The following is a 44,343-nucleotide window of genomic DNA, read 5'->3' as shown; positions in this document are numbered from 1 at the left end:
TGCCACGGCTTGATAACTCCGCTGACTCGCAACAACCTCACCAATGGCGGTTGAATTGCCTGGACTTCGACTCTGTTACCAGCCTCGTCAGTCAGGAGGTTCATAATTAACGGAGCGATACCAGCACTTCAGGATCACGACAATCCCTATGGCCTATAAGATTCTCTGTGTACGCTTCACCCAGATTGTTCGATTGGTTGTGGCTGCGCCACTGAAAAGCATCGGCTAATCCCTATCTCCGCCTTGGGCGCAACACTCGATACGGGTGACTGGTTAGGCCTTACCCGACGGGGACTTTCACCCCGCAAGATGCATCAAGCTTCGCTTGACGCACTAACAGCTTATTATGCGGCGACTTGCCGCCTATCACTCATTAAAATCTCGCCGCCTATCCACAAATGGTGAGATTACCGGCTTCCATCATAATCATCTTAACATCAGAGGCTTAGCGATCATCTGCCCCCTTTTCCTGAAAGGCAGTTTTGAGCGTAAGGCGGATCTTGCTTGCGGAAAGGCGGATTTGACCTATAACTGTATATTTATACAGTTATCAAGGGCCATCAATGACATCTCCATTTCTTCAGCATCTGGCCGAGAGGATGCGCGTCATGCGATACCGTGAAAACACGGTACGCACCTACTCGCTCTGGATAAGGCGATACATCAACTTCTGTGGTCAGAAACATCCCTCTGAATTGGGCCACTGCGAGGCTGAGCGGTTCCTGTCCTACCTGGCTACCCAGTGCAATCTGTCGCCCAGTACCCAGGCCATCGCTCTTAATGCGCTGGTGTTTCTCTATAAGGAGATCGTCAATCAGCCACTGGCACTGACATTGGAGTTCCAGCGTTCCCAGCGCCAGCCCAAACTGCCGGTGGTTCTCACCCAGTCAGAGGTGTCCGCCCTCCTGGCCAGCGCAGTGCCTCGCTACAGATTGGCCATGCAGCTGATGTATGGCAGTGGTCTTCGCAAGAGTGAGACCTACCGCTTGAGAGTCAAAGACCTCGACTTTGATTATTCCGGTATCCAGATCTGGGACAGCAAGGGTGGTAAACATCGCCGTGTGACGTTAGCCAGGGAGTTGTTCGACGCCCTGAGGTGCCAGATTTCCCGAGTACAGCATCTGCTGCAACAGGATCTACAGCATCCGGAGTATTGTGGCGTCAACATGCCATTTGCGCTGGAACGTAAGTTTCCAAACGGCCCATTTGAACTGGGTTGGCAGTTCCTGTTTCCATCAGAGGTACTGTCCCATGATCCGGCCGGTGGCGCATTACGGCGGCATCATTTCCACCCTTCCTGCCTTCGAAAGGCGGTGAAGATGGCAGCAAGAAAAGCCAAAATCACCAAACAGGTGACCTGCCATACGCTGCGCCACTCCTTCGCCACCCATCTTCTACAGAGGGGCACCGACATTCGCACCATACAGGCACAATTGGGACATCGGGATTTGAGGACCACACAAATCTACACCCATGTATTGCAGATGGGGGCGGATGGTGTTCAGAGCCCGCTGAGTCATTTAGGCCACAGCGGTAACAATGTTAGTGAGTGCAAACCTATATGCCATTGAAAACATTAGATTAACACTTGTACAACCTATTGGATTCAGACATAGCTCCGCCGATTCGGCGACCTAGTCAAAGGTGCTGAAAACTAAGGGATTAGTCGATTTGTAAGAGGCTACTCTACCCCAGCCATCAGAGTTAAACAATTTTCCAGATCAAACTCTGGAGTCAAGTGAGGAGATTCGTGAGGATGGCGACCCCCTAGGTGGCCCGCCCCCCTGGATTGCTGCCAGTGTTACGACTCATTGGCCAGCCCAGAAAATAGCAGAGCTGAGGGTTTAGTTGCTTGCCAATCTGTTTGGAACAAGTTTTTGATTCAGGCCAACTGCCGCCTGTTACCATCGGGCGACATTATTCCACCCGCTGAGCATCAATATTAAAACCACAACAAAAAAGGCACCCCTCCCGTCAGAAGACGAATATACAGAAGGGATGCCATGGCCTTAAGAACGGCGAGCCTGTATTTCAAATTTTTCTGAAATACAGTGACGGCGACATTGGGATGAGATGAATTCCGGAGCCGAAACTCCAGCCTACGCCGCCGTCGTGCTTACCTTTACTTCTTAAGCTCGTGTGGCCACTCTTTCTCTACTCGCTCAGAGATAAACTTGGCCTTATCAGTTTTCATCTTCTCCAGGTCGAGACCCGCCAGAGGTTGTGCCTCAGCTTTGGTGTCTACCGCGGTAATGTCGAAGACATAGTCCGGGGCATACTTCGCCAGCAGGGCATCCGCCTCTACCAGGGCTGCATCGATGATGCCGTTGGATTTCTCCAGCAAGCGAACCGCTTCTGCCTTGTTGTGGGCGTGGATGCCGTGAGATGCAGTGGCGCTGTCCCAGAACCATTGAGCGTTACGGATCTTGGTCAGCAGGCTGTTCATCTCGCCGGCCAGTTCATTACCCGCCTTCAGCGCGCCTTCGTAGCTGGCTTTCGCCTCACCGATGGTCTTGCCCTCTTTGAGGCCCTCTACACCGTTGGCGGACCAGATGGCCTGGGCCTTGAAGTGCAGCTCGGTCAGGCGAGCATCGGTGCCATTGGCGCCAAAGCGCAGAGCCTTAATCTCGTCCTTGCGACCACTGAGGATGGTCTCGAAGGTGTCGGGGTTGTGGCAACCCTGACAGCTGCTGGGCAGCCTGGCCGCATCGAAGCGAACGTTGTGGTTAGAGTACTCCACCCCGTCGTCGTTGGTAGACTTGGGCATGTGACAGGTAACACAGCTGAAGTCCAGGTGGCCAGACATCACGTGGCTGGTGCGGTCTGCCAGGTTCTCGTACTCGGGGTGCTGGGTCTTCAGGCTAGGCGCGCCGGAGATGGCATTGGTCCAGTCCTTGAAGCCGATGGAATCGAAGTAAGCCAGCTGAGCTTCGGCGGAAAAGCCGTCATACAGGCCATCGTCGCCGGCGTAACCCGCCTGTGAGGCGTAGTCAGTCTTCACACCGGGCACCCAGAAGTCCCAGGGGTATTTCACCTTCTTGTGGTCGGTGCCATCGAAGTAGTATTCGACGTGACACTGGGCACACACCTGGCTACCCTGCTCTGTGGCATCCTGAGCACCGAAGGTAAGACCTACAGTGGTCATGGCCCGCTCGGTATAGGGGCGGGACAGGCGCAGCTGATCTTCACCCAGCTCGTGACAGTCGGCACAACCAATGGTGTTGGCCATCTCATGACCCCAGGTGGACCAGGAGTTGTCGGTGAAGTTGGCTTCGCCAATCTCATCGTACATTCTGGCCAGGTCCGGAGATTTACAGGACCAGCAACTGGCCGCCATGGCTTCGCCCTGAACAACGCCGTCGACGATCATGGGGCTGCCGGTGCGCAGCGAGGAGATCACATCCGTCAGCGCAAAGTGGTGACCGCGAGCGCGGTTGTAGTCTTTGGCAAAGCCATAGCCCGCCCAGGTCACGACCAGGTTGGGGTTCTCTTCCAGAAGATCAGTAACTCCCTCATCCGGAGTGTTTTCTTCGGTCTTGGCCCAGGAGGCGTGCTGATCCGGGAAGCTTTCGGCCCAGTTATCGCTGTTGTAGAAATCAACGGCGCCTGTTGGGGGAATCATTTCACAGGTGTTGGTGTCAGTGTTCAGTACTGTGCCCTCACCGCACTCCACCGCTGGTGGTGGCTCTACGGGAACCACTTCGCACACATTGGTTTCGGTGTTAAGGACAGAGCCCTCCCCACATTCAACGTTTACGACCGTGGTATCATCATCATCACAACCGACGAGCACCGCCGATACGGCAACTGCAACAAGCAACTTATTAATTTTCATCATTTCCCTCTGAAAACTTTTTTAGAGTGTGTTGCAACGGGCCCATTGCGTTAAAGATTTAATCACCGCGATTAATAAAACGGCAATCCCAGATCTTTGCGATTATTTAAAAATGTGAACAAGATATTGCCAAATACCCCTTTGGTAGTACCCATAAAGAGGTAGAGGGGTATTGATCAAATAAACAAACACCATTCGACAATATTTTATACTTCCCACCAATAAAATCGCGCGGGAATCAATCTATCCAAAAAACAAATTTGGCCGGGTAAAACCAATCCAATATATGAATCATTTATAATTGGCCAATGTTCTAACCATAGATAAAATAATAATATAAGGCTCGACGAACATGATTTAAATCATTTCTCTGGCGCGTGCAATTTATCAGAAATAACCACAAAGTGTTCGACCTGAACAATGAGGTTATTCGACACTGTTGGCAAAAAAGGAAAAGTCATTACAACGGCAGGCGATGAGCGGGCAGACGACCCCGCTCGGTGCCTGTCAGGTTATCGCTACCCGGCAATCAGGCTTTAGAGGTGAACCTCCACGGCCGTCCGGTCCCGCTTGGGCAGCGAGCGCACGACCAGGGCGTGGGAGTTGTCGATCATCCGCTCTATTTCGCCATTGGGAATGGATCCGTCCAGAATCACCGTGTTCCAGTGCTTCTTGTTCATGTGATACCCGGGAATTACCGCATCGAAGATGTCTCTCAGTGCCAGGGCTTCATCGGGGTCACATTTGAGGTTCATCCAGTAATGACGCCTATCCTGGCCAAGTGCCAGGGTGGCGAACATCTTGCCCTTTACCTTAAATACCGCCACCTCTGGCCCGAAAGGGGTATCCAGTAAGCAGCAGGGGCGTGCCAGCAGGTAGGATTTGACCTGTTGTTGGTCCATGATCACCTCCGCTGTGGTTAGGAAAGGTTTTGCTGATGGCGACGGATCGCAGCCACCACTTCATCTGGGTTATCGGTACCCAGGCGAATTATCTTACCGCAATGCAGCCTGAGTTCGACGGCATAGTGACCCGAGACCTGGTATACCCAGCCACTGCGCCCCAGATGAACCGGCCATCGGCCATCTTCACTTCGTGCGATCACCGATACCTGGTCAATTTCTGATAGAGAGAGTTGCCGACGCCACACCCGGGGGCCGAAGTACCAGCGAACGAAAGCGGGATGCACTTCGATGGTCAGGGAGCTGAGCATGGCTCCAACCATGAGTACCAGAGTAGAAAGCAGCAGAACCGGTAAGCTGTCACAGCCTGCCCACCACAGGGTGATCAACAGGGCGGTGAGCCCCGACACCATCATGCCGCTGAATTGAGTCCGTCGATATAGTGCGCCCACACACTGCTCTCCCTGAGACTGACGCCAATCTCCATGCTAGAGAAAGGATCGAACCTCAATCTTGATCCTGAGCAGAATCTGAGGCGCTTTATCGAACATTTATCGATTTTAGCCCTGCTAAAGTGTGCGAAAAGCAGATATTGCCGTCCCTGACACCAAAAGAACGGGCACAAGCACACGCAAGGCTAAAGAGGCGCATCAGCCGCTGAGGCCCACCTCCATCGCCCTGACCACCTGGCGAAGCTGTGCCGCTTCCATGATGTAGGGAGGCATGATGTACACCAGACGGCCGAAGGGGCGGATCCAGACGCCCTGCTCCACAAACACCTTCTGAATCTCGGCAACGTTCACCGGTTCATGGGTTTCCACCACCCCGATGGCGCCAAGCCAGCGCACCGATTTCACCTTCTCCAGCTGCGCCAGAGGCGGCAAAAGCTCCGCCAGTTGCGTTTCAATCTGCGCCACCTGGTTTTGCCAGTGCCCTTCGCCAATCAGCGTCAGGCTGGCGTTGGCCACGGCGCAGGCCAGGGGGTTACCCATAAAGGTGGGGCCATGCATGAAGCACCCCGCCGCACCGGAGCAGACGGTATCGGCCACATGCTTGGTGGTCAGGGTCGCCGCCAGGGTCATGTAGCCTCCGGTCAGCGCCTTGCCCAGACAGAGGATGTCCGGGCTGATGCCCGCATGCTCGCAGGCAAACAGCTTGCCGGTGCGGCCAAAGCCGGTGGCAATCTCATCGCAGATCAGCAACACCCCATGCTGGTCACACAGCTGGCGCACCAGCCGCAGGAACTCGGGATGATAGAAGCGCATCCCCCCGGCCCCCTGGACTATGGGCTCAAGAATGACCGCCGCCAGCTGTTGATGATTGGCCATAAACTTGCTGTGGAAGTCGCTGAAGTCGTTCGGGTTCCAGGGGTCGAAGAAGCCGCCTTCGGGAGAGTCGGCAAAGATGTGCTCCGGCAGAAACCCCTTATAGAGGCTGTGCATGGAGTTATCCGGATCGGTCACCGACATGGCGGCAAAGGTGTCGCCATGGTAGCCGTGGCGCAGAGTCAGGAACTTGGCCCGACGCTCGCCTATGGCGGCCCAGTACTGCAGGGCCATCTTCAGTGCCACTTCCACCGACACCGAACCCGAATCTGCCAGGAACACCTTCTCCAGAGGCTCAGGCGTCATCGCCACCAACTTGCGACACAGCTCCACCGCCGGTTTATGGGTGATGCCACCAAACATCACGTGGGACATCTGCTCCAGTTGGGCGGCGGCGGCCTGGTTCAGCTCAGGGTGGTTGTAGCCGTGGATGGCCGACCACCAGGAGGACATGCCATCGATCAGCCGTCGCCCATCCTCCAGGGTCAGCTCCACCCCGTCGGCGCGGGTCACCGGGTAACAGGGCAAGGGGTCCAGTGTGGAGGTGTAGGGGTGCCAGACATGGTCTTGGTCAAACTGAATGTCGATGGTCATTTTTTAGTCAATAGTCAATGGTTAAACCTGTTGTTGGTTGACAGTCTATCGACTTGGATTAGACTAGCCAAGCATTTACCTATAACCACATACAGATTGGGGAGCCGCCGTGGAGCTGCGACATAACTGGACCCGGGAAGAGGTCGACACCCTGTTTAACCTGCCTTTTATGGAACTGATGTTCCAGGCACAACAGGTGCACCGCCAATATCACGATCCCAAAAAGGTGCAGGTCAGCACCCTGCTCTCCATCAAGACCGGCGCCTGCCCTGAGGACTGCAAATACTGTCCTCAGAGTGCCCACTACCGCACCGACATCGACAAGGAGCGGCTGATGGAGGTGGAGCAGGTGCTGGAGTCTGCCCGCAAGGCCAAGGCCGCCGGGTCTCAGCGCTTCTGTATGGGTGCCGCCTGGAAAAACCCCAAAGAGCGCGACATGCCCTACCTGGTGGAGATGATCCGCGGCGTCAAGGATATGGGCATGGAAACCTGTATGACCCTGGGGATGCTGGATGCCCACCAGGCCAAAGAGCTGGCCGACGCCGGTCTGGATTACTACAACCACAACCTGGACACCTCCAGGGAGTACTACGGCAACATCATCACCACCCGCACCTATCAGGACCGGCTGGATACCCTCTCCCACGTCCGTGACGCCGGCATGAAGGTGTGCTCCGGCGGCATCATCGGCATGGGCGAAAGCGCCGACGACCGGTTTGGCCTGCTGGTGGAGCTGGCCAACCTGCCCACTCACCCGGAAAGTGTGCCCATTAACATGCTGGTGAAGGTGAAAGGCACCCCGATGGAGGAAGCCGAAGATGTGGAGGCGTTTGACTTCGTTCGTCTGATAGCCATCGCCAGAATCATGATGCCCCAGTCCGCAGTGCGCCTGTCCGCCGGCCGGGAGAACATGAATGAACAGATGCAGGCCCTGTGCTTTATGGCCGGTGCCAACTCGGTGTTCTACGGCTGCAAGCTGCTGACCACCCCCAATCCGTCCGAAGACAAGGATCTGCTGCTGTTCAACAAGCTCGGCATCAACTCGGAACAGAAGTCCCAGCGCCCCGACGTAGCCGAAGCAGACGCCCTGATGGCCCGGGTCAGCCACAACATCGCCTCCCGCCCCAGCGATGAGGATCTGTTCTACGATGCCAGCCGCTGATCCGCTCAAGGCGCGCATCCGTCAGGCCCTGGCCGACAGGCACTCTCAGGGTCTGCTACGCCACCGCCAGCCGGTTCAAAGGCAGGAGGGGGCGATGATAAAGGTGGATGGTAGGCTCTACCACCACTTCTGCGGCAACGACTACCTGGGCCTGGCCGAGTGCGACAGCATTCGCATCGCCTGGCAGGATGGTCTGCGCCGCTTTGGTGCCGGTAGCGGCGCCTCTCCGCTGGTCACCGGCCATCACCAGGCCCATCATGAGCTGGAGCAGCAGCTGTGTGACTGGCTGGGTTTCGAGTCCGCCCTGCTGTTCTCCAGTGGCTTTGCCGCCAATCAGGCGGTGATCCACGCCCTGATGCAAAAAGGTGACCTGTTGCTTCAGGACAGACTCAATCACGCTTCCCTTCAGGAGGCGGGGCATCTGTCTCCGGCTACCCTGAAGCGCTTCGCCCACAACGACAGCGCCGATCTGGCTCGCCGCCTCGAAGCCGCGCCCAGAGGCTGCCCCAAGCTGGTGGTCACCGAAGGGGTATTCAGCATGGATGGGGATCAGGCGCCACTGGCCGAGATGCGTCAGCTGTGCGATGACCACGGTGCCTGGCTGATGGTGGACGACGCCCACGGCTGCGGCGTATTGGGGCCACAAGGGCGCGGCAGCTGTGCCGCTGACCAGATTCAGCCGGATATCCTGGTGGTCACCTTCGGCAAGGCGTTTGGCTGTAGTGGCGCCGCGGTGCTGTGCCGCGGTGACCTGGCCCAGTATCTGACCCAGTTTGCCCGTCACCTGGTCTACTCCACCGCCCTGCCCCCGGCCCAGGCCTGTGCCCTGACCGAAGCGGTACGCCAGATTCAGAATCAACAATGGCGACGTGAGCGCTTGCACACCCTGTCAAACCTGCTGACCGCCAACCTGGGCACCCAGGTGCCCCTGATGAGTACCGCCACTGCCATCAAACCACTGATGGTAGGAGAGAGCCAGCGTGCCCTGGACCTGTCCGCTCAGCTAAAAGAGAGAGGCTTCTGGATCAGTGCCATCCGCCCACCTACGGTGCCCGCCGGTCAGGCCAGATTGCGGTTGACCCTGAGCGCCGAGCACAGCGAACAGCAGATTTTGGCACTGGCAGACGCCCTGAATGAGGTGTGGCATGCAGCCGAAACCGAGTAAGGCCCTGGAGCCACACGATAAGGACGCCATCGGCCGCACCTTTGGCCGCGCCGCCGCCAGCTATGACAGCCATGCCCAGCTGCAACGCCTGGTGGGCGAGCGCCTGCTTACCCTGGCCGGACCGCTGCCATTGGGCAGGGTGCTGGACCTGGGCTGCGGCAGCGGCCATTTCACCGAAAAACTGGCCGGTCAGGGGCATCAACTGATCGCCCTGGATCTGGCCTCCCCCATGCTTGAGCACACCCGCCTGCGCTGCCCCGAAGTCCTGTGCCTGCAGGGCGACGCCGACGCCCTTCCCCTGGGCAGCGACTGTGTGGACATGGTGTTCTCCAGCCTGGCCCTGCAATGGAGCCAGGACCTGACCCAGGCCCTGAGACAGCTCAGGCGCACGGTCCGTCCAGGCGGTCGCATCCTGATCAGTACCCTGGCCGACGGCTCTTTGAATGAACTGGCCCAGGCTTGGAATCAGGTGGACCGCCAACCCAGGGTCAACCGCTTTATGAGCGAGGAGGCGCTGCGCATCGCCGTCGCCTCAGCCGGACTCAATCCGGCGCAGCTGAGCTTTGACACGGTGACCCTGCATTATGACTCCGCCCTGGCGGTGATGCGCGCCCTCAAGGGGGTCGGCGCTACCCATCTGCACCAGGGTGACGGCCACAGGAGCTTAAACCGTCATACCCTGACGGCCCTTGAACAGGCCTATCAGGCCCTGGCAGCCCACCCCGGGCAACTGCCTCTGAGTTACCGTGTCTGCTACGGAGTGTTTACCCTTGACTGAGACTTTCTTCGTTGCCGGTACCGATACCGACATCGGCAAGACCCTGGCGGCCAAAGGCCTGCTTCAGGCGTTCAATGCCCTGGGCCGGCGTACCGCTGGGTACAAACCGGTGGCCGCCGGATGCCACGCCACTGCCGAGGGGCTCAGAAACAGTGATGCCCTGACCCTGCAAGGAGCCTCGTCGCTCCCCCTGGAATACCCGCAGGTTAACCCTTATGCCCTGACTCAGCCGCTGTCGCCCCACCTGGCCGCGCCCATGGACGAGGTAGAGATCGATGCCGCGGTGTTGACGCAGGGCTTGGCGCAACTGCAGGCGAAAGCGGACGTGGTGGTGGTGGAAGGAGCCGGAGGCTGGCTGGTGCCCCTGTCCCACACCGAGGGCCTCAACCAGTGGGTGATGGAACACAGACTGCCGGTGATACTGGTGGTGGGCATTCGTCTGGGCTGCCTGAATCATGCCCTGCTGAGCAAACGGGTGATCGAAGCCGATGGCCTGAAGCTGGCGGGCTGGATAGCCAACAATGTGGATCCCAATGCCGCCTGCCAGCAGGAGAACCTGGACTATCTGCGCCAGCACCTGGGGGCACCGCTGCTGGGCCGCATCCCCTATCTTCAGGAGAGCGGCGGCGACATCGGCCACTACCTGGACCTCAGCCCGTTAGGCCGGTGAGGCCGCTAACCGGCAGCCTGTCGGCGGGGATAGGGGTGCAATTCACTCAGTAGCACGTCCCGCCACAACCGGGTTTTCTGCCTGGGGTGGAAAAACCCCCAGTGTCCGATTGCGCCACCGCACTCCTTACGGGTCAGATGCATCAGGGTGACAGGGGCACGGCGGTAATCCAGGTGCAGTCTCTCCACGTTCCTGGCCGAGATCAGCTCATCGTCCTCGAAGCTGATGGCCGTGATGGGGCAGCGGACCGAGGCAAACCCCGCTCGAATCGGCTCCCCCTCCACACCCACGGCGTAGTTGGGATGTAAGCACCAGCGACGCCACTGGCGCATCACCCCGGCGGGCAGATCCCCCACCATATTGAACCGTTTTCCCGGAAAGTACCCCACCACATTGGTGACCAGAGGCGCCGCCAGATACCACAGCATCCACACCCGACGTTTCAGCCGGGGAGGCACTTCGCGCCAGTAGCCACTGCCCGCCGCAACCGTGATGATTCTGTCGAGAAGATGAGAGTTGGGCGTCATTCCTGGCAGTTGGCCTCCCAGGCTATGCCCAAGCCAGACCAGCGGATGAGCCTGATCGTGCCGATAAGCCGCGTTGATCACCGCCGAACAGTCGAAACGGCCCCAGTCGAGAATGTTGACGTGACACTGTTGCAATGGCCCCTGGCGGGACGCGCCAAGACCGTGATAATCGAAGGTGATGACCCTGAAGCCCTGTTCCACCAGCCAGTGCACCAGGGGCTTATAGTAGTCCTGGCCAACACCCAAGGCAGAGGCGAGTATCAGGGTAGCGACGGCGTCACCGTCAGGACGGTACCAACAGGTGACCACTTCATAGCCCCCTCCCGTCATCAGTGGCCGCAACTCCATCTGCATGCGGTGCTCCTTAGATCGTTTTCTTTTAAGTCACCGGATGTTAAGGCGTACCAGCGGAGTCCGGCGGGCCCTAATATACTCTCCGGCTTGAAAATTCTATATGGCTAATCTCTGAAGATCAGCCCATCTAAATCTCAATCTTCGACTCAAGCGCAGCGTCAGTCACCGGGTCTGTGGGTCGCTGCTAACCTTGCTGTTGCGGCTCAGGCTGCGGTCTTCGGGGAGTGCCCCCGCCTATCTGTTTTTGACGAGGAGTTCACCATGGCATATGTCAGTATCAACGGCGTGCAGTATGAGAAAACCCTGCTGGATATGGCTCAGGCCCATACTCAAGGAGTCGGCGAGCACCGCATCTCCAGGGATGAAGCGAAGGCATTGATCAACAGCGCCCGAGATGGCCACTCCGTTACCCCGACCGAAATGAGGACACTCAACTACATCCGCGACCACTTTGACTTTACCGACGCCGCAGCCACTGTCTGGGAGGATGAGATTGGTAAACTTTAGTCCGCTGGGGCGGGGATTTATCCCGCCCTTATCACACCATAAAAAACAGATACGCAAATCTTTTTGCTTACCCTCATCAATATAATTGATACCTGAGCGTTTCAGGCCTCATCAACCCCCGGCCCGCTCAGCCAAGCGCAAAATCGTGTGCCGCACTAGGGTCACAGCCCGATCACCCGAACCAACCACAGGCATCCATCACCCGGATAACTGATAATCTGAATTTATATCAATGGTTCCTATCATTATGATCGCCTCCGATCGCCGCCGCTCGCCTCCCCTGACCCATCCACTTCCGCAAAAAGCAAAACGGGGTTCGACCTCCATCCCAAACGCCGCATTTAGGTGACCCGCGTCACCACCACCCGCCTCAGAAAGAGATCCGCATCACGCAAACCCACCCGTTCTCGCCACCGAATTTCACGACACCCGACCACCGAACTCATCAATTTCACTGATTAAACATAGGAAAAAGATCAATTTTTCTTTTACGGCGCGGCGCCGTAACGTGACGATGAACCACTGCAATATCAACCAGATGTGAACCAAGGAGCGCCATCATGTTTTTTGTGACGCCACACCCACTTAGCCATCAAGGAGGTGAACCGTGTTGACCCCAGTTCCCTCGCTGCCCAAATCCGACCCGCTTATCGCCGCCGCCGAGCGTTTTGGCCAGGGCAAGTTGGCCAATACCCGGGGCAAAACCTTTGCCCTGGCGATCATGGCCGGTTTGTACATCGGCATCGCCTTCACCTTCTACATCACCGTGGTAACCGGTGCCGTCGATCAATCCTGGGGACTGACCCGTCTGGCCGGAGGTCTGGTCTTCAGCCTGGGCCTGATCCTGGTGGTACTTTGCGGCGCGGAGCTGTTCACCAGCACCGTGCTGACCGTGGTCCCCTGGGCCAATGGCCGGGTGTCCACCGGCCAGATGCTCCGACACTGGTCTTTGGTGTTTCTGGGCAACCTGACCGGGGCGCTGACTCTGGTGGGACTGCTGATGCTGGCCAACCAGGGGGATCTGTACGGCGGCCAGTGGGGTCTGTCGGTGATGAACCTGGCCCAGCACAAACTGGAGCACAGTTTTATGCAGGCGGTCGCCCTGGGGATCCTGTGTAACTTATTGGTGTGTCTTGGGGTTTGGATGAGCTTCAGCACCAAGGATCCTCTGGGCAAGGCCCTGCTGCTGATGTTGCCTGTGGCCATGTTCGTCAGCACCGGCTTCGAGCACAGCATTGCCAACCTGTTTCTGGTGCCCCTGGGCATCGCCATCCGTCACAGCCAGGAAGCGGTCGACTGGCTGCGCCTGGGCCTGGAGCCCAGCCACTTCGCCCATTTGACCCTGGCGAGCTTTCTTAAGAACAACCTGCTGCCCGTGACCCTGGGCAACATCATCGGCGGTGCCGCCATGGTGGGCCTCGCCCACTGGTGGATTCACGGCCGCACTCAGACTCAATCCAGTTCCGTCCCTGCTCAAGGAGAAAAGATCATGATCAACACCAAACTGACCGCCGGCACCCTGTGCCACACCCTGCCCCTGACCATCGGCCCCGACACCCCCGTGACTCAGGCAGCCCAGCAACTGCTTCGCCGCGGCTGCGGTGCGGCCCTTGTGGTCGAAAACGATAAGCCTCTGGGCTTTGTCGATGACCAGGATCTGCTGCGCGCCTACTACCTGACCGAGTTTGAAGACACCGAGTTGATGCCGGTCAGTAAGGTGATGCAACCAATCCGTTTCAGCTGTGACATCAGCGAGCCCCTGACTCGACTGGCCTGCAGCCTGGCGGTCGATGAAAAGACCCTCTACCCGGTCAGTGAAGCGGGCTACCTCACCAGCTTCAACCTGGACAACCTGGAGCAACGTGCCATGAACGCCATCCCCCAGGGCAGTCAACTGGTGGTGGTCACCCGGGAAGGCCGCCTGGCCGGGGTGATTGAACGCCGTGGCGTACTGGCAGCGCTTACCGACGAGCCCTGGCAGCAAGCACCTCAGGAAACCGCCGAAGTCGCCTAACCCCAGGCGCTGGCCAAAGCTGGTGTTCCGTGCCAATCGCCTTGCATCAGCTTTTGGCCCCACTGGACCCTAGACGCCCGGGCCCTGGATGATCTGACCAGGGACTCGGGCAGCGCGCTGCGCCTTCGGGGCAGACGGCAACCACTCCAGCCCGGGGCTCTCTCAAAAGGCGTGACTCCCTCGGTGGGAGCCACAGGCCCAATGGATTGCCGTCTTTCTCGTCCAGACTATCCCCCAAGGCTCAACCGCCCCGACGAGTTGGCCACCAATTTCCTTCCCCTTGGTCGAAGAATCTGAACTATCTTTTTAGCCTGACCTAAGCCGATACACGGCCGGGCAAGGATGCCTCTCGAAGCCAGGATGGTTTTCCCCCTACAGGAAACCAGGACCGATGCCAGACAGTTCGCTGAAAGTTGTTCACGTGGTACGGCAGTTTCATCCCGGTGTCGGCGGACTGGAAAAGTTTGTCCAGGCCCTGGTGGAAGCGCAACGGGAGGCGGGCATAGAGGCATCAGTCGTGACCCTCAATCGCCTGTTTCATCAACCCAGGGTCCAGACGCTGCCTGCCACAGAGGTCGTCGAAGGGATCCCCGTCCGACGCCTTCACTATGTGGGCAGCTATAAGTACCCCATTGCCCCCGGGGTGTTGCGGGCCATCGCCCCCGCTGACCTGGTTCACGTACATGGCATCGATTTTTTCTTCGATTTTCTGGCGCTGACCCGCTCGTTGCATCGTAAGCCTCTGGTAGCCAGCACCCATGGCGGCTTCTTCCATACCCAGTTTGCCGCCCGCCTGAAGCGCGCCTACTTCCGCACCATTACCCAGCTCAGTTGCAAGGCTTACGGCCACATTCTGGCCATCAGCCAGGGCGACTATGAAACCTTCTCCCAGATCTGCCAGCCGCCGAAGTTGAAGCTGGTGGAAAACGGGGCGGACATCGACAAGTTTCGCGGCGGAGGCAGCCGTATTCCTACCCGGGGACTCATCTTCATCGGGCGCTTCTCCGACAACAAACGCCTGGACAAGCTGTTGATCGCCTTTGCCTGCCTGGCGAAGCTGGACGAGGCGTATCACCTGGACATCGCCGGGCGCGACTGGGACAACAACCTGGTGAGGCTCAGGCGTCAGATAGACAGCCTCGGGCTGCAGCAGAGGGTCAAGCTGCACCTGGGGCTGACCGATGACCAGCTCACCAGCCTGACCGGCCACAACTCCTTTGTGGTCAGTGCCTCCGAATATGAAGGCTTTGGCCAAACCTTGCTGGAGGGGATGGCCGCCGGTCTCTTCCCTCTGGCCTCGCCCATTCCCAGCTTTCAGCGGGTGGTGGACGCCACTGGGGTGGGGCAATGCCTGAGTTTTGACGACCCTGAGCTTTGGGCGCTGAAGACCCATGAGCAGGTCAATGCAGTGCTTGACGAGTACGCCGCATATCGGCGCCAGGCGACCCGTGCCTGCGGCGCCTTCTCCTTCGAGCAGTGCAGCCACACCATGATTCAAATCTACAAAGAGATGCTGGGCGGCAGGGAGCCGCCTCTGGACACCCAGGCAATGGAACGCCCCAGATAGCCCAAACACGCTAAGAGGAGTTAGCCATGCCACAACAGGTGCTGGTCACCGGCGGAGCCGGTTACATTGGATCCATACTGGTCCCCAAGCTGCTGGCGCGGGGAGACAGTGTCACCATCATCGACAAGCTGCTGTGGGGCATTGGCCCGTTGCTCTCCATCATGGGCCACCCCAATCTTCGGGTGTTTCACGCCGATGCCAGAGACGCGGTACAGCTGAGGCCCCTGGTGGACGAAGCGGATGTGATCGTCAACCTGGCGGCCATCGTCGGCTACCCCGCCTGCCAGCACCACCCCACCACGGCCAAAGAGACCAATGTCGGGATCATCGAAGCCATCGCCGGCCACCTGCGCCCGTCGCAGAAACTGATTCAGGCCTCCACCGGCTCAACCTACGGCGCCGTTGCCGGGGTCTGTACCGAAGAGACCCCGATCAATCCCCTGACCCTGTATGGCGAAACCAAGGCGGAAGCGGAGCAGCACGCCCTGAAGGTGGGTGGGGTTCCCCTGAGGTTTGCCACGGTATTCGGGGTCTCGCCCAGGATGCGTCTGGACCTGCTGGTCAACGACATCGTCCACCAGGTGGTGCATAACCGCACCTTCGTCATGTATGAGGGCCATGCACGCCGCACCTTTATTCACGCGGTGGACGCCGCCACCAGCATCCTATTTGCCATGGACCACTATGACCAGATGAGCGGACAGCCCTTCAACGTAGGGGATGAAGCCCTGAACTACACCAAGCTGGAGGTGGCTCAGCGAATTCAGGCGCAGTACGACTACTACCTGCATTGCGCCGAGTTCGGCGAGGATCTGGACAAGCGGGACTACGCCGTCAGCTATCAGAGAATCAAAGCACTGGGGTTTGGCGCCAGCGTCACCCTGGATCAGGGAATTGCCGAGCTGCTCAAGGTCTGCCCTCTGATGAAACCCTTCTCCATCTACAGGAACTTTTAGGCCATGACCACCGCACCTTTAGGAGACTGCCGATGAACCCATCCATCCCCTGGTCCCGCCCCGAAGTCGGTGATGAGGACCTGAAGGCGATCATTGGCGCCTTCGATGATGACTGGCTGACCATGGGGCCAAGGGCTGGCCAGTTTGAGGAGGCGATGGCCAATCGCCTGGCCCGGCGCCACGCCATCGCCGTCAGCAGTGGCTCTGTGGCCCTGGATATCGCCCTGCGCACCCTGGGGGTGACTCCGGGCGACGAAGTGATCGTTCCGGCCATCACCTACTTCGCCACCGCGGCAGCGGTCTCACGGGTCGGGGCCACGCCCGTCTTTGTGGACGTCTGCCCGGACAACCTCAACCTGGACCCCCAAGCCCTGAACGCCGCCCTGTCACCCAGGACCCGGGGGATCGTCTACATCGACTACGGCGGCTTGCCCGCCAACTTCCAGGCACTGAATGAACTGGCACGGCGCCACGAGCTGTTTCTGCTGCACGATGCCGCCCACTCACTGGGTGGTCTCTACCGGGGAGAGCCTCTGGGCAGCCAGGCCAACATCGCCACCATGAGCTTCCATATGGCCAAGGTGATGACCTGTGTCGAGGGGGGGATGATCTTCACCGACGACGACGAACTGGCGCACACTCTGAGGCTCTACCGCAACCAGGGGGAGTCGGACAAGTACATCCACAGCAAGCTCGGTTACAACGCCCGCATGACCGACATCTCAGCGGCCATCGGCCTGAACCAGCTTAAGCACCTGGACCGTTACCTGGCCGGACGCCGACGAGTATGTCAGGCCTATGATCATCACTTTGAACAGCTGGGCATAGAGATCCTCAGCAATCCGGAGCCAGACACCCTGGCCGCCCCCTTCCTCTACGCCATTCTGCTGGACGAGCGGGATCAAGTTGCCGCCGGCCTCAAGGAGCAGGGGATCGACACCCGCATCTGCTACCCCATGCCACTCTACCGCCAGCCTGTCTATCTGGAGGGGGAGGCGCCCAGCCGCCATCTGCCCTGCCCGGTGTCAGAGCGGATCAGCAAACGCATCCTGAACCTGCCGCTGTTCCCCAGCATGAGTGACCAGGAGATAGAGCGGGTGGTTCAGAGCGTGGACCTGCTGAACCAGGGGCCCCTTGTCAGCGGATTGTGACCCGGTATGCTGTTCCCTCCTACAGAGGGAGAGCGATCTATGGATAGGATAGACACCCTGGTGGTGGGCGCCGGGGTGATAGGACTGGCCTGCGCACGTGCCCTGGCTGCCCGGGGAGTGGAACTGTTGCTGCTGGAACAACAGCCGGCCATAGGGACGGGGATCAGCAGCCGCAACAGTGAAGTGATTCACGCCGGACTCTACTACCCCAGAGAGTGGCTCAAGACACGCCTGTGCGTCCAGGGGCGCGCCCTGCTCTACCCCTTTCTGAAGCGAACCGGGGTTGCTTACCGCCGCTGCGGCAAGCTGGTGGTGGCCACCAGCGATGCCCAGCTGACGCAGTTGCAGCGGCTGGCAAAACAAGCCGAGGCCAACGGCGTCGAGGGGATAAGCCTGCTTGGCGACGCTCAGGCCAGAGCCCTGGAGCCCCAGTTGCACTGCCATGGGGCCCTGCTGAGTCGGGAGTCCGGCATCCTGGACAGCCATCAGCTGATGCTGGCCCTGCAGGGCGAGGCGGAACACCTGGGCGCCATGTTGGCCCTCGGCTGCCAGGTGCACGCCATCCGTCCCGGTCCAGCCGGGCTGACCGTCACCACCAATCAGGGGCCGATCCTGTGCCAGAAACTGGTTCTGGCAGCTGGGCTGGCGACCCCTTCCCTGCTTGGCCGCATCCAGGGGTTGCCCTGCCAGACCCTGCCCCGGCAATACCTGGCCAAGGGCAACTACTACAAACTCTCTGGCAACGCCCCCTTCAGCCACCTCATCTACCCTGTGCCAGAGCCCGGTGGTCTGGGCGTCCACCTGACCCTGGACCTGGCGGGGAACGCCAGGTTTGGTCCGGACGTAGAGTGGTGTGACAGGGCAAGCTTTGAGGTCACTCCGGGGCTGGAGGAGCAGTTCAAACTGGCGATAGGCCGTTACTGGCCTCAGGTGGCGGGGCGCACCCTGACGCCGGATTACGCCGGGGTCCGCCCGAAGCTGTCCGGTCCCGGAGAACCCGGGGTCGATTTTGCGCTGCTCGGGCCTGCCGAGCTGGGAATCAAGGGTGTGGTGGCCCTGGCCGGCATTGAGTCACCCGGTCTCACCGCATCGCTGGCCCTGGGCGAGTGGGTGGCGACGCAGTTGCAGAGCTAGACGAGAGAGCAGAGCAGGCGGAATTGATAGTACTGGTCGAAGCGCCCCAGGTAGGCGACCTTGGCCCGCTCCCCATCGATCTCAAAGATGCGCTCATCCCCCACCTTAAAGTGGATGCGGCGACCCGCCAGCCGGGTCTCGATGCGATCCTCTAGCTCCCCCAGCACGGAAAAAGTGATGCCGTCTCCACACAGGGAGGCGCCCTTGTTCAGCGGCAGCACGAAATCGGGAAGGGTATTGATGTAGGAGAGGCGTTCTCGCTCCGCCAGCCACAGGAAGTTGCTTTCGATGGCTTGTGAGTAGTAACTGATCTGCCCCAGATCGGAGATCAGGCTCCGGCTGATGAAGTCGATGTGTTCCACCACGAGAGAGAGCTGCTGCTGATCGGCGGTCAGGGTCTTCAATCGGTCCAGTTCATCCTGCAATGCGGTGGCACTGCTGATGACGTCATCAGACACCTGCTGAACATCGGCGTTGATCAGCGCCAGGGGATGGTCTTTCTGGGATTGAGCCAGTTGCATTACGCTGATACCGAGGATGGCACCGATTAACGCCACCCCCAAGTTTCGAGCAATAAAACCAACGCTGTCCATAATAACACTCCCTGTTTCAATTACTTGTGACACTTCCGTGGTCACAGTCTCCTGATTTTGACACAGGAGAGATTTTGGGCAAGCTGCCAAGACCTCCTATGGGTGATGTATTACACAAATTTCGTCTTTGCCCCATCTCAGCAGGCAAGCAGGGCGGTCAGAACGTGGTCTCGCCACTGTCCATCTATTTTCAGGTAGTCCTTGGCATACCCCTCTCGGGTAAACCCCAACCCGGCCAGCAACTGCTCACTGCGACGGTTGTTGGGTTGGTAATTGGCCATCACCCGGTGCAGCCCCAGTTCGCCGAAGGCGAAGGCCAGCACAGGCACCAACACCTCTCGCATCACCCCCTTTCCCTGATGACGATGAGACACCGAATAACCCAAATTAGCCGCCTGGAAGGGACCAAACACCAGATTGGTGAGATTGACCACCGCCAGTATCTCCTGCTCGTCAGGCGCCAGTGCGACCAACCTCAGGGAGCGACGGTCCTCCCACTCCAGTTGCGCCACCCGAATCAGCTCCAACTGGTGGTTGAGGTGGAAGAAACTCTCGCTACGCTGGGGCTCCCAGGCTCGAAGGTGGTCGCGATTGTCCCTGTAGTAGTCCTGAATCAGAAACCCATCCTCCGCCGTTAACATGCGGATTTTGGTGCGTGATGTGGTGAGGGGGTGAAACACCGTCTAACTCCTGATGAGGGCTTTGACCAATGAGAGCGACGGCGGTCCGACGCTACTTGAATACGTCAGGGCAACCCCCATAGTCGTTGAAGGCCGGGTCCCAGCGTCGCACATCATTGGCCCGCCGCCAGCGGCTGTGGAAGAACTCCATCATACAGGGGCCGCTGGACAGCTCAATGATCAGAGTGTCGTACTCCTGAACCTGGTCATACTCGGGATAATCGCTTCCCCGGCCCCAACTCAGGCCACCGTTTTTGGCGGCCTGTGCCAGCCAGAACGCTTCCAGCGACGTCCAGCTGCCGAGGTCACCGTTCCATACTTGCCAGGGCGACATGGTTCTGTCCACCTCGCCATGGCGTCGCTCCTCCTGAGCCACAGTGCCGCTGCTCCACACACACACCACAACCAGAAACACGGCCACCAACCTGTTCATCTGCGCCTCCTCATGTTGGGCGATGAGATTCAAAAAGCCATCCCCCCCTTGGGACTGGCTCCATAATGGTTGCCTCCCGGCTCACCATCCAGGGCCATAAACACCAGCAACACGATGACCCCCAGCACCGGGATAAGGCTGATCAGCACCCACCAACCCGTGCGCCCGGTGTCGTGCAACCGCCTGACGGTCAGCGCCAGGGTCGGCAGGATCACGATGAAGGAGTAGAGGGTGCTGAAGGTGCCGGTATGGGTCTGCTCATCGACAGTGCCCAACATCAGGTCCATCAGGGCAATGGCGATGGCCACCAGAATGTTGATCAAAAAAAACATCCAGTACTCGGTGCGGCGCGACCGCCCGCTGAACTGCAGGCAACGCTGCCATGCCATCAGATACCATTTCATCCAGTCACCCTGAAGTCCTGCCCGCGTTTCTCTGAGACTGAGTTTAGCCAAAAACGATCGCCCGGCACCCAGCGTATCACTCCCTGCTCCCTGAGCAGGCCGCGGCACCCTTTAAACAGCGGCAGCGCACGCCAGTCGCGCACCCCTTTGGGGGCATCGGCGTCAAACCACAATCCGGCAAAATAGATAAAGGCATGGGGCATCAGCCGACGGACATAGAAAACCTGGGCACTGGGGCAGCGCTGAGTGGCCAGGGAAGCCCACTCATAACAATGGCCCTGGTTGATGCGTTCTGTGGAGATTCGGTGTCTGTGGCACACCCTGTTTGTTACCCACTCAAAGGCCATCCTGGCCTCCTCCATCTGGCGCCGGACCCGGTCGAATCGGACCGGGGCGGCCTCAACAACAGACTCTAGATTCAACAGCAAAATCCACTCTGATACAGAATGAGCCAATGGTCAATCATTGACCGCTCAGTAGGTTGGAACTCATTGACATCACACATGCCGCATCGCGGCCACAGGGAGGGTAAAGATCGCCTAAACTAAAAGGCCTCAAGGGAGTGAGGCTTGGCAACATGGTCCGGCGACAACAGGAGGTGTCGCATTCAGGCCGGATAATCACAATAGCGGACGTGCCCATGAAGAGGATAACCATCGCCGCCGACTGCATGAAACGCGCGGCAGATTGTCAGGCCCGAGGTGATCACTGCAACGCCGTGTGCTGGATGCAGCTCTCCATCGCCTTGCGCAAGGGGCGGGTAGAGAGCCTGCAGGAGCTGGAGAAGCTGGGTCACGCCGTGGGGGTTCTGGCACCGCAAGAACCCCAACCTCAGGCAAAAGAGGATGAGTTGAACGCTGCCCGCTATGCCAGAAAATACCTGCAGCAGATGGCCCTGAATCTGGCCAAACAACAGCCCTTCTGAGGCGACAAAGATCAAGCAGGGCGCAGACCATGGTCTGCGCCCTTTGCTGTTTCAGTCTCAAGAGCGGATTAACCGGCTTCCTGAATCGCCATCATGATCCGCTTGTCACTGATGGGGTACTTGGTCCCCAATGTCTGGGCGAAACTGGAGATGCGGTACTCTTCAATCATCCAGCGCACCTCCGCCAGCTCCGAGGACGGTGCCACCCCTTTGGGCAACTTGTTGAGCGCCCCCTGGTAGGCCTCCTGCACCTTCTGAATCTTAAGCAGGTGCAACCTGTCCCGGTTGGGGTCCACCGGCAGCTTCTCCAGTCTGCGCTCAATGCCCTGGAGGTAACGGGCCAGATCGTCCAGCCGCTGCCAGCCTGTGTCGCGGACAAAGCCCTTGTAGACCAAGCCATCGAGCTGACTCTGAATGTCCGACATGGCGAAGGCGGTCTGCAGATCCATCTTACCCTTGAGACGCTTCTTCACCTGATGGCTGAGGGTCATCACCCGCTCCACCTTGATGGCGATGGCCACCACGGTGTCACCCAGCTCGCCGCGCACCTGTTCCTTGAGCGCCTCGAAGGCATCCGCATCGCGCACCGCGTCCGGGTGGCCGTCGATCAGCTGATCCAGGCCACAGTGGATGCAGTCGTCAATCAGCAGATCCACCTTGCCAAACGGATTGAAGTACATCGCCAGCTTGGCCTTGTTGGGCAAGGATTTCTGCAGGTACTTCACCGGATTGGGTACGTTGATCAGCAGCAGTTTGCGCAGACCGGCCCGGTTGGCCATCGCCGCCCGTGACTCGTCATCGAACAGCTTGATCGCCACGCTGTCGCCGCTGTCCACCAAGGCCGGATAGGCTTTGACCTTGTAGTTGCCCTGCTTGCGTTCATAGCTTTGCGGCAGAGCGCCAAAGTCCCACTGGGTCAACCCTTCGGCCTCGATGCCCTTGTCCGCCACCTTGGCGATGGCGGTCTGCACCTGGCCCTTAAGCTGATGCTTGAGCTCATGAAGATCCCGCCCCTGGGCCAGCACCTTGCCTCTGTGATCCTCCACCTTGAAGTTGACTACCAGGTGGGTATCCAGGGCAGACAGGTCAAAGGCGTCCGGAGCCACCCGGACACCGGTCATCCTCAGCAGGTGTTTGCACAGGGCGTCGAGCAGGGGCATCTGATGAGGCTCCATCACCTGCAGCACCGCATCGGCGTAGTTGGGGGCCGGCACGAAGTTGCGCCGCATCGCCTTGGGCAGACTCTTGATCAGCCCCACCAGCTTCTCATGAAGCAGGCCGGGCACCAGATAATCGAACCCCTGCTCCTGCACCTGATTCAGCAGGGCCAGGGGAATGTGCACCGACACGCCATCATCCAGCTCTCCGGGTTCAAAGGCATAGGTCACCGGCAGAACCAGACCGTCCTGGTACCAATGATCCGGAAAGTCCAGCTGTCCGACGTGTCCGGCATCCCGTTTCATCAGCAGCGCCTTGGAGAAGTTGAGCAGCTCCTTGTCCTGGGCAGCGGCCTTGCTCCACCAGCCTCGGAACAGCTGACGCGTGTAGATCCCCTCGGGAATGCGCTCCTCGTAGAACGCCTGCAAGGTGGCATCGTCCGCCAGGATATCCCGGCGGCGGGATTTGTGTTCCAGCTCCTCCACCTCGGTAATCAGGGCCAGGTTCTCCTTGAGGAACGCCTCGTTGGACCCCAGCTGCCCCCCCACCAGCGCCTGCTGGATGAAGATATTGCGCGACTCCAACGGGTCGATGGGGCCATATTGCACCTTGCGCTTGGGCACCACTATCACCCCGAACAGGGAGACCTGTTCAAAAGCCATCACCGAGCCGGGTTTCTGTTCCCAGTGAGGTTCGGCGTAGCTGCGCTTGACCAGGTGTTCGGCCAGGGGCTCCACCCACAGGGGATCAATCTTGGCCACCATCCGGGCAAACAGCCGACTGGTCTCCACCAACTCGGCGGCCATCACCCACTTGGGGGACTTCTTCGCCAGCGCCGAACCCGGGAAGATGTGGAACTGGCTGTTGCGCGCCCCCTTGAAATGCCCCTCAGGCTCCTTGGAGCCGATGTGGGAGAGCAGGCCTGCCAGCAAGGCGCGGTGGATCTGCTCGTAACCGGCACGCTCACCTATGGTGATGCTCATATCCAGTTCAGAGAGGGAGTGACGCAGCTGACTGTAGAGATCCTGCCACTCGCGAATCCGCAGGTAGTTAAGGAAATCGGTGCGGCACATGCGGCGGAACTGGTTGGTGGACAGCTCGTTGCGCTGCGCCTTGAGGTAGTCCCACAGGTTGAGCAGGGCCACGAAATCCGACTCCTTGTCGGCGAAGCGGCGATGCTTCTCATCCGCCTGCTGCTGCTTGTCCATGGGGCGTTCGCGGGGATCCTGAATGGACAGGGCGCTGGCGATCACCATCACCTCGTGCACGCAGCCATAGGGCTTGGCCGCCAGGATCATCCTCGCAAGGCGCGGATCGATGGGCAACCGTGCCAGCTGCCGACCCAGCTTGGTCATCTTGGGCTGGTGCTTGTGCACCTCGATGGCGGAGAGCTCCTCCAGCAGGCGCATGCCGTCGTTGATGTGACGGTTGTCCGGCGGCTGTACGAAGGGGAAGGCGGCGATGTCACCCAGTCCCAGGGCCAGCATCTGCAGGATCACCGAGCCCAGGTTGGTGCGCAGGATCTCCGGATCGGTAAACTCAGGGCGGCCACTGAAGTCGTCCTCACTGTAGAGGCGGATGCAGATGCCTTCGGAGACCCGGCCACAGCGACCGGCCCTCTGGTTGGCACTGGCCTGGGATACCGGCTCGATGGGCAGTCGCTGCACCTTGGTGCGGTAGCTGTAGCGGCTGATGCGGGCGGTACCCGGGTCGATGACGTATTTGATGCCGGGCACCGTCAGCGAGGTTTCCGCCACGTTGGTGGCCAGCACGATGCGCCGCCCGGTGTGGGAGGCAAAGATCTTCGCCTGCTCCGAATGGGAGAGCCGGGCAAACAGGGGAAGGATCTCCGTATCGCGCAGATTGCGCCGCCGCAGGGCGTCGGCGGTGTCGCGGATCTCCCGCTCACCGTTCATGAAGATCAGGATATCCCCCAACCCTTCCGCACACAGTTCGTCCACCGCCAGGAAGATCCCCTCCATCTGGTCGAGATCCCGCTCATCGTCACGCACCAGCGGGCGGTAGCGCATCTCCACCGGGTAGGTGCGGCCAGACACTTCGATCACCGGGGCATCATTGAAGTGACGGGAGAAGCGATCCACATCGATGGTGGCCGAGGTGATGATCACCTTGAGATCCGGGCGCTGGGGCAGCAATTGCTTCAGGTAACCCAGGATAAAGTCGATGTTGAGACTGCGCTCGTGGGCTTCATCGATGATCAGGGTGTCGTACTGGTCCAGGCGACGGTCATGCTGAATCTCCGCCAGCAGGATACCGTCGGTCATCAGCTTCACGTAGCTGTCACCGCTGGTCTGATCGGCAAACCGCACCTTGAATCCCACGTGGTTGCCCAAGGGGCTTTGCAGCTCATCGGCGATGCGGCTGGCCACCGCCCGGGCCGCCAGACGACGCGGCTGGGTATGGCCAATCAGGCCTCGGGTTCCCCTTCCGAGCTCCAGACAGATCTTGGGCAACTGAGTGGTTTTGCCTGACCCGGTCTCACCGGCCACGATCACCACCTGGTTATCCCGAATCGCCTCGGCTATCTCGTCGCGACGGTCACTGACCGGCAACTCCGGATAGTCGATGGTTGGCAGACCTGCTTGACGGGCTGTCACCCGCTGTTGGCTGGTCTCGAGCAGGCCCTGCAGCTGCTCCTGGATGGCCTGGCGCTTACCGGCATCCTTCAGCTTTTTCATGCCGCTCAACCGGCGGCGAATGGTGGCTGCATCCTGCTGCATGCACAGGGCAAGTTGCTGTGGCGAAAAGGGGTTACTCAAGTTGGACATCCCGGTGGCTGATGTGAATCGACGGATCTTAGCAGTTTCGGGGGCTGCGCCCAATGGGCTGTTGAAAAGGCTGACGCCCAACGGCTTAAAAAGCCGCCAGTTCTTGAGTTGCACCGTCGACAGGGTTAGGGTTGCCGAGTCCTGAGTTTTGAATCCATGGAGAGAACGATGCCCCCGGGACTGACCCTGACCCTCGCCGCCCTGCCACTGCTGATACTCTGGCCTGTCCTGCGCATCCATCCCTGGCCCGCGCTTTGGTGGGCCACAGCCAGCTTGATGGCACTGTGTCTTTATGGCCTGGACAAACGGCGGGCACGCCGCGGACAGTGGCGCATTCCCGAGATGACACTTCACCTTGTGGCCCTGCTGGGGGGCTGGTCCGGGGCTTTACTGGGGCAACAGCTCTGGCGCCATAAAACCCGCAAGCGTCCTTTCCAGGTCGCCTTCTGGACCATCGGCCTGGTCCAGGCCTGTTTGCTGGTGGAATGGCTTTGGCTGGGTGGCCGTAACCTGATGCCCCTGTGGCGGGGGCTGTTCCCCCTCTGACAGATCGGCGCCGTCACCACCCGAAATGTGGCGAAAACGTGATCAGACAACCCTTTTGCTTTCCACCGGTGTTGAAATAGCCCACGCCTTTGCATAGGGTACGGACAGTTCATTTTATAGTGAGAACCGGGTATGACTCCCATTGAAGAGCTGTTGCAGGACCCCGAGCAGCGCACCGCGGCCACCAAAACCTCCCGCCGCGTCATGTTTACCTTTATCGCCATCTTCCTGGTGCTGATCTACGGTTCAGGCGTGCCCTCCGGCATCCTGGGCGGACTGCTGTTCCTGGCTCTGGGCCTGGTGATGCTGCCTCTGACCGTGGCCGTGCCCTCCTTTATCCTGCAAAAGAGACACCCCGCCCTGAAATGGGCCATCGTGGTGCTGGACACCATGGCCAACATCGCCATCACCCGGGCTCTCTATCTGGGACTGTTTGGATAACTGATATTTCGGGCGGAGGATTGATCTTCGCCCTTGATTTCCTCGGCCATCTGTTTCAGCTTAAAGGGGTTAAGGATAACCTCGGAGGGCTTGATGAAAGCCTTGATACTACTCGCTTCCGCGTGTTTTTTAGTGGGCTGCGCCGCCCCGGAACAGCGCCCGGTGAATGTCACCAAAACCACACCTCCGCCTACGGTCATTGACGGCCACAACGCCCACAACGCTCTGGATTGGAGCGGCACCTATCGCGGTACCCTGCCCTGCCCGGATTGCGACGGCATCGTCACCGAACTGACCCTGTTCGCCGATGGTCGCTACCACCTCAAACAGATCTATCTGGGACGCCGCAACAACGGCAGTGATCTGAAAGGGCAATTCCAATGGCACAACTCGGGCAATAGCATCATGATTCCCAGGGACAGAGCCGCCCCTGCCCACTACCGGGTCACGGAAAACCGGCTGCAGCGTCTGGATAACCAGGCCCAAGTCATCGAAGGGCTCAACGCCAACCGCTACTGGCTGGAAAAGATTCGCTAAAAAAAGCCCGGCATCTGCCGGGCTTGTCTTTGAAGGTCTTAGCGGACGATGGGGTCCAGGGTGAGCTCCACCCGACGGTTCTGAGCCCGCCCCGCCTTGTTGATGTTATCGGCCACGGGGCGACTCTCGCCATAACCTACGGCAGCCACCCGCTGGTAGGGGATCTGCTGATTGACCAGGTAGCTGGCGACGCTGGCTGCCCGGCGCTCAGACAACTGCTGGTTGTAGTCCGCCTCACCGCGACTGTCGGTGTGCCCGGCCACGGTGATCAGGGTGTTCTCAAACTCCTTCAGCACCAGGGTCACCGAGTTCAAGGTCGGATAGAACTGCGCCTTGAGCTGGTCCTGGTTGGTGTCGAAAGTGATGTTGCCCGGCATGTTGAGGATGATCTGATCCCCGACCCGAGTCACGCTGACGCCCGTGCCCTCCAGTTGCTGGCGCAGTTTCATCTCCTGCTGGTCCATGTAGTAACCCACAGAGCCCCCGGCCAAGCCACCGATGCCTGCGCCGATCAATGCCCCTTTGGCCCGGTCACTCTTGCTGGATACCGCCGCGCCGATGATGGCACCGGTGATGGCGCCAATGCCGGCCCCTACGGTGGCGTTGGCGGTCTTCTCTTCCCGGGTATAGGGATCCAGGGTGGTGCAGCCACTGATGGCCACCAGAGCGCTGAGGCCCAGGGCCGCAGTGCGAATACGTAGAGTCATAGAACTTCCCCCAAAACTGCTTGGATTGTCTTTATGCCCGGCAGTATATCTGCCAAAGCATGAAATCCCAGTGAATTTTACTCTGTTTTAATAGCCCGCCGCCTGACCATCCTTGCGGCTTTCTGACGCTCCCACGTAGGTCTGATTGCTCTCATCCCAGAGGATCGCCTGATAGCCGCCGAAACTGCCCAGGTTCTCTTGAAGCACATGCCCCTTCTCAATGAGGCTGCGGCGGGTGGCGGCGGAGAACCCACTCTCCAGGGAAACCACACCGCCATCGACCATGGTCTCACCCGTAGGCTGACTGGAACCTGTATGGAGAATCCTCGGGGCATCCCCGGCCTCCTGCAGGTTCATGCCGAAATCCAGCAAATTGACCAGAATCTGAGCGTGGGCCTGAGGCTGAGTCGCCCCGCCCATCACCCCGAAGCTGAGCCAGGGTTTCCCCTCCCTGGTCACGAAGGCGGGGATGATGGTGTGGAAGGGACGCTTGCCCGGGGCATAACTGTTGGCCTCCCCCGGGGTCAAATTGAACAGCTGTCCCCTGTCTTGCAGCACAAAACCCAGGCCGGTAGGGGTCATCCCCGATCCCATGCCGCGATAGTTGCTCTGAATCAGCGACACCATATTGCCCTGACTGTCCGCGGTGGTCAGGTAGATGGTGTCACCGTGGCCCAGAGCCGGATTGCCGGCATCAACGCTTCGGGCTGCCCGGTTCGGATCGATCTGCTTTCGCCTTTGACTGGCGTACGCCTCGGAGAGCAGCCCCTCCACCGGCACCTTGGCAAACTCCATATCCGCATAGAATTTGGCCCGATCGGCAAAGGCCAGTTTCTTCGCCTCCACAAAGGTGTGCACATACTCGGCACTGTCCAGCCCCATCTTGCGGATGTCATAGCCTTCCAGGACTTTGAGTATCTGCTGAGCCGCGATCCCCTGGCCATTAGGCGGCAATTCCCACAACTCGTGGCCCCGATAGCTCACCTTCACCGGCTCCACCCACTCGCTGCGGTGAGACGCCAGATCCTCATAACTGAGAAAACCATCGTTCTCCTGCATGTATGTGTCGATGCGCCTGGCTATCTCGCCCTTGTAGAAAGCATCCCGCCCCTTCTCCGCCAACAACCGGTAGCTGTAGGCCAGATCGGGGTTGCGGAAGATCTCCCCCTTCTGCGGCATCTTGCCCTCAGGCATAAAGGTCTCTTTAAAGCCGGGATAGAGGCTCAGGCGGGGTGCGCTGCGGTTCATGTAATAGGCAATAAGCTCGGAAACCGGAAAGCCCTTCTCCGCATAATCGATGGCGGGCGCCAGAATCGATTTCATCGGCAGTCTGCCGAAGCGGCCGTGGAGCTCAAACCAGCCATCCACGGTGCCGGGTACCGACACCGGCAAGGGGCCGTAAGGCGGAATGCTGGTGAGACCCAGCGACTTAAAGTGATCCAGAGTCAGGCTTTTTGGACTGCGGCCCGAGCCGTTGAGGCCATAGAGTCTCTGACTGCTGGCGTCCCAGACGATGGCAAAGAGATCGCCGCCGATGCCACAGCCTGTCGGCTCCACCAGCCCCAGCATGGCGTTGGCGGCGATGGCGGCATCCACGGCACTGCCACCCTGCTTTAGAATGTCCAATGCCACCTGGGTGGCCAGGGGCTGGCTGGTGGCGGCCATGCCGTTTTGCGCCAGCACCTCGGAGCGGGATGCGAAGTGATGGCCGGTCACCCGGTCGAAAGCGTGTGCTGGTGCCAGACAACTCAGTGCCAGGGCCAGGATACAGAGGGGGTTTTTCATTGTTTTTGGCTCTGTTTAAACAGGGAGTCTGACCAGACTACCAGCTGTTGGCCAGCTCGCCAGAGTGAGCGGTGAAAAAACAAACGGCCAACTGTTACAAAGCGTTATCCCGCAACCGGCGGCGAGTGAAAATGAGAAGGGGCGCTGCGGCGCCCCTTGAGTATGTCTGCAAACAGCCGCTAAACGGCATTGCGGAAGCAGCTTTTAAGGTGAGTACTGATGGCGCTGAGCACCCGGCTGCGATCGATGATGCCCACCACCTTGTCCTCATCCAGCACCGGGTAGATCTTGGGTTTTTGTCCCAGCATCGATTCGGCCAGACTCAGCACCGAATCCTCGGGCGTCACCGTCAACACCTCTTTGCGCATGCAGTCGGCGACCGTGGCGGTGATGTCACAGTGGTAGCTGCTCGCCAGCAATACCGACAGACAATCCTGCTCAGAGACAAAGCCAACCAGATGGTGGTCGGCGTCCACCACAGGCGCCCCAGGCTGCTTGGCCTCCAGCAGGGTATCCACGGCGACAGAGAGCGGCATGTCCGGGGAGAGCCATACGGGATGACGCTCCATATAGTCTTGTACTTTTACCGATTCCATTGTTTCCCCTTCAAGTATGGTGACTCCCTGTAACCATAGTGCTTCAAAGCGGTTTTTGCCTTGGGGAGAAAAAAGATTCACGTAATCTGCTTGTACGATTGGCTTGACGGTCCTTCAGCGGGTTTCCCTTTGTCCGCCTCAGCCATCGTCTGCGGCCGTGCCGGGGCGGTTGATCGCTCCACACCGTGAACTCAGGGTGGTGGGTGGCGATGGCAAGGCGCTGCTGCGCGAAGACGACTTCGAGGCCCAGGGCTAAGACTTAAGAGGGCCGGTATGTTACCGGCCCGTTTCGCTATTTATCCCAGATCTTCACCGACACCTGCCCCTCTTTGTCGATGCTGGCCCGGTACATGCCGCCGGTGTTGTAGGGCATGGTAATCTCCCCTTTCGGACTGACCACAATCACCCCACCGGTGCCGCCGACCGGCTTGAGCACCTGGTGAATCACCTCCGACGCCGCCTGGTCGATGCTGACTCCCTGATACTTCACCCTGGCACAGATGTCCGCCGCCACGTTGTAGCGAATAAAGTACTCACCGTGACCGGTGGCGGAAACGGCACAGCTGCCATTGTCCGCATAGGTGCCGGCGCCGATCACCGGAGAGTCACCGATGCGGCCCCAGCGCTTGGCGGTCATGCCGCCTGTGGAGGTGGCCGCCGCCAGGTTGCCATCACCATCCAGGGCCACCGCCCCGACGGTGCCGTACTTGTAACGCGGATCCAGGCGGTCCACTGCCGCCTTGTAGTCCTGAGTGTGCCGCTGGTTCTCCATGATCTTCTTCTTGGCTCGCAACAGGCTCTGGTAGCGGTTGTCGGTATCGAAGTAGTGGTTGGGTACCAGCTCCAGCCCCTGCTCCAGGGCAAACTCCACCGCCCCCTGTCCGGAGAGCATCACGTGAGGAGAATCGGTCATCACCCGCCGGGCCAGCTCGATGGGACTTTTCACCTGACGCACGCCCGCCACCGCTCCGGCCTCCAAAGTGCGGCCATCCATGATGGAGGCATCCAGCTCATGGGCCCCCTCATAGGTGTAGACGGCACCGACACCGGCATTAAACAGCGGACTGGCTTCCAGCAACTGAACCGCCTGCTGCACCGCGTCCAGGCTGCTTCCCCCCTCCTGCAACACGGCATACCCGGAGCGCACCGCTTCTTGAAGCTTGGCTCTCACCTTCTCCTGGGTCTCGGCACTCATTTTATTGGGGTCTATGGTTCCGGCACCGCCGTGAATGGCGATGGCCAGGGGCGCAGACAGGACGGGGACACTGCACAGACACAGGGCGGCCGCCAACAGTGAGATTCTCATGGGTATGCTCTTCCGTGATGATCCAATTGGGCTTCACACCATACCATCATCGCGAGTTTCTGACCCCATTGGATACACAGGCGACAACTGACTCACCTACCGGCCTTTTCTTCTGGCCTGATCAGCCTGGAGCCGGGTATCATGAGAGGAGTGTCACACAGACTTAATTTTCTGATTTTTTTCCAATTGTTATCGGCCAAGGCTATCTTTTAACTACCGGTTACCATGAGCGTGTCCCCGTCCGGAATGTACCCTCGATGCCCACTCCCGTTTTTGCGGAGAGTTCGATGAGAGCTGCAACCCTGCTGTTGTGGCTGCTGCTGTGCGCCGCGTTGCCGGCGCAGGCCAGCAACCTGCTGACCTTTCCTCTGTTGGGCCTGGACAGTGACTCCGCGTCCGCCGATCAGGAGGGCGATGGCGAGCGTAAACGTAAATTCCGTTTACTCAAGGAACGGCAACAAAGTGATAAGCCGCTGGTGGATCTGACCGTTCGCGGGGCGCCCGAGCCGCTCAGGCGCAATATTAAGCTCTACCTGACTCCGCTTCCCCTCTCCAGTGCCGAGCGAAACGCCTTCGTGTTTACCCTGGAGGAGCGGGCCCAAGAGGCAATGGCTGCCCTGGGATACTACAACGGCCAAATCAAGGTAACCATAGATCGGGAACAGGCGATCTGGCCGGTTACCCTGACGGTCGATCCCGGAGAGCCGGTACGCTATCGCTATGTGATGCTGTGGCTGGAAGGGGATGCCAAGGTCGACCCGGCGATGACCACCCTGGTGGAAAACGCCCGCCTTAGGCCGGGACAGGTCCTGCACCACGGCCGCTACCAACAGCTGAAAAACCGCATCCTCTCCGAGGGACTGATGCGCGGCTACTTCGACGGTAAGTTCTCGGTCTCCAAACTCGAGGTCAACCGGGACACCAATGTGGCTGACCTGTATCTGGTGTATGACAGCGGCACCCGCTACCGACTGGGTGAGGTGAACTTCTCCCCGTTCGAGCTGGAACCCGGGCTTCTGGAGGCCATGGTGCCCTTCGAGACCGGCGCCCCCTATGCCGCCACAACCCTGGCCAAGTTCAACTCCAACCTGCTGTCCGCCGGCTACTTCGGCGACGTGCGGGTGTTGCCCCAGACCGACAAGGCGGTGGACTACCAGGTGCCCCTTGAGGTGCAACTGACCCCAGCTGCCCGCCACACGGTGGACCTGGGTCTGGGTTTCACCACCGACACCGGAGCCAGGGCCACCGCGACCTGGCGCACCCCCAGAATCAACCAGGCGGGCCACAGCCAGGAGCTGACTTTTGAGCTCTCCAAAAACCCGCAGATGAACTTCAACTACCGCATCCCGCTGGATCATCCCCTGGACGATGTAATGGTGATCAACGCCCTGGTGGAGCGGGATCAGTACGGCAACATTGACAGCGACCAGTACAGCCTGAGGGTAGGCCGACAGACACGCCTGGACGACGGCTGGATGCGCAACTACTACCTGCGCTGGCTGGAGGAGCGTTGGGGCACGGGCGGACGGGATTTCGAGTCCAGCCTGATTCTTCCCGGCATCAGCTGGTCCAAGACCAAGCGTTGGGGCTCCCCCCTGGATCCCCGGCGGGGTTTTCGCCAGATCTACAGTTTGGAGGTGGCCTCCGACAGTGCCGGCTCCGACGTGACGCTGGCCCAGATAAAGGGCCAGTTCAAATGGGTAGACACCCCCTGGGAGAACCACAGGTTTGTGTTCCGTTTCGATGGCGGCCTGACTAAGGTGGACAACGCCGATCTGCCCCTGGTGCCTCCTTCGATGCGCTTCTTCGCCGGTGGTGACACCAGCATCCGCGGCTTCTCCTATCAGTCTCTGGGGCCCAAGGTGGAGGTAACCGATGACGACGGCAACACCAATGAAGCGGTGGTTGGGGGGCGCTACCTGGCCGTCGCCAGCCTGGAATACCAGTACTATGTCAATGAGTCCTGGCGCCTGGCGACCTTTGTCGACGGCGGTAACGCCTTTAATACCAACGACTTTACTCCGGTCTATTCGGTAGGTGCCGGACTTCACTGGATCTCGCCGGTGGGCCCCATCAAACTGGATGTGGGCTACGGCATCAGCGAAGACGATCCGCCCTGGCGCATCCACATCACCATAGGAGCAGATCTATGACCTGGCGGCGTCTGCTCAGCATACTCCTCGGCGTGCCCCTGGCCATCCTGGTGGTTCTGGCTTTGTTGGTGGGCACCCATGGCGGCACCGCACTGGTGGTCGCCGCTGCCGATGCCCTGGTGCCCGGACTCACCATTGAGAAAGCCAGCGGACGCCTCAACCGGGATCTGCACCTGAGCCAGGTAGCCTACCGCGGCCTCGACGGGCTGACGGTGACCGTCGATAACCTGACCCTGGACTGGCGTCCCAGCTGCCTGTTGCACAAGACTCTGTGCAGCAACCGCCTGATGGCCAATGGCGTGGCGGTGGACATCGACACCGCCCTGTTGGGGGGTGAAACCGTGCCACAGCCCCAACCCGAGACCGCCCCCCAGGGCGACCCTCACTTCGCCCTGCCCTTCACCATTGAAGCCAAACTGCTGGAACTGAGCCGGGTACGGGTCCGGGTCAACGATATGCACTTTGCCGTCGGTCAGCTCTCCGGTTCTGCCCTGTTCGACCCCAACCAACTCAAGGTCAACCGGCTCAATGCCACCCAGATTGCGGTCTACATCCCCCTGGCTCCCCAGTCGGAAGACGCACAACAGCCGACACCAGAGGCCAAGGCCAGCGATGACGCCTGGGCGATGGCCGCCTTGCCCAGGGTGGCCCTGCCCTTCCCCATCGAAGCCAATAACATCAAGCTGAGCCGTGGCCTGGTGACCATCGGGGATCTGGTTCAGCGGCTCAGTAGAGGGGAGTTCGACGCGAACTGGCACGGCACCCTGCTGCAGGTGGACCAGCTGGACGCCGAACACGAGTGGGCCAATGTCAGCCTCTATGGCAGTCTCGACTTCCAGGGGCCCTGGCCTCTGGACGCCAAAGCCAAGGGCACCATTGCCAGGCTGCCCTGGACACCTGGCCTGGAAGGGCAGGCGCTGCAGCTCACCGCAGCTGGCAGCCTGGGCGAGCTGAGATTCGATGTCGCAGCCACCGGCCAGCAGCAAGCCCAGGCCTCGGGGGAGATCTCCCTGGCCTCACCCAAACTCGACTACCAGTTGCAGCTCAGCGGTGAGCGGCTGAGTTGGCCCTTTGGCGATACTCCGGATTATCGTGTCAGTGACGTCAAACTCAGCAGTTCAGGAGATCTGCAGCATCAGCGGCTCACCATAGAAGGGGCCAGTAAACTGTGGGATTACCCCGCCTTCAGGCTCGGCGGAGAGTTTGAGCATCAACCCGGGCTGCTGACGGTGCACCAGGCCAGCCTGGAGAGCGAGCGGGGCGGCGGCGATCTCAAGGGCCAGCTTCAATACGGAAACCTGCTCTCATGGCAGGCACAACTGAACACCCGGGCACTGGAACTGTCGACGCTAAGCCCCCGGCTGCCTCTGGTGGTCAGCGGCCAGGGGGTGACCCGAGGCGCCTGGGACGGCGCACTCTGGTCGGTCAGCCTCAGTCAGGCCAATCTTGAGGGCAGTTTCGACAATGACCCCTTCACCCTGAAGGGCACCCTGGCCGCCAGCAGCGACGGTAAGGCGCGGGCGAAAGAGCTGGAAGTGCTCTATCGGGGCAGCCAGCTGAGCGCCGACGGCGGCAGCGAGCCCGAGTGGCAGATGCAGGGCATGCTGGCACTGGCGGATCTGGAGCGCTGGGATCCCAGGCTCAAGGGACAGGCACGAGTCAACTTCTCGGTCAGCGGCGCCACCGAACAGCCGAAGATCCAGCTGGAGGTAGAGGGTCAGCAACTGGCGTTCGACAGCCAGCGCCTGAACCGGCTGATGGCCAAAGGGTGGTACCAGCCCAGGGAAAACCATGGGTTTATGCTGAATCTCTCCGCCACCGAACTCGACCTGGTGGGTGAGAAGTTCAGCCTGCTCACCCTGGATGGCGATGGTGACCTCACCGAACAGAGCGCCATCCTTGGGCTGGAAGGCAGCGACACCACCCCCTGGGGAGGAGAGCTGGCCATGGCGGGCAAGCTGGACCCCAACTTCACCTGGTGGCAAGGTGTGCTGTCCGGTGCCAAGGTCACTACGCCTCTCGGGTTGTGGCAGCAACAGGAGGCCGCACCGGTGACCTTCTCCTTCGCCAGTAAAGCCTTCGTCATCAGCGAACACTGCTGGCAGGGACCGGCGGCCACCCTGTGTCTGCCGATTCCGGCCAACGTCGGCAGCGGGGGAGCGGTGAAGATGGCCCTGACCGCCGATCTGCCCAGGACAGCACAACCCCTGCTGCCACCTCAGCTCTCGCTGGACACCCAGTTGACCGCCGAACTGGACACCACCTGGCAGCCGGGACACCTGCCCCAGCTCAGGGCACAAGTGCACAGTGACCAGGGCACGGTCATGGTGAAGGCCGATCCACGCCGGGCCGAGGTGCAACTGCCCTGGCAGAGATTGGACCTGGATGCCACCCTCTCCGATACCGGCCTGGACCTGACCCTGGAACTGGATGATGATGCGCCGCTGATCCGCAGCCGCCTGCATTTGGAGCCACAGGCCCCCTATGCCATGAGCGGGGAGCTGGTCCTCGACAGTTTTGATCTGTCACCCCTGACCAAAGCCCTGCCCCGCATCGCGGTTCTGGAGGGGTTGGTGACCGCCAACCTGAGTCTGGGAGGGGATCTGACCACGCCTCTGCTCAATGGCGATCTGGATCTGAGACAGGGTCGGCTGGCCTCACTCACCAACCCCACAGAACTCAGTGAGATCGAGATAGAGCTGGATCTCTCCGGTCAGAGAGCCGACATTGGCGCCGAACTGATGGTGGGCGATGGGCCGGCCCAGGCCACTGGCTGGCTGGACTGGAGCAAGGAGATCCTCCATGCAGACATCGAGGTGCTTGGCGACAGACTGGATATTCTGCAGCCGCCCCTGCTGATTGCCGAAGCCTCTCCCACCCTGAGGTTCCGCAAGGACGATAACGCAATGGCAATGACCGGCCGCATTGATATCCCCAAGGCGGCGTTGACCCTGTCCCAGCTGCCCGAAGGGGGGGTTGCCCTTACCGACGACGTTCAGTTTGTCGACAACCGCCCCGATACCGAGGCCGAACCACCGGCGCCCTTCGCCATGGACATTCAGCTGAATGTCGGCGATGAGGTCACCGTCGAGGGGCTGGGGATCAGCGGCAGGCTCGGCGGCCAACTCACCATGAGGCAGAATGCGTATCAGACGCCCCAGCTGTTCGGTGACATCAGCCTTCACCAGGGCAAATTCCGCGCCTTTGGCCAACAACTGACCATACGTCGGGGTAAAGTGCTGTTCAACGGTCCCCCCAGCCTGCCGACCCTGGATGTGGAAGCGATAAGGGAGATCAAGTCGGAAAACGTCATCGCCGGGGTGCGCCTCTCCGGAGTGGTTACCGAGCCCACCATGACCCTGTTCTCCAACCCCAGCATGGAGCAGCAGGAGATCCTCTCCTACATCACCCAGGGCCGGGGGCTCGGCGGCACAGACAATGGCAACGCCCTGTGGGCCTCAGCGGCGGTGAATCTCGGCCTGGCCCAGACCGGCGGCATGCTCACTTCCCTGGGTGAAGAGCTGGGCTTCAGCGATGTCCGGGTCGGCACCGAAGGGGATGGAGACGACACTCAGGTGGCCATCAGCGGCTACCTGGGCGAGAAGATCTTCCTCAAGTACGGGGTCAACATCTTCGAGCCCATTACCGAGGTGACGGTACGCTACTACCTGAAGAATCGCCTGTGGATCGAGGGGATCAATAACACCCTCAAGGACTCGCTGGATATCTACTACAGCTTCGATATCGAGTAGCACACTGACTACCGACGCGACATTTACTACTTTAGAGGTAGTTAATAAACCCGTTACTATGAGACAAGTCGCAGATTAACTGACTGAATACGTAGGACAATAGGGGCCGAATTCCTTTAGTTGTACCGGAGGCCCCAAATGTGGTGGCGAATCTTGCTGATCATCCTTGCCTACCTGGTGCTGGGCGCCCACTTCCTGCGTTATGGCAATGCCCTGGTGGCGGTGCCCGTAGCCCTGCTTCCGGCGCTGCTGCTCACCCGTCGTCCCTGGTCTGTGCTGGTGATCCAGGTGGGCCTGGTGCTCTCCACCCTGCTGGTGTGGCTGCCCACCGCCCACAGGCTGATCTCCATGCGCATCGCCTTCGAACAGCCCTGGATGCGGATGGCCGTGATTCTGGGAACGGTAATGCTGTGTAACCTGCTGATCGCCTGGAGCGCGAACCGGATCAGGACAAAATTCCAGCAATAACTGACCGCAAAATACCCCCTAGGGGGTAAGCAGGCCTTTAGACCAAAGTGGTAAAATAGCGACACTCGCCAGCAAATGGGCAGAGTATCATCATTATTTTCCTGCAAGGTTTTGCTAACCGGCTCCCTCGAGCCGGTTTTTTTATGCTCAGGCGGCCTTATCGGCAGCCTTGGGGGCGGGCTTCTTCGCGGCGGACTGGGCGGGGGCTTTCTTCTTGCCTTTGAGGATGGTGGCCACCTCCTCCTTATGCTCTGCCAGATAGAGTGCCAGAGATTCGACCAGTTCCTCCTGCTCAACCAGACCACTGCCCTGGATCATCGCTTCCAGATCGTCGGCAATATCCAGCATCTTGTCATAAGCATCGGCTTCCGCTTTACTGGCAAAGGTCATTTTCTCCACTCCATCCCGCTCAACCACGTATTTAACGATGACTGCCATTTCGGCTCCCCCAATCGACTAGTTTTGCGCCAGTCTACCCCAACACTGTATATAAATACAGACCCTCGGCCCTTTCCCTTGATACCGGTCAAGTATGCTTTGCTGAGAAACTGTGTAACCATCAGATACTCTGTTAGTTTTTCTTTGCTATGTTATGGTTCAGGAAAGATTCAGAGCAAAGGCACTATCCTTAGTGGCACCGGGCAACTGCCCTCCCCTTTCAGCCAAATACCCGAGGTGACAATGAAGATACTGGTGATTGAAGACGATGCCCTGTTGCGCCACCACCTGAAGGTCCGCCTGACCGAGATGGGCAACCAGGTCATGGCCTCGGAAACGGCCGGAGAGGGACGCTATCTGGCTGAGAACTACCCGGTGGACATCGCCGTGGTGGATCTGGGCCTGCCGGATCAGGACGGCATCGATCTGATTCAGCACCTGAGAGACAATGACTTCCGTCAGCCCATCCTGATCCTCACCGCCAGGGATCACTGGAAAGACAAGGTGGCCGGCCTCAACGCCGGTGCCGATGACTACCTGGTGAAACCCTTCCAGGTTGAGGAGCTGATCGCCCGACTGAACGCCCTGGTGCGCCGCAGTGCCGGTTTCGTCAAGCCGGTGATCCAGTGCGAACACCTGACTCTGGACATGGCCGCCAAACAGGCGACCCTGGGAGAGGCGGAGCTGGAACTGACCGCCTTCGAGTACCAGATCCTGGAATACCTGATGCGCCATCATCAGCAGGTGATCTCCAAACAGCGTCTGCTGGACATCCTCTATCAGGACAAAGAGGGGGATCCCAACACCATCGAAGTGATGATCTCCCGGGTCCGTAAGAAACTGAGCCAGGGTGGCCTGGAGAACCCCATAGTGACCATCCGTGGTCAGGGCTACAGGTTCAATCTGGTATGCGGCTGATCCCCATCCTCTTCAGCAAACAGCCGCGGCTACAGCGGCGGCTGATGCTCACCTCCCTGGCGATCATCACCGTCGCCTCACTGGCCCTGGCCGAGGTGATCAACCAGCAGAAGGTCCAGGACTTCTACGTCAACCAGACCAATGACATCATCGCCCGCCTGCCCTCCATCGCCACCGAGCTGCGGCTGGAGGGGATGCTCCCCAAAAGCAATGAGGTGCTGGAATCGGACGCCTCGGATCATGCCCGGCGCGCCAGTGATTACCTGCTGATCACCTGTGTCAACGGCATGCGCGACCACTACACCTCTTCGGTGGAGGCACGCCGCCGCGGCCTGCAGGACAGCTGCGACCGGGTTCGCCAGTTGGCACGCGACACCTCGCCCCCCTACATGGTGACCCTGGCTGACAGCCAGCTCTATGCGGTGGTGCCCATGCCGGTGAGCATCAACAACAAAGAGTATGACCTGCTGGTGTTGCGCAACGCCGAGCAGGTACAGAAGCGACTCGACAGTGCCCGTCGCGCCACCTATTTCCGGGTAGGCCTGTTCATCCCCCTCTCCGGCCTGCTGCTGGTGAGTGCCGGCTACTGGGGACTTCGCCCTTTAAGGCGCCTCTCCGAAGAGGTCAAGGGGATCCTCAGCGGCGAGCGGGAACAGCTGAGTCAGGGCTACCCTTCTGAGCTGGATGAGGTCACCAAGGCCCTCAACGAGCTTATCTCTCAAGAGAAGCATCAACGTCAGACCTATCAGCATGCCATGAAGGACCTGGCCCACAGCCTCAAGACCCGGCTGGCGGCCACCAATGCCATCATGGAGGACGCCAACCTCAATGAGAGCCAACGTCAGCAGGAGATGTTATCCCAGCTGGGGCAGATGGATCAGATTATTCAGTATCAGCTGCGCCGGGCGGTCTCTGGTCGCCAGGGCCTGACCCGCGAACAGGTCAGCATCGCCCCCACCCTGGAACAGCTCACCGCCATGCTGGACAAGGTCTACCGGGAGAAACAGGTACGGGTGGATCTGCAGCTGGAAGAGGAAGCCCGCTTCCCAGGCAACCAGGATGATCTGATGGAGATGATGGGCAATCTGCTGGAGAATGCCTACCGCTTTGCCATCAGCCAGGTGCGAATCCGTGCCTCGGTGGAGGACGACACCCTCACCATCATCGTGGAGGACGATGGTCCGGGCATCGAACCCAAGATGCGCGAAGCCGTACTGGAGCGAGGTGTGCGCGCCGACAGACGCAACCCAGGCCAGGGGATCGGGCTGGCCGTGGTCCATGACATCGTACTGGGTTACGGCGGCACCATGACCATCGAGGAATCTCCTCTTCAGGGGGCGGCCATTGTGCTGCGCTTTGAGGCGCCGAAACCGGCATAAAGACACTTTTGCACAATATTTCGACAACTTTTTTGAAACAGACCGGCCCCTGGGCCGGTCTTTTTTGGGGCAAGGAGAAAACAGTTACGAGGAGAGAACGATGAGAACCTTAATTCTGCTTAGCGCCACTGCCCTGTCCCTGTCTGTATCCGCCGCCACGTTGAATCTGGGCGAGAATGTCAGGGTTGTGTCCATCAACGGCAAGAGCGTCCCCGCCTATGCCAGCCAGATTAATCTGAACCAGGGGGTGAACAACGTCACCGTCCGTTATGACAGCCTGTTTGAACAGGATGCCGAAAGCCATTGGTTCATCCGATCCGAGCTGCATCAGCTCACCTTCAATGCCATGGGCGATGAAGAGTATTTCCTGGACGCCCCCGCCGCCTACTCCGATCAGCAGGGGCAAATGCTGGCTAATGATCCGATTTTCACCCTGATGGATGACGCTGAAAATCGGGTAGAACATGGCCTGCGATCCCACACCGAACTGCTCAACCAGACCGGTCTGGCAGGCAATCAGTTCTAGACAGTGCAAACACAAAGCGAATAAAATGCCGGTAGCGTAAGAAGTTACCGGCATTTATGAGCAAAACCCTCCAAAAAGTCGCGGTGGAACAGCTTCAGGTGGGAAATTACATTCGTCTCCCCATCTCCTGGCGTGAACACCCCTTCATGTTCAACAGCTTTAAAATTCGCAGCCGGGATCAGATCCAGCTGCTGAAGAAGCTGCGCCTGACCCACGTCGTCGTGGATCTCAAGCGCAGTGACGCTGGCGTGCTCAACGCCCCCGCCATCCCCAACCTGGCGGACAGTGTCCCGGATCTGGACAAGATGAAGGAGCAGATGCTGCAGCAGAAGCAGCAGGGGATCAGCGAACTCAAGGAGTTCCGCCGCGAATACAAGAAACACGAACGGGAGTACGCTGACTCCCTGGCCCAGCTGCGAGCCATCAACAACCGCCTGCCCATGAAACCCATGGAAGGCCTGATGCTCAGCTCCAAGCTGATTAAGCAGATGGCTGCCAGCCTCAGTGCCGGCAGTCAGGTGACCCTGCACCTGATGAACGATGACATCCGCCCGGATGATCCCTCCTACCACGCCCTGAACGTCACCGTTCTGGCGATGATGCTGGCCAAGCGGGTAGGCATGAGCGAGGAGGAGATCGCCGTAGTGGGTCAGGGCGGACTGCTTCACGACTGTGGCAAGCTGCTGCTGTCCAAGTCTCTGCTGTCCAAGAAGCAACCCTCCAAGGCGGATCTGCGCGAGATGCAGCGCCACCCCATTTTAGGCCAGGAGCTACTGCGCAATCAGAGCCACCTGCCCCGCTCCATCACCGCCATGATCAGCCAGCATCATGAGTTCCTCGACGGCAGTGGTTACCCCAAGGGACTCAAGGGCAACGACATCGAACCTCTGGCTCAGCTGATTGCGGTGGTCAACACCTATGACGATCTCTGTCACCCCAGAGACAAGACCCGCACCCGCCCGCCCGGCACCGTGCTGGGGATGCTGTATAAGATCTTTAAGGACAAACTGAACAATCACTATGTTCAGCAATTCATCAAGATGATGGGCGTCTATCCCCCAGGCAGCGTGGTGCAGCTTTCCAGCGGTCAGTTCGGCCTGGTAACCTCGGTGGATTCCGAGAAGCTGCTCTACCCCAGGGTGCTGGTCTACGATCCGGCCATCCCTCGCCAGGAGGCCGCGGCCATCGCCATCGACACCCAGGGTCTGACCATCGAGCGAAGCATCGTCGCGTCGGCGCTGACACCGGAAGCCTTCCAGTACCTGAGTCCCAAGGAGCGCATCTCCTACTTCTACGACAGCAGGAACGGATAACGGGGCCGACCCATAGGTTAAAGAGAAACGCGCCCCGGTGGCGCGTTTTCTTTGGTTGTCGCAGCTAAACCGCTCATCTTCCTTCCCTTCCCATTTGACCAAAGCGTGATCCAGGTCAATATTTACTCTGTCGCTCGGGGAGAACGACAGCTGCCCCGACACACGTCTTGCCAAGGAGTGGTGGTACGCCAGACAGAGGATGTTTGCCTTTTTCGCCGGAGGGAAACATGACTGAGCTGCCCACGTTCGACGAGATGATGCACCTGGCCAAAACCGACCCGGATAAGCTGGAACGAATTCGTCAGGCCGCCATCGACCAGACCATCAGCCAGGCCAATGGGTGCAATCGAGGCGCACTCAGGGCCCTGCAACACCGCATCGATCTGACCCGCCATCGGGCCAGCAACCCCTATCAGAGCATGGTTGAGATTTCGCGCATGATGCATGATAAGCTCGATCTGCTGAACACCGCACTCAATCACCCCGACGAGCTGAGTCGCAGCCGGGTGGTTTCCCTGGGGCAAGCCCGCCCGCAAAAGGCGGTAAATACCTGACACCAGTACCCATTCCATGGAGGGGAGATGAGAACAATAACAGGACTGTTTCTGCTGCTGCTAGCCGGCTGCGCCGCCAAGAGCGACGTGGATTACGATCCGGGCTTCGACTTCACCACCGTCAACCAGGTGCAGCTGTTGCCCAGTCGTCACAAGGATGAACCCCTGGCGGCCGAGCGCTCCGAAAAGGCGCTCAGAGAGGCCCTGGCGGCAACCGGGTGGCAACTGGTGGACCAATCTAGCCACAAGCTTCAAATCAGTCTGTGGCGTGAAACAGAGGCCAATGACTCCGGTTTCTCCATAGGGATCGGCGGCGGCCGCAGCAGCGGCAACACCGCCATAGGCGGCAGCGTCTCCATCCCGGTCACCCCCACAGAAGCGGATTACAGGAAGATTCGCCTGGATCTGTTCGACGGCGAACGCCAGGTGTGGCGCGCGTCTGATGGCTTCAAACTCAAGGGTAAGGCGGACGCCCAGTGGCGAGCCGAGCAGACCCAGAAGGTGATGGACAAGCTCCTCAGCCAGCTTCCCGGGGCTACTCCAGCTCAGTAAGCTGCACAGATCTGAACCAGGCGCTGCCCGTCGTCTGGCCTGAGTACATCCCCAGCCTCAGGGCGATGGTAAGCCAGGTGCGCTCGCCGGTATCGAACTCCACCTGACGATAGCGCCAGCCTTGTGACCCCAACATCGGCTCGGTGTGGGTAAAGGAGCCCAGCTCCGGCAAAGGCTCCAGCACCGACAGGTTGCCGCCCACGTCCAGCGAATCTATGGTGGGGGTGATCTTCTGCACCCGAACCCAGCCGGAGAGGCGATAGCGGCTGTTGGGCTTGACCACCACCACCTGCTGCCAGCGGGCATCATTGGGACTGTGCGGATCGATGTGGATGGAGACGGTCTTCTGAGCCTGGGACCAAGCATACTCAACCCCTTCCGCCCGAAACGAGCTTGTGGCCCAGCCGGTCGGCACTCCTATCTCAAACTTCGGATTTTCAACAAGATTGTCATGTGCATTTGTGCCTGGAACAACCAACAGCGCCAGAAAGGTGGCGACCGCAACGCCTCTGCAGATCATCATGCTGACTCCCACTCTGATGGACCACGAACAACGTCGTTCGACAGGACGAACGTAAAACCAGATTCAGTGTAGGACAGACACGACAAATCCACACAAAAAGTGCGGCAATTAGATGCAATGACAAGAGAAAGGGAGAGAGAAGAAAGTGGTGGGTCGTGAAGGATTCGAACCTTCGACCAATTGGTTAAAAGCCAACTGCTCTACCAGCTGAGCTAACGACCCACTT

41 protein-coding genes and 1 tRNA gene are annotated in these 44,343 nt (G+C 59.6%); 24 read left to right on the top strand and 18 right to left on the bottom strand.

Translation table 11 applies throughout. The features are described 5' to 3' along the window. Positions 1–563: 563 nt before the first annotated feature. Positions 564–1,571 carry an integron integrase gene (locus tag G505_RS21840; protein ID WP_051216359.1) on the top strand — a complete coding sequence of 336 codons (1,008 nt, stop codon included), beginning with the start codon at positions 564–566 and terminating at the stop codon, positions 1,569–1,571. Positions 1,572–2,122: 551 nt separating this feature from the next. On the opposite strand, the gene G505_RS0116325 is transcribed toward G505_RS21840, so the two are convergent. From G505_RS0116325 to bioA, 4 genes are all read right to left on the bottom strand, one after another. Beyond that, positions 2,123–3,835: an ammonia-forming cytochrome c nitrite reductase subunit c552 gene (locus tag G505_RS0116325; protein ID WP_028110519.1), complete on the bottom strand. Its 1,713-nt coding sequence runs from the start codon at positions 3,833–3,835 to the stop codon at positions 2,123–2,125. 536 nt (positions 3,836–4,371) lie between these two features. Next, entirely contained in the window at positions 4,372–4,737 is a 366-nt protein-coding gene (locus tag G505_RS0116320; protein WP_028110518.1) for an MmcQ/YjbR family DNA-binding protein, read from the bottom strand. A gap of 17 nt (positions 4,738–4,754) precedes the next feature. Beyond that, positions 4,755–5,189, bottom strand: a complete 435-nt coding sequence (locus G505_RS23105) for a hypothetical protein (protein WP_157509257.1) — start codon at positions 5,187–5,189, stop codon at positions 4,755–4,757. A gap of 198 nt (positions 5,190–5,387) precedes the next feature. Then, positions 5,388–6,656 (bottom strand): adenosylmethionine--8-amino-7-oxononanoate transaminase, encoded by a 1,269-nt coding sequence (bioA, locus tag G505_RS0116305; RefSeq protein ID WP_028110516.1) that lies wholly within the window; start codon positions 6,654–6,656, stop codon positions 5,388–5,390. A 169-nt stretch (positions 6,657–6,825) separates the two neighbouring features. Between bioA and bioB the strand changes: the two genes are divergently transcribed. From bioB to bioD, 4 genes are read left to right on the top strand one after another with little or no spacing between them, the layout of a single operon-like run. Further along, positions 6,826–7,818 (top strand): biotin synthase BioB, encoded by a 993-nt coding sequence (gene bioB / locus G505_RS0116300; protein ID WP_211219985.1) that lies wholly within the window; start codon positions 6,826–6,828, stop codon positions 7,816–7,818. After that, positions 7,805–8,983, top strand: coding sequence for an 8-amino-7-oxononanoate synthase (gene bioF / locus G505_RS0116295; RefSeq protein WP_035385500.1), 1,179 nt, complete (start codon positions 7,805–7,807; stop codon positions 8,981–8,983). Before bioB ends, bioF begins: the two co-directional genes overlap by 14 nt. Continuing rightward, entirely contained in the window at positions 8,964–9,761 is a 798-nt protein-coding gene (gene bioC / locus G505_RS0116290; protein WP_028110513.1) for a malonyl-ACP O-methyltransferase BioC, read from the top strand. The genes bioF and bioC overlap by 20 nt, the downstream gene beginning before the upstream one ends. After that, complete coding sequence (bioD, locus tag G505_RS0116285; RefSeq protein WP_028110512.1) at positions 9,754–10,431, top strand: dethiobiotin synthase; 678 nt, start codon at positions 9,754–9,756, stop codon at positions 10,429–10,431. Before bioC ends, bioD begins: the two co-directional genes overlap by 8 nt. Positions 10,432–10,436: 5 nt before the next feature. Here bioD and G505_RS0116280 read toward each other — a convergent pair whose 3' ends face one another. After that, positions 10,437–11,312 (bottom strand): alpha/beta hydrolase family protein, encoded by an 876-nt coding sequence (locus tag G505_RS0116280; RefSeq protein WP_028110511.1) that lies wholly within the window; start codon positions 11,310–11,312, stop codon positions 10,437–10,439. 261 nt (positions 11,313–11,573) lie between these two features. Between G505_RS0116280 and G505_RS0116275 the strand changes: the two genes are divergently transcribed. The 6 genes from G505_RS0116275 to G505_RS0116250 all read left to right on the top strand — a co-directional run bounded on the left by G505_RS0116275 (position 11,574) and on the right by G505_RS0116250 (position 18,641). Further along, the gene (locus tag G505_RS0116275) at positions 11,574–11,819 is read left to right on the top strand and encodes a hypothetical protein (protein ID WP_028110510.1); all 246 of its coding nucleotides are present in this window, start codon (positions 11,574–11,576) and stop codon (positions 11,817–11,819) included. Positions 11,820–12,426: 607 nt separating this feature from the next. Further along, positions 12,427–13,833 carry a formate transporter FocA gene (gene focA, locus G505_RS21835; RefSeq protein ID WP_051216355.1) on the top strand — a complete coding sequence of 469 codons (1,407 nt, stop codon included), beginning with the start codon at positions 12,427–12,429 and terminating at the stop codon, positions 13,831–13,833. A gap of 391 nt (positions 13,834–14,224) precedes the next feature. Beyond that, the gene (locus G505_RS21830; RefSeq protein WP_051216353.1) at positions 14,225–15,400 is read left to right on the top strand and encodes a glycosyltransferase family 4 protein; all 1,176 of its coding nucleotides are present in this window, start codon (positions 14,225–14,227) and stop codon (positions 15,398–15,400) included. Positions 15,401–15,426: 26 nt separating this feature from the next. Continuing rightward, positions 15,427–16,356, top strand: coding sequence for an NAD-dependent epimerase/dehydratase family protein (locus tag G505_RS0116260; protein ID WP_028110509.1), 930 nt, complete (start codon positions 15,427–15,429; stop codon positions 16,354–16,356). Between the two features lie 32 nt (positions 16,357–16,388). Further along, positions 16,389–17,507, top strand: coding sequence for a DegT/DnrJ/EryC1/StrS family aminotransferase (locus tag G505_RS21825; RefSeq protein ID WP_051216352.1), 1,119 nt, complete (start codon positions 16,389–16,391; stop codon positions 17,505–17,507). A 39-nt stretch (positions 17,508–17,546) separates the two neighbouring features. Continuing rightward, entirely contained in the window at positions 17,547–18,641 is a 1,095-nt protein-coding gene (locus G505_RS0116250; RefSeq protein WP_028110508.1) for an NAD(P)/FAD-dependent oxidoreductase, read from the top strand. On the opposite strand, the gene G505_RS0116245 is transcribed toward G505_RS0116250, so the two are convergent. From G505_RS0116245 to G505_RS0116225, 5 genes are all read right to left on the bottom strand, one after another. Beyond that, positions 18,638–19,234, bottom strand: a complete 597-nt coding sequence (locus G505_RS0116245; protein WP_028110507.1) for a hypothetical protein — start codon at positions 19,232–19,234, stop codon at positions 18,638–18,640. The genes G505_RS0116250 and G505_RS0116245 overlap by 4 nt on opposite strands. 137 nt (positions 19,235–19,371) lie before the next feature. Continuing rightward, the gene (locus G505_RS0116240) at positions 19,372–19,914 is read right to left on the bottom strand and encodes a GNAT family N-acetyltransferase (protein WP_028110506.1); all 543 of its coding nucleotides are present in this window, start codon (positions 19,912–19,914) and stop codon (positions 19,372–19,374) included. A gap of 52 nt (positions 19,915–19,966) precedes the next feature. After that, positions 19,967–20,347 (bottom strand): hypothetical protein, encoded by a 381-nt coding sequence (locus tag G505_RS23255; RefSeq protein WP_035385502.1) that lies wholly within the window; start codon positions 20,345–20,347, stop codon positions 19,967–19,969. Positions 20,348–20,376: 29 nt separating this feature from the next. Further along, a complete protein-coding gene (locus G505_RS0116230) occupies positions 20,377–20,751 on the bottom strand; it encodes a DUF805 domain-containing protein (RefSeq protein ID WP_028110504.1) in 375 nt (124 codons plus the stop codon). Next, positions 20,748–21,179, bottom strand: a complete 432-nt coding sequence (locus G505_RS0116225) for a hypothetical protein (RefSeq protein WP_157509256.1) — start codon at positions 21,177–21,179, stop codon at positions 20,748–20,750. The genes G505_RS0116230 and G505_RS0116225 overlap by 4 nt, the downstream gene beginning before the upstream one ends. 212 nt (positions 21,180–21,391) lie before the next feature. Here G505_RS0116225 and G505_RS0116220 point away from each other — a divergent pair, with 212 nt between their 5' ends. Continuing rightward, complete coding sequence (locus G505_RS0116220; protein ID WP_028110502.1) at positions 21,392–21,676, top strand: hypothetical protein; 285 nt, start codon at positions 21,392–21,394, stop codon at positions 21,674–21,676. A 68-nt stretch (positions 21,677–21,744) separates the two neighbouring features. Here G505_RS0116220 and hrpA read toward each other — a convergent pair whose 3' ends face one another. After that, positions 21,745–25,623, bottom strand: a complete 3,879-nt coding sequence (hrpA, locus tag G505_RS0116215) for an ATP-dependent RNA helicase HrpA (protein WP_028110501.1) — start codon at positions 25,621–25,623, stop codon at positions 21,745–21,747. 168 nt (positions 25,624–25,791) lie between these two features. Between hrpA and G505_RS21820 the strand changes: the two genes are divergently transcribed. The 3 genes from G505_RS21820 (at position 25,792) to G505_RS21815 (ending at position 27,147) form a co-directional block, all read left to right on the top strand. Next, positions 25,792–26,169 carry a DUF1294 domain-containing protein gene (locus G505_RS21820; RefSeq protein ID WP_051216349.1) on the top strand — a complete coding sequence of 126 codons (378 nt, stop codon included), beginning with the start codon at positions 25,792–25,794 and terminating at the stop codon, positions 26,167–26,169. A gap of 132 nt (positions 26,170–26,301) precedes the next feature. Beyond that, positions 26,302–26,610, top strand: coding sequence for a hypothetical protein (locus tag G505_RS0116205; RefSeq protein ID WP_028110500.1), 309 nt, complete (start codon positions 26,302–26,304; stop codon positions 26,608–26,610). 93 nt (positions 26,611–26,703) lie between these two features. Next, on the top strand, positions 26,704–27,147 hold the full coding sequence (locus G505_RS21815; protein WP_084644036.1) for a copper resistance protein NlpE: 444 nt from the start codon (positions 26,704–26,706) through the stop codon (positions 27,145–27,147). A 38-nt stretch (positions 27,148–27,185) separates the two neighbouring features. On the opposite strand, the gene G505_RS0116195 is transcribed toward G505_RS21815, so the two are convergent. The 4 genes from G505_RS0116195 to G505_RS21810 form a co-directional block, all read right to left on the bottom strand. Further along, a complete protein-coding gene (locus G505_RS0116195) occupies positions 27,186–27,854 on the bottom strand; it encodes a YiaD family glycine zipper/OmpA-like lipoprotein (RefSeq protein ID WP_051216345.1) in 669 nt (222 codons plus the stop codon). 87 nt (positions 27,855–27,941) lie between these two features. Then, positions 27,942–29,639, bottom strand: coding sequence for a gamma-glutamyltransferase (gene ggt / locus G505_RS0116190; protein WP_028110498.1), 1,698 nt, complete (start codon positions 29,637–29,639; stop codon positions 27,942–27,944). A 179-nt stretch (positions 29,640–29,818) separates the two neighbouring features. Next, positions 29,819–30,235 (bottom strand): CBS domain-containing protein, encoded by a 417-nt coding sequence (locus G505_RS0116185; protein WP_028110497.1) that lies wholly within the window; start codon positions 30,233–30,235, stop codon positions 29,819–29,821. 292 nt (positions 30,236–30,527) lie between these two features. Next, positions 30,528–31,541 (bottom strand): isoaspartyl peptidase/L-asparaginase family protein, encoded by a 1,014-nt coding sequence (locus G505_RS21810; RefSeq protein ID WP_035385497.1) that lies wholly within the window; start codon positions 31,539–31,541, stop codon positions 30,528–30,530. Positions 31,542–31,828: 287 nt separating this feature from the next. Here G505_RS21810 and G505_RS0116170 point away from each other — a divergent pair, with 287 nt between their 5' ends. From G505_RS0116170 to G505_RS0116160, 3 genes are all read left to right on the top strand, one after another. Continuing rightward, positions 31,829–33,694 (top strand): autotransporter assembly complex protein TamA, encoded by a 1,866-nt coding sequence (locus G505_RS0116170; RefSeq protein ID WP_051216343.1) that lies wholly within the window; start codon positions 31,829–31,831, stop codon positions 33,692–33,694. Further along, positions 33,691–37,446, top strand: coding sequence for an autotransporter assembly complex protein TamB (tamB, locus tag G505_RS0116165; RefSeq protein ID WP_028110495.1), 3,756 nt, complete (start codon positions 33,691–33,693; stop codon positions 37,444–37,446). The genes G505_RS0116170 and tamB overlap by 4 nt, the downstream gene beginning before the upstream one ends. 138 nt (positions 37,447–37,584) lie before the next feature. Then, entirely contained in the window at positions 37,585–37,914 is a 330-nt protein-coding gene (locus G505_RS0116160; protein ID WP_028110494.1) for a hypothetical protein, read from the top strand. 147 nt (positions 37,915–38,061) lie between these two features. Here the strand turns inward: G505_RS0116160 and G505_RS0116155 are convergent, their stop codons facing one another. Beyond that, on the bottom strand, positions 38,062–38,352 hold the full coding sequence (locus tag G505_RS0116155; protein ID WP_028110493.1) for a YebG family protein: 291 nt from the start codon (positions 38,350–38,352) through the stop codon (positions 38,062–38,064). A 243-nt stretch (positions 38,353–38,595) separates the two neighbouring features. On the opposite strand from G505_RS0116155, the gene G505_RS0116150 reads away from it, so the two are divergent. The 6 genes from G505_RS0116150 to G505_RS0116125 all read left to right on the top strand — a co-directional run bounded on the left by G505_RS0116150 (position 38,596) and on the right by G505_RS0116125 (position 43,594). Next, the gene (locus tag G505_RS0116150; protein ID WP_028110492.1) at positions 38,596–39,270 is read left to right on the top strand and encodes a response regulator; all 675 of its coding nucleotides are present in this window, start codon (positions 38,596–38,598) and stop codon (positions 39,268–39,270) included. Continuing rightward, positions 39,261–40,649: an ATP-binding protein gene (locus G505_RS0116145; protein WP_051216340.1), complete on the top strand. Its 1,389-nt coding sequence runs from the start codon at positions 39,261–39,263 to the stop codon at positions 40,647–40,649. Before G505_RS0116150 ends, G505_RS0116145 begins: the two co-directional genes overlap by 10 nt. A gap of 100 nt (positions 40,650–40,749) precedes the next feature. Beyond that, entirely contained in the window at positions 40,750–41,175 is a 426-nt protein-coding gene (locus tag G505_RS0116140) for a DUF2057 family protein (protein WP_028110490.1), read from the top strand. 56 nt (positions 41,176–41,231) lie between these two features. Then, complete coding sequence (locus tag G505_RS0116135; RefSeq protein WP_028110489.1) at positions 41,232–42,488, top strand: HD-GYP domain-containing protein; 1,257 nt, start codon at positions 41,232–41,234, stop codon at positions 42,486–42,488. 227 nt (positions 42,489–42,715) lie between these two features. Next, positions 42,716–43,042, top strand: a complete 327-nt coding sequence (locus G505_RS21805; RefSeq protein ID WP_051216338.1) for a DUF3135 domain-containing protein — start codon at positions 42,716–42,718, stop codon at positions 43,040–43,042. A gap of 27 nt (positions 43,043–43,069) precedes the next feature. Further along, positions 43,070–43,594 (top strand): DUF4136 domain-containing protein, encoded by a 525-nt coding sequence (locus tag G505_RS0116125; RefSeq protein WP_028110488.1) that lies wholly within the window; start codon positions 43,070–43,072, stop codon positions 43,592–43,594. Here G505_RS0116125 and G505_RS0116120 read toward each other — a convergent pair. Both G505_RS0116120 and G505_RS0116115 read right to left on the bottom strand, forming a co-directional pair. Next, positions 43,578–44,009, bottom strand: coding sequence for a hypothetical protein (locus G505_RS0116120; protein ID WP_157509255.1), 432 nt, complete (start codon positions 44,007–44,009; stop codon positions 43,578–43,580). The genes G505_RS0116125 and G505_RS0116120 overlap by 17 nt on opposite strands. A 254-nt stretch (positions 44,010–44,263) precedes the next feature. Then, a tRNA-Lys gene (locus G505_RS0116115) sits at positions 44,264–44,339 on the bottom strand. Positions 44,340–44,343: the final 4 nt, after the last annotated feature.

It is taken from the genome of Ferrimonas futtsuensis DSM 18154 (assembly GCF_000422645.1).
Classification (GTDB): Bacteria; Pseudomonadota; Gammaproteobacteria; order Enterobacterales; family Shewanellaceae; genus Ferrimonas; species Ferrimonas futtsuensis.
The sequence above is the reverse complement of the archived record's forward strand: the minus strand, read 5'-3'. Positions and strand labels throughout refer to the sequence as shown.

Coding starts and splice junctions, on each gene's coding strand:
- G505_RS21840 (WP_051216359.1), top strand. CDS start 564: ATGACATCTCCATTTCTTCAGCATCTGGCCGAGAGGATGCGCGTCATG.
- G505_RS0116325 (WP_028110519.1), bottom strand. CDS start 3,835: ATGAAAATTAATAAGTTGCTTGTTGCAGTTGCCGTATCGGCGGTGCTC.
- G505_RS0116320 (WP_028110518.1), bottom strand. CDS start 4,737: ATGGACCAACAACAGGTCAAATCCTACCTGCTGGCACGCCCCTGCTGC.
- bioA (WP_028110516.1), bottom strand. CDS start 6,656: ATGACCATCGACATTCAGTTTGACCAAGACCATGTCTGGCACCCCTAC.
- bioB (WP_211219985.1), top strand. CDS start 6,826: ATGGAACTGATGTTCCAGGCACAACAGGTGCACCGCCAATATCACGAT.
- bioF (WP_035385500.1), top strand. CDS start 7,805: ATGCCAGCCGCTGATCCGCTCAAGGCGCGCATCCGTCAGGCCCTGGCC.
- bioC (WP_028110513.1), top strand. CDS start 8,964: ATGCAGCCGAAACCGAGTAAGGCCCTGGAGCCACACGATAAGGACGCC.
- G505_RS0116280 (WP_028110511.1), bottom strand. CDS start 11,312: ATGCAGATGGAGTTGCGGCCACTGATGACGGGAGGGGGCTATGAAGTG.
- G505_RS0116275 (WP_028110510.1), top strand. CDS start 11,574: ATGGCATATGTCAGTATCAACGGCGTGCAGTATGAGAAAACCCTGCTG.
- G505_RS21830 (WP_051216353.1), top strand. CDS start 14,225: ATGCCAGACAGTTCGCTGAAAGTTGTTCACGTGGTACGGCAGTTTCAT.
- G505_RS0116260 (WP_028110509.1), top strand. CDS start 15,427: ATGCCACAACAGGTGCTGGTCACCGGCGGAGCCGGTTACATTGGATCC.
- G505_RS21825 (WP_051216352.1), top strand. CDS start 16,389: ATGAACCCATCCATCCCCTGGTCCCGCCCCGAAGTCGGTGATGAGGAC.
- G505_RS0116250 (WP_028110508.1), top strand. CDS start 17,547: ATGGATAGGATAGACACCCTGGTGGTGGGCGCCGGGGTGATAGGACTG.
- G505_RS0116245 (WP_028110507.1), bottom strand. CDS start 19,234: ATGGACAGCGTTGGTTTTATTGCTCGAAACTTGGGGGTGGCGTTAATC.
- G505_RS23255 (WP_035385502.1), bottom strand. CDS start 20,347: ATGAACAGGTTGGTGGCCGTGTTTCTGGTTGTGGTGTGTGTGTGGAGC.
- G505_RS0116230 (WP_028110504.1), bottom strand. CDS start 20,751: ATGAAATGGTATCTGATGGCATGGCAGCGTTGCCTGCAGTTCAGCGGG.
- G505_RS0116220 (WP_028110502.1), top strand. CDS start 21,392: ATGAAGAGGATAACCATCGCCGCCGACTGCATGAAACGCGCGGCAGAT.
- hrpA (WP_028110501.1), bottom strand. CDS start 25,623: ATGTCCAACTTGAGTAACCCCTTTTCGCCACAGCAACTTGCCCTGTGC.
- G505_RS21820 (WP_051216349.1), top strand. CDS start 25,792: ATGCCCCCGGGACTGACCCTGACCCTCGCCGCCCTGCCACTGCTGATA.
- G505_RS0116205 (WP_028110500.1), top strand. CDS start 26,302: ATGACTCCCATTGAAGAGCTGTTGCAGGACCCCGAGCAGCGCACCGCG.
- G505_RS21815 (WP_084644036.1), top strand. CDS start 26,704: ATGAAAGCCTTGATACTACTCGCTTCCGCGTGTTTTTTAGTGGGCTGC.
- G505_RS0116195 (WP_051216345.1), bottom strand. CDS start 27,854: ATGACTCTACGTATTCGCACTGCGGCCCTGGGCCTCAGCGCTCTGGTG.
- ggt (WP_028110498.1), bottom strand. CDS start 29,639: ATGAAAAACCCCCTCTGTATCCTGGCCCTGGCACTGAGTTGTCTGGCA.
- G505_RS0116185 (WP_028110497.1), bottom strand. CDS start 30,235: ATGGAATCGGTAAAAGTACAAGACTATATGGAGCGTCATCCCGTATGG.
- G505_RS21810 (WP_035385497.1), bottom strand. CDS start 31,541: ATGAGAATCTCACTGTTGGCGGCCGCCCTGTGTCTGTGCAGTGTCCCC.
- G505_RS0116170 (WP_051216343.1), top strand. CDS start 31,829: ATGAGAGCTGCAACCCTGCTGTTGTGGCTGCTGCTGTGCGCCGCGTTG.
- tamB (WP_028110495.1), top strand. CDS start 33,691: ATGACCTGGCGGCGTCTGCTCAGCATACTCCTCGGCGTGCCCCTGGCC.
- G505_RS0116160 (WP_028110494.1), top strand. CDS start 37,585: ATGTGGTGGCGAATCTTGCTGATCATCCTTGCCTACCTGGTGCTGGGC.
- G505_RS0116155 (WP_028110493.1), bottom strand. CDS start 38,352: ATGGCAGTCATCGTTAAATACGTGGTTGAGCGGGATGGAGTGGAGAAA.
- G505_RS0116150 (WP_028110492.1), top strand. CDS start 38,596: ATGAAGATACTGGTGATTGAAGACGATGCCCTGTTGCGCCACCACCTG.
- G505_RS0116145 (WP_051216340.1), top strand. CDS start 39,261: ATGCGGCTGATCCCCATCCTCTTCAGCAAACAGCCGCGGCTACAGCGG.
- G505_RS0116140 (WP_028110490.1), top strand. CDS start 40,750: ATGAGAACCTTAATTCTGCTTAGCGCCACTGCCCTGTCCCTGTCTGTA.
- G505_RS0116135 (WP_028110489.1), top strand. CDS start 41,232: ATGAGCAAAACCCTCCAAAAAGTCGCGGTGGAACAGCTTCAGGTGGGA.
- G505_RS21805 (WP_051216338.1), top strand. CDS start 42,716: ATGACTGAGCTGCCCACGTTCGACGAGATGATGCACCTGGCCAAAACC.
- G505_RS0116125 (WP_028110488.1), top strand. CDS start 43,070: ATGAGAACAATAACAGGACTGTTTCTGCTGCTGCTAGCCGGCTGCGCC.